52 protein-coding genes and 1 tRNA gene (2 of these 53 only partly in view) are annotated in these 57,671 nt (G+C 37.0%); 19 read left to right on the plus strand and 34 right to left on the minus strand.

The window, feature by feature from the left end; translation table 11 throughout:
• A protein-coding gene (gene murA / locus PKC21_06060) for a UDP-N-acetylglucosamine 1-carboxyvinyltransferase (protein ID HMR24899.1) crosses the window boundary here: on the minus strand, nt 1–912 show its 5' portion. 354 nt of this gene lie to the left of the window's left edge; only the first 912 of its 1,266 coding nucleotides appear in the window; it begins with the start codon at nt 910–912; its stop codon lies off the left edge, out of view.
• A 46-nt stretch (nt 913–958) separates the two neighbouring features.
• Between murA and PKC21_06065 the strand changes: the two genes are divergently transcribed.
• Entirely contained in the window at nt 959–1,813 is an 855-nt protein-coding gene (locus PKC21_06065) for a hypothetical protein (GenBank protein HMR24900.1), read from the plus strand.
• 14 nt (nt 1,814–1,827) lie between these two features.
• On the opposite strand, the gene prmC is transcribed toward PKC21_06065, so the two are convergent.
• The 4 genes from prmC to hutH all read right to left on the minus strand — a co-directional run bounded on the left by prmC (nt 1,828) and on the right by hutH (nt 5,596).
• Entirely contained in the window at nt 1,828–2,667 is an 840-nt protein-coding gene (gene prmC, locus PKC21_06070) for a peptide chain release factor N(5)-glutamine methyltransferase (GenBank protein HMR24901.1), read from the minus strand.
• A gap of 10 nt (nt 2,668–2,677) precedes the next feature.
• Nucleotides 2,678–3,748: a peptide chain release factor 1 gene (prfA, locus tag PKC21_06075; GenBank protein ID HMR24902.1), complete on the minus strand. Its 1,071-nt coding sequence runs from the start codon at nt 3,746–3,748 to the stop codon at nt 2,678–2,680.
• A gap of 42 nt (nt 3,749–3,790) precedes the next feature.
• Nucleotides 3,791–3,991 carry a 50S ribosomal protein L31 gene (gene rpmE, locus PKC21_06080; GenBank protein HMR24903.1) on the minus strand — a complete coding sequence of 67 codons (201 nt, stop codon included), beginning with the start codon at nt 3,989–3,991 and terminating at the stop codon, nt 3,791–3,793.
• A 93-nt stretch (nt 3,992–4,084) separates the two neighbouring features.
• Nucleotides 4,085–5,596, minus strand: a complete 1,512-nt coding sequence (hutH, locus tag PKC21_06085) for a histidine ammonia-lyase (protein ID HMR24904.1) — start codon at nt 5,594–5,596, stop codon at nt 4,085–4,087.
• Between the two features lie 55 nt (nt 5,597–5,651).
• On the opposite strand from hutH, the gene hutU reads away from it, so the two are divergent.
• The 4 genes from hutU (at nt 5,652) to PKC21_06105 (ending at nt 11,356) form a co-directional block, all read left to right on the plus strand.
• On the plus strand, nt 5,652–7,337 hold the full coding sequence (gene hutU / locus PKC21_06090) for a urocanate hydratase (GenBank protein ID HMR24905.1): 1,686 nt from the start codon (nt 5,652–5,654) through the stop codon (nt 7,335–7,337).
• A 5-nt stretch (nt 7,338–7,342) separates the two neighbouring features.
• Nucleotides 7,343–8,530, plus strand: a complete 1,188-nt coding sequence (hutI, locus tag PKC21_06095; GenBank protein HMR24906.1) for an imidazolonepropionase — start codon at nt 7,343–7,345, stop codon at nt 8,528–8,530.
• 2 nt (nt 8,531–8,532) lie between these two features.
• Nucleotides 8,533–9,483: a formimidoylglutamase gene (locus PKC21_06100; GenBank protein ID HMR24907.1), complete on the plus strand. Its 951-nt coding sequence runs from the start codon at nt 8,533–8,535 to the stop codon at nt 9,481–9,483.
• 79 nt (nt 9,484–9,562) lie between these two features.
• Nucleotides 9,563–11,356: a long-chain fatty acid--CoA ligase gene (locus PKC21_06105; protein HMR24908.1), complete on the plus strand. Its 1,794-nt coding sequence runs from the start codon at nt 9,563–9,565 to the stop codon at nt 11,354–11,356.
• A gap of 396 nt (nt 11,357–11,752) precedes the next feature.
• Here PKC21_06105 and recG read toward each other — a convergent pair whose 3' ends face one another.
• The 11 genes from recG to PKC21_06160 all read right to left on the minus strand — a co-directional run bounded on the left by recG (nt 11,753) and on the right by PKC21_06160 (nt 25,047).
• The gene (recG, locus tag PKC21_06110; protein HMR24909.1) at nt 11,753–14,221 is read right to left on the minus strand and encodes an ATP-dependent DNA helicase RecG; all 2,469 of its coding nucleotides are present in this window, start codon (nt 14,219–14,221) and stop codon (nt 11,753–11,755) included.
• 84 nt (nt 14,222–14,305) lie between these two features.
• Complete coding sequence (locus tag PKC21_06115; protein ID HMR24910.1) at nt 14,306–14,569, minus strand: hypothetical protein; 264 nt, start codon at nt 14,567–14,569, stop codon at nt 14,306–14,308.
• A gap of 2 nt (nt 14,570–14,571) precedes the next feature.
• Nucleotides 14,572–17,781, minus strand: coding sequence for a carbamoyl-phosphate synthase large subunit (carB, locus tag PKC21_06120; GenBank protein ID HMR24911.1), 3,210 nt, complete (start codon nt 17,779–17,781; stop codon nt 14,572–14,574).
• Nucleotides 17,765–18,439, minus strand: coding sequence for a hypothetical protein (locus PKC21_06125; GenBank protein ID HMR24912.1), 675 nt, complete (start codon nt 18,437–18,439; stop codon nt 17,765–17,767). Before PKC21_06125 ends, carB begins: the two co-directional genes overlap by 17 nt.
• Entirely contained in the window at nt 18,412–19,521 is a 1,110-nt protein-coding gene (gene carA / locus PKC21_06130) for a glutamine-hydrolyzing carbamoyl-phosphate synthase small subunit (GenBank protein HMR24913.1), read from the minus strand. Before carA ends, PKC21_06125 begins: the two co-directional genes overlap by 28 nt.
• A 1-nt stretch (nt 19,522) precedes the next feature.
• Nucleotides 19,523–20,809 carry a dihydroorotase gene (locus tag PKC21_06135; GenBank protein ID HMR24914.1) on the minus strand — a complete coding sequence of 429 codons (1,287 nt, stop codon included), beginning with the start codon at nt 20,807–20,809 and terminating at the stop codon, nt 19,523–19,525.
• Nucleotides 20,809–21,735 (minus strand): aspartate carbamoyltransferase catalytic subunit, encoded by a 927-nt coding sequence (locus PKC21_06140; GenBank protein ID HMR24915.1) that lies wholly within the window; start codon nt 21,733–21,735, stop codon nt 20,809–20,811. Before PKC21_06140 ends, PKC21_06135 begins: the two co-directional genes overlap by 1 nt.
• Nucleotides 21,736–21,739: 4 nt before the next feature.
• Nucleotides 21,740–22,129, minus strand: coding sequence for a hypothetical protein (locus PKC21_06145; GenBank protein HMR24916.1), 390 nt, complete (start codon nt 22,127–22,129; stop codon nt 21,740–21,742).
• 80 nt (nt 22,130–22,209) lie between these two features.
• Nucleotides 22,210–22,632, minus strand: coding sequence for a hypothetical protein (locus PKC21_06150; GenBank protein HMR24917.1), 423 nt, complete (start codon nt 22,630–22,632; stop codon nt 22,210–22,212).
• A 331-nt stretch (nt 22,633–22,963) separates the two neighbouring features.
• Nucleotides 22,964–24,769 (minus strand): translation elongation factor 4, encoded by a 1,806-nt coding sequence (gene lepA, locus PKC21_06155; protein HMR24918.1) that lies wholly within the window; start codon nt 24,767–24,769, stop codon nt 22,964–22,966.
• A gap of 107 nt (nt 24,770–24,876) precedes the next feature.
• Complete coding sequence (locus tag PKC21_06160) at nt 24,877–25,047, minus strand: ribbon-helix-helix domain-containing protein (protein HMR24919.1); 171 nt, start codon at nt 25,045–25,047, stop codon at nt 24,877–24,879.
• Nucleotides 25,048–25,242: 195 nt separating this feature from the next.
• On the opposite strand from PKC21_06160, the gene PKC21_06165 reads away from it, so the two are divergent.
• The 4 genes from PKC21_06165 (at nt 25,243) to PKC21_06180 (ending at nt 27,151) form a co-directional block, all read left to right on the plus strand.
• A complete protein-coding gene (locus PKC21_06165; protein ID HMR24920.1) occupies nt 25,243–25,869 on the plus strand; it encodes a lytic transglycosylase domain-containing protein in 627 nt (208 codons plus the stop codon).
• Entirely contained in the window at nt 25,841–26,449 is a 609-nt protein-coding gene (pgsA, locus tag PKC21_06170) for a CDP-diacylglycerol--glycerol-3-phosphate 3-phosphatidyltransferase (protein HMR24921.1), read from the plus strand. The genes PKC21_06165 and pgsA overlap by 29 nt, the downstream gene beginning before the upstream one ends.
• 25 nt (nt 26,450–26,474) lie before the next feature.
• The gene (locus PKC21_06175; protein ID HMR24922.1) at nt 26,475–26,846 is read left to right on the plus strand and encodes a hypothetical protein; all 372 of its coding nucleotides are present in this window, start codon (nt 26,475–26,477) and stop codon (nt 26,844–26,846) included.
• Nucleotides 26,847–27,075: 229 nt separating this feature from the next.
• Nucleotides 27,076–27,151, plus strand: a tRNA-Ala gene (locus PKC21_06180).
• Between the two features lie 149 nt (nt 27,152–27,300).
• On the opposite strand, the gene PKC21_06185 is transcribed toward PKC21_06180, so the two are convergent.
• The gene (locus PKC21_06185; protein HMR24923.1) at nt 27,301–27,504 is read right to left on the minus strand and encodes a hypothetical protein; all 204 of its coding nucleotides are present in this window, start codon (nt 27,502–27,504) and stop codon (nt 27,301–27,303) included.
• An 81-nt stretch (nt 27,505–27,585) separates the two neighbouring features.
• Here PKC21_06185 and PKC21_06190 point away from each other — a divergent pair, with 81 nt between their 5' ends.
• Nucleotides 27,586–28,008 (plus strand): DUF1398 family protein, encoded by a 423-nt coding sequence (locus PKC21_06190; GenBank protein HMR24924.1) that lies wholly within the window; start codon nt 27,586–27,588, stop codon nt 28,006–28,008.
• A 311-nt stretch (nt 28,009–28,319) separates the two neighbouring features.
• Here the strand turns inward: PKC21_06190 and PKC21_06195 are convergent, their stop codons facing one another.
• Nucleotides 28,320–28,787 carry a hypothetical protein gene (locus tag PKC21_06195; GenBank protein ID HMR24925.1) on the minus strand — a complete coding sequence of 156 codons (468 nt, stop codon included), beginning with the start codon at nt 28,785–28,787 and terminating at the stop codon, nt 28,320–28,322.
• Between the two features lie 224 nt (nt 28,788–29,011).
• Here PKC21_06195 and PKC21_06200 point away from each other — a divergent pair, with 224 nt between their 5' ends.
• The gene (locus PKC21_06200) at nt 29,012–30,340 is read left to right on the plus strand and encodes an alpha/beta fold hydrolase (GenBank protein HMR24926.1); all 1,329 of its coding nucleotides are present in this window, start codon (nt 29,012–29,014) and stop codon (nt 30,338–30,340) included.
• 146 nt (nt 30,341–30,486) lie between these two features.
• Here PKC21_06200 and PKC21_06205 read toward each other — a convergent pair whose 3' ends face one another.
• The 7 genes from PKC21_06205 to PKC21_06235 all read right to left on the minus strand — a co-directional run bounded on the left by PKC21_06205 (nt 30,487) and on the right by PKC21_06235 (nt 36,655).
• Entirely contained in the window at nt 30,487–30,909 is a 423-nt protein-coding gene (locus tag PKC21_06205) for a DUF1801 domain-containing protein (protein HMR24927.1), read from the minus strand.
• On the minus strand, nt 30,909–31,514 hold the full coding sequence (locus tag PKC21_06210; protein ID HMR24928.1) for a DNA-3-methyladenine glycosylase I: 606 nt from the start codon (nt 31,512–31,514) through the stop codon (nt 30,909–30,911). Before PKC21_06210 ends, PKC21_06205 begins: the two co-directional genes overlap by 1 nt.
• 65 nt (nt 31,515–31,579) lie before the next feature.
• Nucleotides 31,580–32,668 carry an ABC transporter ATP-binding protein gene (locus tag PKC21_06215; protein HMR24929.1) on the minus strand — a complete coding sequence of 363 codons (1,089 nt, stop codon included), beginning with the start codon at nt 32,666–32,668 and terminating at the stop codon, nt 31,580–31,582.
• Nucleotides 32,669–32,675: 7 nt separating this feature from the next.
• Nucleotides 32,676–33,545 (minus strand): carbohydrate ABC transporter permease, encoded by an 870-nt coding sequence (locus PKC21_06220; GenBank protein HMR24930.1) that lies wholly within the window; start codon nt 33,543–33,545, stop codon nt 32,676–32,678.
• On the minus strand, nt 33,545–34,378 hold the full coding sequence (locus PKC21_06225) for a sugar ABC transporter permease (protein HMR24931.1): 834 nt from the start codon (nt 34,376–34,378) through the stop codon (nt 33,545–33,547). The genes PKC21_06220 and PKC21_06225 overlap by 1 nt, the downstream gene beginning before the upstream one ends.
• A 49-nt stretch (nt 34,379–34,427) precedes the next feature.
• Entirely contained in the window at nt 34,428–35,699 is a 1,272-nt protein-coding gene (locus PKC21_06230; GenBank protein HMR24932.1) for an ABC transporter substrate-binding protein, read from the minus strand.
• Between the two features lie 62 nt (nt 35,700–35,761).
• On the minus strand, nt 35,762–36,655 hold the full coding sequence (locus tag PKC21_06235) for an ROK family protein (protein HMR24933.1): 894 nt from the start codon (nt 36,653–36,655) through the stop codon (nt 35,762–35,764).
• 288 nt (nt 36,656–36,943) lie between these two features.
• Between PKC21_06235 and PKC21_06240 the strand changes: the two genes are divergently transcribed.
• Genes PKC21_06240 through PKC21_06255 form a run of 4 tightly spaced genes read left to right on the plus strand, consistent with a single transcriptional unit; the run spans nt 36,944 to nt 41,313 of the window.
• A complete protein-coding gene (locus PKC21_06240; protein ID HMR24934.1) occupies nt 36,944–37,234 on the plus strand; it encodes a MarR family transcriptional regulator in 291 nt (96 codons plus the stop codon).
• A complete protein-coding gene (locus PKC21_06245) occupies nt 37,231–38,886 on the plus strand; it encodes an ABC transporter transmembrane domain-containing protein (GenBank protein HMR24935.1) in 1,656 nt (551 codons plus the stop codon). Before PKC21_06240 ends, PKC21_06245 begins: the two co-directional genes overlap by 4 nt.
• Nucleotides 38,876–39,919 (plus strand): HlyD family efflux transporter periplasmic adaptor subunit, encoded by a 1,044-nt coding sequence (locus PKC21_06250; GenBank protein ID HMR24936.1) that lies wholly within the window; start codon nt 38,876–38,878, stop codon nt 39,917–39,919. The genes PKC21_06245 and PKC21_06250 overlap by 11 nt, the downstream gene beginning before the upstream one ends.
• Nucleotides 39,919–41,313 carry a TolC family protein gene (locus PKC21_06255; GenBank protein HMR24937.1) on the plus strand — a complete coding sequence of 465 codons (1,395 nt, stop codon included), beginning with the start codon at nt 39,919–39,921 and terminating at the stop codon, nt 41,311–41,313. The genes PKC21_06250 and PKC21_06255 overlap by 1 nt, the downstream gene beginning before the upstream one ends.
• Here PKC21_06255 and PKC21_06260 read toward each other — a convergent pair.
• Nucleotides 41,310–42,071, minus strand: a complete 762-nt coding sequence (locus PKC21_06260; protein HMR24938.1) for an ABC transporter permease — start codon at nt 42,069–42,071, stop codon at nt 41,310–41,312. The two genes, PKC21_06255 and PKC21_06260, sit on opposite strands and share 4 nt — an antisense overlap.
• Entirely contained in the window at nt 42,068–42,988 is a 921-nt protein-coding gene (locus tag PKC21_06265) for an ABC transporter ATP-binding protein (GenBank protein ID HMR24939.1), read from the minus strand. Before PKC21_06265 ends, PKC21_06260 begins: the two co-directional genes overlap by 4 nt.
• A 103-nt stretch (nt 42,989–43,091) precedes the next feature.
• Between PKC21_06265 and PKC21_06270 the strand changes: the two genes are divergently transcribed.
• Complete coding sequence (locus PKC21_06270) at nt 43,092–43,553, plus strand: EVE domain-containing protein (GenBank protein ID HMR24940.1); 462 nt, start codon at nt 43,092–43,094, stop codon at nt 43,551–43,553.
• Between the two features lie 117 nt (nt 43,554–43,670).
• Nucleotides 43,671–45,044 (plus strand): delta-60 repeat domain-containing protein, encoded by a 1,374-nt coding sequence (locus tag PKC21_06275; GenBank protein HMR24941.1) that lies wholly within the window; start codon nt 43,671–43,673, stop codon nt 45,042–45,044.
• On the opposite strand, the gene PKC21_06280 is transcribed toward PKC21_06275, so the two are convergent.
• Complete coding sequence (locus tag PKC21_06280) at nt 45,039–46,187, minus strand: phosphatidylserine/phosphatidylglycerophosphate/cardiolipin synthase family protein (protein HMR24942.1); 1,149 nt, start codon at nt 46,185–46,187, stop codon at nt 45,039–45,041. The genes PKC21_06275 and PKC21_06280 overlap by 6 nt on opposite strands.
• Before the next feature lie 109 nt (nt 46,188–46,296).
• Here PKC21_06280 and PKC21_06285 point away from each other — a divergent pair, with 109 nt between their 5' ends.
• Nucleotides 46,297–47,502, plus strand: a complete 1,206-nt coding sequence (locus PKC21_06285; protein HMR24943.1) for a Do family serine endopeptidase — start codon at nt 46,297–46,299, stop codon at nt 47,500–47,502.
• Between the two features lie 72 nt (nt 47,503–47,574).
• Here PKC21_06285 and PKC21_06290 read toward each other — a convergent pair whose 3' ends face one another.
• The 6 genes from PKC21_06290 to PKC21_06315 form a co-directional block, all read right to left on the minus strand.
• Nucleotides 47,575–49,971 (minus strand): ATP-binding protein, encoded by a 2,397-nt coding sequence (locus tag PKC21_06290; protein ID HMR24944.1) that lies wholly within the window; start codon nt 49,969–49,971, stop codon nt 47,575–47,577.
• Between the two features lie 59 nt (nt 49,972–50,030).
• On the minus strand, nt 50,031–51,563 hold the full coding sequence (locus tag PKC21_06295; GenBank protein ID HMR24945.1) for a M20/M25/M40 family metallo-hydrolase: 1,533 nt from the start codon (nt 51,561–51,563) through the stop codon (nt 50,031–50,033).
• Between the two features lie 125 nt (nt 51,564–51,688).
• Nucleotides 51,689–52,339 carry a hypothetical protein gene (locus tag PKC21_06300; protein HMR24946.1) on the minus strand — a complete coding sequence of 217 codons (651 nt, stop codon included), beginning with the start codon at nt 52,337–52,339 and terminating at the stop codon, nt 51,689–51,691.
• A gap of 168 nt (nt 52,340–52,507) precedes the next feature.
• Nucleotides 52,508–53,917 (minus strand): hypothetical protein, encoded by a 1,410-nt coding sequence (locus PKC21_06305; protein ID HMR24947.1) that lies wholly within the window; start codon nt 53,915–53,917, stop codon nt 52,508–52,510.
• Nucleotides 53,918–54,316: 399 nt separating this feature from the next.
• A complete protein-coding gene (locus tag PKC21_06310; GenBank protein ID HMR24948.1) occupies nt 54,317–55,732 on the minus strand; it encodes a hypothetical protein in 1,416 nt (471 codons plus the stop codon).
• A 175-nt stretch (nt 55,733–55,907) separates the two neighbouring features.
• Entirely contained in the window at nt 55,908–57,047 is a 1,140-nt protein-coding gene (locus PKC21_06315) for a CpaF family protein (GenBank protein HMR24949.1), read from the minus strand.
• A 183-nt stretch (nt 57,048–57,230) separates the two neighbouring features.
• On the opposite strand from PKC21_06315, the gene PKC21_06320 reads away from it, so the two are divergent.
• Nucleotides 57,231–57,671: the 5' portion of a hypothetical protein gene (locus tag PKC21_06320; protein ID HMR24950.1), read on the plus strand. Its footprint extends 267 nt past the window's final position; the window shows 441 of its 708 coding nt (coding positions 1–441); it begins with the start codon at nt 57,231–57,233; its stop codon lies off the right edge, out of view.

A 57,671-nucleotide genomic window follows, 5' to 3' on the forward strand; every position in this document is an offset into this window, starting at 1 on the left:
GCCTGGATATACTTGCGTTTTTATTGAATGCGCTGTCAGACTATCATTGCCTTTAACCCATACTCCCCCATCTTTGGATTCAGCGTCTAAACCACAAGCTCTAAGCACACCAAACACTTCAGCTAAAAGAATCTCTTGGCAATCTTTTAAAAAAACTTCTCCGCCCGTGATACCCGCTGCTATCGCATAAGTTCCTGCTTCAATACGATCTGGAATTAAACTGCATTTAAATCCAGATAAACTGGTTTTACCCTGAATATGCAAAGTAGATGTCCCTATTCCATCTATATCGCAACCCATCGCACACAACATTTGGCATAATTGAACCACCTCGGGTTCAAATGCACAGTTTCTAAAAGTACTCTTAGCAGAAGAAATCAATGCTGCTGCCATTAGGGCATTCATGGTTCCGGTAACCGTCACCATAGAAAAAGTAAAATCCGTGGGTTTTAGTTGCTTTGCCTTAGCAAAAACATAGCCATTTTCTACCTTAATATCTGCTCCCATGGATTCCATGGCTTTAAGATGCTGATCTACCGGTCTTACGCCAATGGCACAGCCTCCAGGTAAAGAAATTTTAGCTTCTCCAAATCTGGCTAACATGGGACCTAAAATTAAAATTGATGCCCGCATTTTTCTGACCATGTCGTAGGGTGCTTCTTTGGCTTGTAAATTTTTTCCAGATAAAACAAGGGTCTCTGGATCTTGCTCAAAAAAGCTTTCAACCCCTATATAGTTTAGAATACTCAGTAGGCCTTTAACATCATGCAAATCAGGCACATTGCTCAGAGTACACGGTTCTTCAGTAAGCAAAGACAAACACATCATGGGCAAAGCTGCATTTTTTGCCCCACTGATATGAACATCTCCATGTAAAACACAGCCACCTTCAATTTGTAATTTTTCTAACATAGACACCTAGTTGTTTAATTTTAATAATTAATGCATAATACCGCTTATGCCATCAGGTTTAAAACAATTCATTCTAACTTTATGTTTTGCTTCATTGGTTTTTGGTCAAGACGCTAAGCTTCTGGATATAAAAACCTTTGCTGACAATGTCTTTCTTGGACAGATCTACCCTTCTGGGAAAATATATGTAAAGTCTATCAAAGATAATCCAGACAACAAATCTTTTAATTGGCCAAAATCAATCCAGTTTCATGCGCTTGTAGCTAACAAAACCCATGGTCAAACAAAAACCTTTTTTTCTGCCACATGGGAAAAACTGTTTAGCAATCCAGAAAGAAGTTCTCAAATTAATCATGCTTATATTCCAGCCTATGAACAAATGCCTCATAATCATATGCCTTGCTCAAAAGATACACTAAAACCAAACAAAGATTATACCTATCTCAACAATACTTATTACTTAAATGACTTTTTTGACTTGGTTTTAGATTATTGTGCAGAAAATAGCACTACGGCTGTATATAACAGTAACAAAAAAAGTAACTTTTCTTATCCGATTATTGCATTCACCTCTACCATAGGTGAGCCTATATCCATCACTCGTTATTCTAAAAAAACTTTGCGGCCATTATTTGAAGATGAAAAAAAACAAATCCTAGAACATAAAGCTGCATACAAAAAACTTGATGAAAACGACTCTTGCACCACTGTTGCTAGCTATCTAGATAGCGCGCAAACGCTCTATCATGCAAAGTTTAATGACGGTAACGCTATCAGGGTATCTTTTTATAATGATGCTGGTTGTCATGGTCACAGTTCAACAAATTACATTGTTGATTTAATCAAGCAAAAAAAAGTTTTAGCATCACACTCCCTACAACAATATCATGGCCCCATTTAAATCAATATGGTTTATCATTGACTTAACTGGGCCACAATCACTCGGTCAATTTGACTTAAATCCTTGATATTCTTTAACACTGTAAAAGTACTTTGCTCAAAGATTTTTTTTATGGCACGACTTTGATCTATGCCAAACTCACATAACACCATTCCTTTTGGATTTAGCTGCTTTGCTGCTTGCTTTATAAACCTAATATATAGCCCTAAACCTTCTTGATCTGCAAACAAAGCTTCTTCCGGTTCATGCCTCACCTCTTGACTCAAGCTCATTTTATCTGACCAGGATACATAGGGTAAATTGGCAACTATCAAATCATAACTTTGCTTCACATTCTGCAAAAGATCTGAAATGATGAAGTTTATCTGTGTGGCATGTTTTTGCGCATTAAACTGTGCAAGCTCTAATGCTTTTTCACTGATATCCACTGCTGTTACTTGCGCATAAGGTAAATAATGTTTGAGTGTAACTGCCAAAGCCCCACTTCCAGTACCCACATCTAAAATAGATTTAAATTCTATCCCCTGGTGATGCAAGCTAAGCACTTCATCTACAATAAGCTCTGTTTCTGGTCTTGGGATTAAGACGTTTTCATTGACCTTAAAATCAAGGCCATAAAACTCTTTTTCACCCATAATGTAGGCTACCGGTTTACCTTGAGCTCTTGCTGCAATACAATCTTTATATTGTTGCTCTTGTAAGGAAGTTAGCACTGTGTCCGTTTGTAAATAAAGTTGTATATTAGTATAGTGACAAATAGATTGTAAAAAAATGGCTGGAGCTAATCCTGCGTCATCTTTTTCAGCTTGAGTTAGCTGATGTTTTCCCCAGACAATGGCTTCACCGATGGTCATACAAAAATTTTTATTGGGCTGCTTCTTTGAGTAGTTCTGCTTGGAAAGATGTCCTTAAGGCTGTGATAACCTCTTCTAAATCACCTTCCATAATTAAGTCCAATTTGTGTGACGTTAAACCTATCCTATGATCTGTTAGTCGATTTTGTGGAAAATTGTAGGTACGAATGCGCTCGCTTCGATCACCACTTCCCACCATAGATTTTCTAAATGAAGATTCTTCTTCTTGTTTTTTTGCAATTTCAGCTTCCAGCAATCTTGATTTTAAAACTTTTAAAGCCTTGGCTTTGTTTTTGTGCTGTGACTTTTCATCCTGACAAATAACAACAATACCAGATGGAATATGCGTAACCCTTACTGCAGAGTCTGTGGTGTTAACACTCTGACCACCGGGACCACCAGCTCGCATTACGTCTATTTTTAAATCTTTTTCTTCAACTTTAACATCCACATCATCAGCTTCAGGTAAAACCGCAACGGTAACTGCTGAAGTATGTACACGCCCACTGGTTTCTGTTTGAGGAATTCTTTGTACTCTGTGTACACCACTCTCATATTTGAGTTGACTGTAAGCACCTTGGCCTTGAATCAAAATAATGATCTCTTTAATTCCACCTAAACCTGTTTCACTCTTTGACATAACTTCAATCTTCCAATTGAGGTTTTCCGCATAGCGCAAATACAAACGCAATATATCTGCTGCAAATAAAGCAGCTTCATCGCCACCGGTTCCCGCTCTGATTTCTAAAATAACGTTTTTGTCATCATTGGGGTCTTTAGGAAGTAAAAGTAATTTTAGATCACGCTCAAAATCTTCTTCTTTTTTTTCTAACTCTTCCAGCTCAGCCTTAGCCAAACTCACCATGTCTGGATCATCCGCAAGCTGAACCATCTCTCTTGCTCCAGCTATTTCTTCTGTGATTTTTCTATACTGCCTGTAGGTTTCGACCAACTCTCTCAAGTCAGCATATTCTTTGGATAATTTTTGAAACTCTTTTTGATTGCTAACAACTTCTGGCAAGGATAGCCGATTTGATAAAGCTTCAAACCGCTTTTCAACATCTTTTAAATGCTCCAGCATACTATATCCCTAATCAAGCTGTTTAAATGCGTAAGACTAAGCTTACTTGCTGCCGTACTTTTTCTTAAAGCGATCAATACGACCTTCGGTATCTACCAAACGTTGGTTACCTGTGTAAAAAGGATGGCAAGCTGAACAAATCTCAACTCTAATTTCGTCAACGGTAGAGCGGGTTTCAAATGAGTTTCCACATGTACAAGAAACATTAACCGTATTGTATTCTGGATGAATATCTTTTTTCATCGTTATCTCCTAAAATGCTTAAAAATTTTTAAGTGGCTTGGTTTAACATATACGCACAAAGCTTGCAAGCAAGCTTTACCGTTATTTTATTAATCAAACATATAAGTTTTTTTGGCGGATAATGCTTTCTATGGCATTGATATCCTTACTTAAAAATCGATCTTCATTGACTTGTGGGCATTGCTCTCTAATCACTTTTACAGCGGTTTCAATCCGATTTGAGCTTTTTAAGGGTCTTAGCAACTCAATGGCCTCAGCAGCACATAAAGCTTCAATGGCTAAACAATGGTAGACATTGTCAATGACCTGCATGAGTTTCCTTCCTGCATTGGGCCCCATGGACACATGATCTTCCTTATCATTGCTGGTTGAGACTGAATCCACTGAGGCTGGATGGCAAAAAATCCTATTTTCTGCCACCAAGGATGCCATGGTGTATTGGGCAATCATTAAACCATTGTGCAAACCTGAACCCTTGGCTAAAAAGGCTGGCAACTGGGAAAAAGTTGGGTTGAGTAACTTTACCACTCTTCGTTCAGCAATATTGCACACTTCTGCTAAGCCCATGGCCAAGTAATCCATGATAAAAGCCAAAGCTTGTCCATGAAAATGTCCTCCAGAAATACTCTCACCCTTATCTGCAAAAACAATAGGGTTATCGGTGACTGCTTGCAACTCAGTATTCAACACTTCCTTGGCATGGCGTAAGGTTTGTTTGCAGGCTCCATACACTTGCGCTGCACAACGCAAAGAATAAGGGTCTTGCACGCGTGTACAATTTTCGTGATTTTTTAAAATATCTGAACCTTTAAGATATTGTCTGACTCTTTGCGCTGTTTCTACTTGCCCAGGATGAGCTTTAAGCGCATGCAAGTCTTCATCAAAAGCTCTGATTGAACCTTGCAAAGCATCTAAACTCATGGCTAAAATAAAATCAGCGATATCCATCAGGTATTGAGCATGGTCAACGGCGATCACTGCCTGCGCCGCCATTAAATGCGTACCATTGATTAAACCTATACCATCTTTGGGGCCTAAAACAACGGGTTTCAAATCAAGTTGTTGCACAGCTTGACTGGCTTGCATGGTCTTGCCTTGATAAACAACCTGACCTTCACCCATCAAACAGTAGGCAATGTGAGCCAAAGGTGCTAAATCCCCAGAAGCCCCTACTGAGCCTTTTTCTGGAACCACGGGCACAATGTCATGGTTTAAAAAATCAATGAGCCTTTGAATAATGTCTTCTTGCACACCAGAATGACCTTTGAGAAGACTTTGCGTTTGAATCAAGATCATGGCCCGGACAATTTCTCTGTTTAAGGGCTTGCCCACACCCGTACAGTGCGAACGAATCAAATTGACTTGCAGCTCCGCCGTATCCTTGGCTGCAATATTGACTGATGAAAGTGCTCCAAAACCGGTATTGATCCCGTACACAGGTTCGCCTTTTTTGACACACTCTAAAACAAAATCGCGCGCTTTTTTAACTCTAGCCTTAGCCTCTTGCGAAAAACTAAACTGAGTAACTTGCCCTTCTTCTTTGGCATAAATCGCTACAGTGTTTAAATTAAGATTGTATCCATCCAACTCAAATTGATTGTGCATGGCTTTGTCCTAACATATTTGTGATTCTTTAGGAATCATGTATATCTTTATGCATATGAATACCGATTGGATTAAAGACTTAGATTTGTCTCATATCACTGTGCCCACTGGACAGACTCTACATACCAAAGGCTGGCAGCAAGAAGCCGTGTTGCGCATGTTGCTCAATAACTTAGACCATAGAGTGGCTGAAGATCCACAGCAGCTGATTGTTTATGGCGGAACCGGTAAAGCTGCTCGTAACCGAGAATGTTTAGAAGCTATCTTATATGAATTGTGCCAACTTGAAGACAAGCAAACCCTATTGGTCCAATCTGGTAAACCTGTGGGTGTGATTCAAACCCATCCAGATGCACCCAGAGTGATGATTGCCAACTCTAATCTGGTGCCAAAATGGGCCACCTGGGAACATTTTCATGAGCTGGATCAAAAAGGCTTGATGATGTACGGACAAATGACCGCTGGTTCATGGATTTACATTGGCAGCCAAGGCATTATTCAAGGCACCTATGAAACCTTTGCCGCAGCTGCTCAAAAACATTATCAACAAGATAATTTAGCTGGTAAACTTGTTGTCACCGCTGGTCTTGGCGGTATGGGCGGTGCCCAGCCCTTGGCCGCAAAAATAGCCAAAGCTTGTTCCTTAAGTGCAGACATTGATAAAGCGCGCATTCAAAGACGCTTGGATGATAAATATTTAGATGTCTTGGCCGACTCTATTGATGAAGCCATTGATTTGGCCTTAGAGCATACCCAACAACAACGCAATACCTCTATTGGCGTGCATTGTAATGCGGTTGATCTTCTGCAAGCTTTATTGGACAGAAATATTACGCCTGACTTACTCACTGATCAAACCTCCGCGCATGACCCTTTAAATGGTTATGTTCCACAAGGTTTAAGTATGCAAGCCGCATTGGACTTAAGACACAATGATCCAAAAAGTTATACGCAAAAAAGCTTGGATACCATGGTCAAACATGTAACGCTTATGAATCAATTGATGGAGCGTGGTGCGCATACCTTTGATTATGGTAATAACCTGCGTGGTTTTGCAAAAGAAAATGGTATGCAAGATGCCTTTCGTTTTGAGGGCTTTGTACCCAAGTACATCAGGCCATTATTTTGTGAAGGCTCTGGACCATTCAGGTTTGTGGCTTTAAGTGGCGATCCACAAGACATTGAACACTGCGATCAAGCTTTATTGGAATTATTCCCAGAAGAAGAAAAACTTAAAAATTGGCTTTTGGCCGCCAAAGAGCATATTCCTTTTCAAGGTTTGCCCAGTCGTATTTGTTGGCTAAAATACGGTCAACGCCAACAAGCTGCTTTAAAATTTAATGAGCTGGTCGCCAATGGAACCCTTAAAGCACCTATTGTGATTGGCAGAGATCATTTAGACTGTGGCTCTGTTGCCAGTCCTAATAGAGAAACCGAAGGCATGAAAGACGGATCTGATGCGGTATCAGACTGGCCTTTACTCAACTTAATGTCTTCTACCGCCAGCGGTGCAACTTGGGTGAGCTTCCACCATGGGGGTGGTGTGGGTATGGGCTACTCACAACATGCTGGTTTGGTGGTTTTGGTCGATGGCAGCGAAGCATGCAAACAACGTTTAAGTCGGGTTCTCAATAACGACCCGCAAATGGGTGTTTTACGTCACTGTGATGCTGGCTATGAGGAAGCACTTGATTTTGCTCAACAACACAATATTCATATTCCCATGGTCAAGCACAAGTAAAGTCTATGAAAACATTAATTGCTCATTTGAATCAATTACAACACTTTGATGCTCAAGCTCAGATACTGCAGATGCAAGACTGTCATATATTAATTGATCAAGATGGAAGGCTTGAACAAATCTCTGAGACCCCTATTCACTATAATGAAGATGTCCACTTAATTGACGGTAAATCTTTGTTAGGTTTACCCGCCTTTATTGATTGTCACTCACACAGTATTTTTGCCGGTAATCGAGCACATGAGTTTGAAATGAAATGTCAGGGCAAGTCTTATATGGATATTGCCAAAGCTGGTGGAGGAATTTTATCTACAAAGGTTGCTACTGAACAAGCCAGTGACACTGATCTTTTGTCTTTACTAGAACAACGCATTAAAAAGTTTAAAGCACAAGGCGTCTATGGCCTAGAAATTAAAACGGGCTATGGTTTAAGTCATGCCCAAGAGGTTAGACAGCTGCGTTTATTAAAACAGTTACAGAAAACCGCACCCATTAAATTGTGGATCACTTATTTGGGCGCACATGCTATTCCTAAAGATACAACTAAAGAAAACTATATGTATAGCATCTGCAATGAGACGCTTCCCTTAATAGCCCAAGAAAATCTAGCGGACTTTATTGATATCTTTGTCGATGAAGGTTTCTTTTCTTCTGAGGACCTAAAAGTTTTGATTGATGTTTGTCAAAAACTTAAGCTTAAAGTAAAAGCCCATATTGATGAGATCAAAAATCTTGGGGCTGCCGATATTGCAGCTAAACATAAAATTGTTAGTGTCGATCATTGCCGACATACCAAACCAAAACAATTAAACGCTTTGTATGAAGCTGATGTACAAGTGGTTTATTTACCGGCTACCAGTTTTTACATCAACGAGGGTTTTGTCCACATGCAAGACATTCGTCCTACCGGCGTCAAACCAGCCATCAGTTTAGACTACAATCCGGGTTCTCAGCCCAGCATGTCCTGGCCATTTTTACTGCATTTAGGCATGAAAAAAATGGGCATGACTGAAGAAGAGCTGCTGTATGCAACAACAATTGCACCTTTAAAAGCTTTGCATGAAGACCTTTCTCATTGGTCATTCACAGAAGGTCAAAACTGTAAACTCAACCTTTTTAACGCCAAAAGCCTATCTGAATTAGCCTACAGATACGGTGAAAACTTATTAAATCAATCACTTATATCTTTTTAGCAATGACCCATCAATTTACAAACCATTTTCATTCTCCAAAAGACTACGCTGCAAAAGCAAGAGCTAGCATTGGCTCACACTGTTTAACAAAAGACTTTAATCAAGCTCAGTGGTTTATGATGGGCGTTCCAGATGACCGAGGGGTAAAAAATAACTACGGTCGTGAAGGAGCAAAAGAAGGTCCCAGGGCATTTAGAGAGGCTTTTTATAATCTGTCATTGGGTTCAAGTGCACCTGCTCTAGGCAGCATCTATGATTTAGGTGATATAAAACTCACCCAAGATATTGCCAGCAGCCATGAGCAGCTCAAAAATATTATTAGTCAAATCAAATCAATCTACACGCAAAGTAAAATTTTAATCATTGGTGGCGGACACGATATTGCTTACGCTGAAATTGCTGGCTGTTTAAGTTCTTCAAAAGCCGCTCACAATCATCATATTATCAATTTAGACGCTCACAGTGATGTAAGACCTTATGAAGCCAATCAAGTCATTTCTAGCGGGACTCCCTTTTACAGACTGATTACTGAATGTGGTATCTTAGGCAAACACTATCATCCTTTTGGTTTGCAAAAAGCATCCAACAACGCCCAACTCGTTGAATGGATGATACGTCAAAATATTGCTGCTACTTGGCTAGACGATATGCCTACTGATGCTCAACAACAAGAAATTTTTTCTCAACTGATAGCAGCTATGAACAGCATACCATGGCACTTAAATGTAGACCTAGATGCTTTTGCTGTTAGTCATGCGCCAGGCGTGAGTGCCCAAGCTAGCTTTGGCCTGAGCCCTAATCTATTACTCAATTTAACCCCCTATAAAGAGAGTCTAAACTCCCTGCAAAGCCTAGGCATTTATGAACTTGCTCCCATCTACGACATAGAGCACAGAACAGCACGGCTGGCTGCAAAAATAGCTTACAATGTCATGGCTGCTTGCAAACTCTAATTACAAAAGGTAGCCGCTACCTATTGTAACTCTATCTATTTATTGATATTTTATAGACTCTCCGTCATAATAAAGCTTCGTGAACAAAACCTTTGATCAACAACAAACTGTCCCTTCAATTTTTTTTAGGCATGTTCACAAACATGCACGTAAACCTGTATTTGCTGATTATATCAACGATTCTTGGCAATGGTTATCTTGGCAAGAGGCGGCCCAAATCATTGCTTCTTATGCCTTGCATTTGCAGAGCTTAGGCATAGAAAAAGGCGATACTGTGGCCATCATGGGAGAAAACAGCTCGGCCTGGATTATGGCTGATCTTGCCATTCAAAGTTTAGGTGCCGTAACTGTACCTTTGTATCCCAGTGGATCCAGGCAACAAACTGAATATATTTTAAATCATGCAAATGTAAAAATTGCTCTCTTAGGTGAATCAGTGCTCAGCCATCCTGCATTTAAAACGCTTGGTCACTACCAATCCTTAAAGCATGTTTTATCTATCTCACCCAAAACTACTCTTAGCAGCCCTATTCCTCAACTTGATAAAACCAATCTTAATAACAACAATATTAATATTTTAATCAGCCATATCAATAGTATAGATCCTGAAAGTTTATCCAGCATTATCTATACCTCAGGAACCACTGGTCAGCCTAAAGGCGTGATGCTCAGCCATAAAAATATTTTTTTTAATGCTTGGCACTGTTCACGGGTGGTTGATGATATTGGTCCCAACGATTGTCATTTAGCGTTTCTTCCTTTATGCCATGCATTTGAGCGTACTGCAGCAAGCTATACCTGTATGATGACTGCCTGTAAAATCGCTTTTGCGGACGATATCAATAAAGTTTCCATTTATTTGGGTCAGGTCAACCCTAGTCTCATGTTTACAGTGCCCAGAGTTTTAGAAAAAGTCCACACTGCCATTTTAAATAAACTTCATCCCATGCCATTAAGAATAGGAAAACTGATTTTACAGTATATTGAACTCAACAGTGACCCCGTCAACATGAGCAATATGAAGTTTTCACAGAAACTACTGTTGGCATTATTGAAAAAAACTTTTTTTAAACGCATTGCCCATAAATTTGGCAAGCGTTTGCGCTATATCGTTTCTGGTGGTGCTGCACTTAATCCTGATCTATCAAAATTTTTTAAAGGTATTGGCTTAGTTATTCTCCAAGGATATGGACAAACAGAAGCTTCACCGGTTATCAGCACAAATAGACCCGATAACCCAAAAACAGATACTGTTGGCCCACCTTTACCTGATGTGATTTATAAAATTGACCCAGAAAGTCATGAACTTATGGTTAAAGGTCCAAGCATCATGATGGGTTATTATAAAAACGACGAAGCCACGCAGAACGCTTTTTCTGAAGATGGCTACTTAAAAACTGGCGATATCGCACAAATTGATGCGGATGGGCATATTGTTATTACCGATCGCATCAAAGATATTATTGTTAGCTCCGGGGGTAAAAATATTGCCCCAAGCCCCATAGAAAATGCTCTAAAAAGCAACCCATATATTGAAAATGCTTGCGTCATTGGTGAAGGTAGAAAGTACTTATCTGTCCTTATTGCTCCGGATCATCATGGTCTAGAACAATGGATAAAACGTAGGCAATTGAAACACCTTCTTGAACTCAATTCTAATGAGCGCCTACAACAACCCGAGATTTTAAAGCACTATCAGGCAATCATTGATACTATAAACGACTCTCTGGCCTCATATGAAACACTTAAATATTTTACTTTACTTGAAGAAGCTTTTTGTCAGGAAAACAATACCCTTACCCCAACATTAAAACTCAAACGAAAAGAGATCAGACAACACTATAAACAGCAAATTGATGCAATGTATCGTTAACATAAACCATACTGATACAAGAGTATAAATTATTAAAATAAATATAGATTTTTTAAATTATTTTCTTGCAATTTTTTTTCAAAAAACCTATTCTCTTAGATGAGTCGTTTGGAGGTTGAGTTGCGACAAATTGTCGTTGAGTGTTGGGTTCCGCCATCTCATTTCCCCCTACAAAATGGTGCCTAGCATTTTGCAACCCTTTCCTTCTTACGACTCTTTTAATTTCAACTACTTAAAAAATCGAAACATCTAAGAATTAAAGGCAAGCTATCACATTTGCGTCATTATGCAAGCTCCTTTTATAAAAGGTTAAGCTGGCTGCTCAAAAAATTATATATTTTTATCAAAATAGTATTGAAACCCATCTAACAAAGCATACATAATACCTAGATTATTTTAGCTGACTTGCATTAACTCAATGCGTCTATCCCACTGTTCTTGCAAGATAATTTTAAGTTGCTTATGCTCCTCCTGCTCTAAATCAGGATCATCTTGTAAGAGTTTCACACAATAACTGCGCACTTTTTCCAATAAAATCAAATCTCTGGGAAATAATGCCGATTTAAAATTGGGAAAACCCGATTGTTCTCGGCCAAAAAAATCTCCTGGACCTCTGACTTTCAAATCTTCTTCAGCCAAAATAAAACCATCTGTAGTAGAAGCAAATATCTTTAGCCGCTTTTTAGCAAGCTCTGAGATTCCTTGTGGATGAATCAAAAAACACTTGGCCGCATACTCTCCTCTTCCAACCCTCCCTCGCAACTGATGTAATTGCGATAAACCAAATCGTTCTGGATGTTCAATCACCATAATACTGGCGTTAGGAATATTAATTCCGACCTCTATTACCGTAGTGGATACCAGAATATCCAAATCTCTTTTTTCAAAAGCTTGCATCACAGTATTTTTTTCATCCCCTTTCATTCTGCCATGAATAAGACCAACTTTATGCTGGGGGAAAACCTGCTTTTGTAAATGCTCAGCCATACTGCTAGCATCTTTGAGATCTATTTTTTCAGATTCTTCAACCAATGGATAAATGATAAATGCTTGTCGTCCTTGTTGAAGCGCATGATCTATGTGTTGATAAACTTCATGTCTATGTGCTTCATCACATACCTGGCTCACAATGGTTTTTCTTCCAGCTGGCAGTTGCTTGATTTGACTGATATCCAAGTCACCATACAAAGTTAAAGCTAGGGTTCTAGGAATGGGGGTTGCAGACATAACCAAAACATCGGGGTTATCCCCTTTGTTTTTTAATTTTGATCGTTGGTACACGCCAAAACGATGTTGTTCATCAACAATCACCAAACCTAATTTTTTAAAGATCACATCATCTTCTAAAACTGCATGCGTCGCCACCACAATATCTATCTCACCCAACTTTAATTGTTTCAGCAGAGCATTCTTTTCTGATTTTTTTTGCTTACCTAACAAAAGAGCTGATTTTACATTGAATCCATATATAAGCTTGGTAATACTTTGATAATGCTGCTGACATAAAACTTCTGTTGGCGCTAAAAATACCACCTGACTTCCATTATCAACTGCATGCAAAGCCGCTAAAATAGCAACTATAGTTTTACCACTGCCTACATCTCCTTGTAAAAGCCTATTCATTGGATATTGACTTTTCATGTCTGTAAGGATTTGTGTTAAAACTGTCTTTTGATCTTGCGTTAACTCAAAAGGTAAATCATGCAATAGTTTTTCTTTTGTTTTTGAAGATAAACCATGAACAATGCCTAAATGTTTTTTTTGCATGTTTTTGCGTAAGAACAAAGCTAAAGTATAAAAAAACAATTCTTCAACGATAAATATTTTTTGTAAGTTATAAATCTCCAGGTCATTTAAAATCAACTGTGGATAATGTAGTTTTTCAATGCTTTTTTTAGGATGATTTAAATTCAATTCTTGGCACAATGTTTTTGGCAAAACACAGGCAATTTTTTTTATGTGCTGGGTTAAGGTTGACAAAATAATTTTCCTCAAGGTTTTTGGATAAACCCCTTGCACATCTTTATATATAGGAACAATTTGGCCAAAACTGCTGCTATCTAAGTTTGCTCCCTGTGCTTCTATGTCAGGATGGTGCATCTCAAAATTTTGCCCGTACTGCTTCACTTGTCCATAAATCAATAGGTTTTGTCCAACTTTGGTTTGACTGGCAAATTGTTTTTCATAAAAGTGAAACCACTTTAGTTTTAACTCACCATGATCATCTTGAACAATCACTTCATAAACTCGTTTACGAGCACCCTTATAATAAGCTACCCCAGAAAAAATGACTTGAGCTGCAATAAAGCAAACTTGTCCATCCTGTAAATTTTTAATCTCCGTAAGATGACGTCTATCTTCATATTTTCTTGGAAAAAATTTTATGAGTTCTTCTACCGTTTCGATACCCACTTTCTTAAGCTTTTTAGCTAAAACTGGCCCTACACCTTTAATATACTGAATGGATTGATTGAGCTTTTTAAAATCTTTTTGCCATTGTTCTATCTTAATCGGTAAGTGCTCTTCTTCTTTAAAGTATTGCTCTTGCTGTTGAGGTTTTTGCAAAGAATGCCTTGCACTGTTTTCAGATAGTGCTGCAGGATTATTGGTTTTTTTTTGCGTGCAAATAGACTCAATCAATAAAACCGTTCGCTTTTGCTCAGGCAAACTTTTATCATTATAGCCCTCAAGTGTTGAGCTTATCTCTTTAAAAATATTTTCAGGAAGTGTTTTTTTGTGCTTTTCTAAAACTTTATCAACATGTGAAGAAAAATTACTGACCGCTACAGCACTTTTAAATGAGGTCTTCTTTAAAAACTCAATAGCATTAAAGATTGCTTGTAAATCTGTATGCAGCAAAGACATAACATCAATTATTAACGCAAATTTTAAGATAAAGACACTTATTTTCCGGAACGTAAAATATGATCCAAGGGTTAATTTAAATTATTATGGTGAAACTAAAATATCTGTTGTCATGGGGGAAAAGGCTCTTAAACCACCATCATCAATGGCTATCACAATTCTTAGTCTTTTTTTTGAGGAGTCATCCCAAAACCCCTCAATTTGTATTTGATAATTCACACCATCTGACCCTTGGATCGTTTTTGTTTCTGATAAATTTAAAAAACGGTGCTTTAATTCTTCAAATGCTATAGCAGATAAAAGCTTTTCCTGTTCATTTAAAATTGTTTGTGCATGCTGTTTATTCACTGTTAATACATACTCTGCAAAGATATGGGCTCAACTTTACCTTGTTTAATTTTTTCTATGGCTTTAGATGCCGCTTTAGCACCTTGCAAGGTTGTAAAATAAGAAATGCCTTTTTCAAGCGTTGATCTACGAATGGAGTAAGAGTCTTTCACAGATTGTTTGCCCATGGTGGTATTAAACACCAAGTCCACTTCGCCATTGACAATTTTATCCACAATATGTGGTCTGCCTTCAACCACTTTATTAACTTTTTGCGCGGGCACACCGTGCTCAATTAAATATTTAGCTGTGCCCCGGGTAGCTAAGATAGAGTACCCGTTATCACGCATACGCTTAGCAATTTCTAAACACTCTTCTTTGTCATTATTATTCAAACTCATAAAAACTGTACCTGACAAAGGTAACTCATTACCAGCTGCAATCTGTGCTTTGGCATACGCCACTTCCCAAGATATATCATTGCCCATGGATTCTCCGGTAGACTTCATCTCTGGACCTAAAATGGTATCTGATTTTGAAAACTTTAAAAATGGAAACACCGGTGATTTAACTGCAAAATATTTAAGACTTTTTAAATCAATTTTAGGCAATTCATCAATGGTTTTTCCCATTAAAACATCCATGGCCATGGCAACCAAGTTTTTACCAACAGCTTTGCTCACAAACGGAATGGTCCGCGAAGCTCTAGGATTAACCTCAATTAAATACAGAGTGTCATTTTGAATGGCAAATTGAATATTTAAAAAGCCTTTAACCTTTAAAGCTGCCGCAATTTTTTGGGTATGATCTTTAATTTGATCCATTAATTTTTCTTTGATTGAAAAAGGAGGAAGCACGCAAGAGCTGTCTCCTGAGTGAACTCCAGCTTGTTCAACATGCTCCATGATGCCACAAACCATAGCGGTTTCACCATCACTGATTGCATCCACATCCAATTCAATGGAATGATCCAAGTAATGATCTAATAAAATATGCTGCTGCTCAGAAAAGCCAATATTGCGCTTTAAATAACTCTCCAACTCTTCTTGCGAATAAACGATTTCCATTGCTCGTCCACCCAAAACATAAGACGGTCTAACCACCAATGGATACTCAATGGTTTTTGCCACATCCAACACTTCATTAAAGTCTTGCGCAATGCCATTTTGAGGTTGCTTAATATTGAGCTCTTGCAATAAAGTTTTAAATCTTTCTCTGTCTTCAGCCAAATCTATGGCATCATAATCTGTTCCCAAGATTGGCCAACCTTTATCTGCAATGACTTTAGCTAACTTGAGCGGCGTTTGCCCGCCAAATTGCAAAACAACACCATCTGGCTGTTCACGCTCTAATATATTAATGACATGCTCATAACTCAAGGGTTCAAAATACAAACGATCTGAAATATCATAATCAGTAGAAACCGTCTCAGGATTACAGTTAACCATAATACTTTCTACATTCATGGCCTTTAACGCTAGACTTGCTTGCACGCAACAATAATCAAATTCTACCCCTTGACCTATTCTGTTAGGGCCACTGCCTAAAATAACCACTTTCTTTTTGTCCGTTGGCTCAGCTTCACTGGCATGCGCATAGCATGAATATAGATAATTGGTTGTCGCTGCAAATTCACCAGCACAGGTATCTACCACTTTATAGTTAGGTAAAATATTGTTTTTAATTCTATGGTTTCTGACACTATCTTCATCTACATTCAGCAATTGTCCCAGACGATGATCTGAGAAGCCTAAAGATTTATAATAGTGCATATCCAAAGCTGAAATTTTTTCTAAACTTTGCTCTTGAATTTTATTTTCTGTTACAACCACTTGATTAATCTGAGCAACAAACCATGGATCAATTTGGGTTGCTTCAGCAAGATCTTCAATACTCATCCCACGTTTTAAAGCTTCTGATAACAACATGATTCGTTGTGGCGTTGCTGTTCTAACTTGGGCAAAAACCTGTTCATCGGACAAGGTTTGGGCATAATCTGAATTTAAACTCAAACCATTAAGATTAATTTCTAATGAGCATAAAGCTTTTTGAAACGACTCTAAAAAGTTTCTACCCAAACTCATCACTTCACCCACAGCTTTCATCTGTGGCGATAAAGAACGATCGGATTCAGGAAATTTAGCAAAATCAAACCGAGGAATTTTGGTCACAACATAGTCAATACTGGGTTCAAAAGATGCTTTGGTTACCTGGGTGATATCATTGCTAACTTCATCTAGGGTATAACCAACCGCAAGCTTGGCAGCAATCTTAGCAATTGGATAGCCGGTTGCTTTTGAAGCCAAAGCCGAGCTGCGTGAAACCCTTGGGTTCATTTCAATCACATACACTTCACCGTCTTTTGGGTTAACTGCATATTGAATGTTTGACCCTCCAGAATCAACGCCAATCTCACGCATGATCTTTAAAGAATAGTCACGCAATTTTTGGTAATCTTTGTCAGTTAAAGTTTGGCTTGGAGCCACCGTAATACTATCCCCAGTATGTACTCCAACCGGGTCAAGGTTCTCAATGGTACAAACCACCACGACATTGTCATTTTTATCGCGCATCATTTCTAGTTCATATTCTTTCCAACCTAAAATGGACTCTTCAATAAGGACTTCAGAAATAGGACTAAAGTGTAAAGCATTAAGCACCAGTTTTTCAAACTCTTTATCATTAAATGCCATACTGGCACCTGAACCGCCCAAGGTGAACGATGGTCTAATAATAGCTGGTAACCCAATCTCTTCTTTTAGCTTTCTAGCTTCTTCTAAACTATGAACGTAACCATTTTTGGGTTGTGGAACACCAATTTTATTCATGGCTTGCTTAAAACGTTCTCTATTTTCTGCTTTTTCAATGGATTCAATGTTGGCTCCAATCACTTCTACATTGTAGGCTTCCAACACACCTTCTTTAGATAAATCCATGGCCAAGTTCAAGGCCGTTTGCCCCCCCATGGTTGACAACAATGCATCAGGACGCTCTTTTTCAATAATTTTACTCAAGGTCTCAACATTTAAAGGTTCAATATAGGTTACATCAGAGTATATGGGGTCAGTCATGATGGTTGCAGGATTGGAGTTCACCAAGATAACCTTATACCCCTCTTCTTTAAGCGCTTTTAATGCTTGGGTTCCGCTATAATCAAACTCACAGGCCTGACCAATGACAATTGGGCCAGAGCCAATGACTAAAATACTTTTTATATCAGTTCTTTTTCCCACTTTTTATCTCATCCCTTAATTGTTTGATTTTTTCCAACGAATAAATCTCTTTGATATCCACATGTGAAAACTGTTGGCGCCTGTGTGCCATATAAGCAAAATCTAGAACCGTGGATATATTTTTTCTAACCAAATGTTGGTTGTTTTTAAGTTCTTTTTTAATCAGGCTACTTGCTTCAACGCTATGGGCAAAAATTGTATCCATGATAAAAACTTTATCTTGGTATTTAAAAATCCGTGCATCAATCACTTGGTTTTTATTTAATCCTAGCAGAGCTTTCTCTTCAATACAGGATTGATCCAAAGTGTATGCAGCTTTAGGTTGGTATAAAAGATCTTCTAAAATATATTTTTTAATATTTTTTATATTGAATAAACTGCGTTGACTCTCCAACAAGGCTTGTAAAAAGTCTTTATCCATATCAACTTCTTGATGGGCTTTTGCAAAATGCTCAGCTGGGGTTTCTCTTTCTTCGTCTAAAATACGATCCAAAAGATACCACTCTAAAAAGCCAGAAATTTTAAGTTCATAATCTGGTTCATCTTCAAATGCTTTTCCAGCCTCATCAAAATAATCTTTCTTAGCCTCAGAAAATTCTTTCTGATAGCGTTCATCAGAAAAAAAATCTGCTATTTGTCCCAAAATTTCTTTATACATCGCTTAAAATCCTCAAAAATATACTCTGCATCATTAGGGCCAGGAGATGCTTCTGGATGATATTGTATAGATTGCAAAGCAATCGATTCAATATCAAAACCTTCCACTGTATTATCACTTAAATGGATATGGGTTAATCGTAAATCTTTGTATTTTTTTTCACCCTCTTTTTTTAAACTTTGAGCATCTACTGCAAAACCATGGTTTTGCGAAGTAATTTCAATCTTATTTTTAATTGCATTATGAACCGGGTGATTCCCACCATGATGACCAAAATCTAACTTATAGGTCTTAGCTCCCAAGGCCAAAGCTAAAATTTGATGCCCTAAACAAATGCCTAAAAGAGGAAACTGACCAAAACATTGTTGTAAAACTTCCGGCAAACCCTGTACGGCATCTGGATCACCCGGACCATTAGAAACCAAGATTCCTTTTGGATTGTATGTCGCTATCTGCTCAAAACTGGTGTTGTATGGTACCACTTGCACTTTAAAGCCCAACGCTGCAAGTTTACGCAATATATTATGTTTAACCCCACAGTCTATCACCACTATGCAATCTTGACTTTGGCTGTCTGGATTCCATGTGTATGGTTGCTTACAACTCACCTCTCCTACCAAAGCTGTGCCTTGCATATCAGGAATATCGCCAAGTTTTGCTTTTAGATCCGCAATGTCATGCTCACCACAAGCAACAACACATTTCATGGCCCCTTTTTCACGAATTTTTAAGGTGATATAACGGGTATCCAATCCTTCAACCCCAACGACATTATTTTCTTTTAAATAATCAGCTAAGCTGGCTTCATTGGCATAATGACTGGGGTAATTAACATAACTACCCACCACTAAAGCACTGGCCCAAATATTTTTGGACTCCCAGTCTTGGTTATTGGTGCCGTAGCTCCCAATCATAGGATAAGTTAAAGTCAAAACTTGGCCACAATAGGATGGATCGGTTAACATCTCCTGATAGCCAGTCATAGACGTATTAAACACCAACTCGCCACAGGCTACTCCCTGTGCACCAAAGCCTTTACCATGCATGACGGTACCATCTTCCAATAATAAAGTTGCTTTCATATCAGTATTCTCCATAAACCATTTTCCCCTCAACAAATGTCATCAAGACTTTTCCGTACAAATCAATATCCCATAAAGGTGAGTTACTCGATTTAGAAAAATTATGACTTTGACTCAACCTTTCTCCCTTTTTTTGCACAAAAACACATAAATCCGCTTTGCTGCCCGGACTTAATGAACCTGCATCCAAGTGGGCTAACTTGGCTGGTTGTGTGCTCATTCTGGCAATCAAATTAATCAAACTTATCTTACCTTCATTGACCATCTGTAAACTACTCGCTAAAGCCGTTTGCAAGCCTAAAATCCCGTTGGGTGCACTGCAAAACTCATGACTTTTTTCATCTTCTGTATGTGGGGCATGGTCCGTTGCAATAACATCAATGAGGCCTTCTGCCAATGCTGCCTGCAAAATTTTATTATCTGCATCATGTCGCAAAGGCGGGTACATTTTGGCATTACTTTGATATTTTAAAATACTTTGGGTTGTTAAAAATAAATGATGTGGGCAAACTTCAGCACTGATATTAGCCATCTTTGGTTTTACTTTACGCAAGATTTCAATGGATTCTTTGCATGACAAATGCGCCAAATGCAAATGACATCCGGTTTCACCAGCCAAGGTGATGCTTCTTAAGACATCCAAAGTTTCAACATCACTATCTAAACCCTCTAAGCCTAGTTTTTCTGCAACATCACCATTACTGATGGTGGTTTTTCCTTTTGAAACCTCTAAATCTTCACAATGTTCAATAATTGGAACCTTTAATTGCGCAGCGACTTGCATTGCATTTTTAAACACTTGCGTTTCTTTACAGGGTCGGCCGTCATCTGAAAACGCAACACATCCTGCTGTCTTTAAGTCCTGCAAGGGGGCCATCTGCTCTCCCATTAATGACTTAGATATAGCTCCCACCGGATAAACATGACACAAAGCTTCTTTTTTAGCTTTTTCAACAATATAGCGCGTGATTTCAACATTATCATTGGGGGGATAGGTATTGGGCATACACATTACTGATGTATAACCTCCAGCCACCGCGGCCAAAGAACCGCTTTTTAAATCTTCCTTATGGACTTGTCCTGGGTCTCTAAAATGAACATGCATATCCACTAAACCTGGTGCTATAAAACTGTTCTCATCAAGATCAATACTTTGATCAACAGAATAAACTTTTTCTTGCGGATCAACAATTGCCTCAATCACAGAGTCATTGATTAAAATATTTTTTTTAGCATTTAAATTCTGACTGGGATCAACAACATGCGCTCCTCTGATTAATATCTTCATCAAGTGTGCCCTCCAAGCAAGGTATCAAAAATGGCCATACGGATAAAAACACCGTTTTTCACTTGTTTCCAGATAAGGCATCTGGAGTCTTGCAAGACCACCTCATCAATCTCAACATTTCTTCTAAACGGTCCTGGATGCAGAATGAAAGCATTTGAACGCAATAATTTTAGACGCTGTTTATCTAAACCATACTTTTTTAAATAACTTTTATTTTCGGTATGTAAATTGTGTTGCGCAATGACTTGTTCACTCCAGCGTTCATCTTGCGCTCTAAGCATCATGACCACATCACACGTGGCAATGGCTTGATCTAAATCATCTTTGTATTCTAGATTGGCAATAGTTTCTTTCGATTGCAAAAATTCTGGCACATAGGCCCAACACTGAGCTTGCATTTTGTGCATCAACTTTACGTTAGATCTGACCACTCTGCTGTGTGCAACATCACCAACAAATAAAACTTTTAATCCCGCCAATGAAACATTGTTTTGCTGTAAGGTAAACACATCCAACAAAGCTTGACTGGGGTGACCTTGTTTTCCATCCCCAGCGTTAATTAAGACCACATCTTTAGGTAAATCATTCATTAAATTAAGATAGTATTGATCTTGAGGATGTCTAACCACAAAACAACGAATACCGGTAGCATATAGCGTTAACAAAGTATCCAGTAAACTTTCACCCTTTTCTGCGCTGCTGTGCTTGGCATACAAGTACATGGGCCTATGATTTAAATGTTTAGCAGCCAGTTCAAATGAAACTCGAGTACGCGTACTGTTTTCCCAAAAACATAAGGCAATATCTTCACCATATCTGGCAGTTGTTAAGTTGTTTGGATGTGAGTAAAATTCACGTGCTTTTTGAAAAATACGGTTAATATCATTCAGACTTAAATCATCAGTATTAAGCAGTTCCCTCGACATAAGCCTAGTAAATGGCTCTTTCTTTTTCTAAATTAAATGTTAACCTACGCTTTTGACCAAAACCCCAGTCAATAATGGGTTGCCACTTTAAAATAATTTCAACATAACCTTCATATTTATTAATTTGAATATCATCTGGCTTAATGACTACATCCAATTTTCTACGAGCTGCCTCAACAATCGCCGATTTTACAACATAAACATCTTGTCTTTTGGCTTGAAACGAGGCTTCACCTAAAATTTCAAGCAGTTGGGAACGGGTTTTAACGATAGGAAAATACTTAACTGAAGCATAAACCCCAAAAGCCAAAACAAAAAAAAACACATATTGAAAGAAATTGAAATTAACTTTACCAAACTGGAAATGAGAACAAGAATAAGAAGAACGTTTCATCTTAAAGAGACGCTATATCAAAAACAACACTAGGATCAATTTCTTTTTTTGTTTTTAGATTAATCCAACATCGTTAATCACTATCTTATTGATTTACTTTGTAATTTAATAAAAAACTTTTGCCGCAAATTAAGGATAGAATCCGCAATAATCTTTGCATTGGATTTTTGATAACCTCCTGAAAGGACCATGACAATTGGAGTATTATGTTCAAATGCATACTTAAAGACTATTTCATCTCTTTTTATTATCTCATCCTTCTTAAGATTTAATAAGCCCAAACGATCTCCAGCTAAAACATCCGTTCCTGCATTATAAAATATCAAGTCAAAATTATGGGCTATGTTTTGTAATGCCTCTGTTAAGCTTTCTAAGTATTCCTTACCATCCGTGTAACTATCCAGAGGTACCTTGTAATCGACATTCTTTTGCGCTTCTAAATCGCCGGGGAAAACATCCTGGTTATACATATCCAGTAAAAATACTTTATCGTTATTTTTAATCTATTTTCAATATCGCTAAAAACGCTTCTTGTGGCACTTCTCCCGCTTCGCTCTTTTTTTATGGGAAAAAACGCTTTTCCCCTCTTGTCCAAGACGCGGTCTTGGACAATTCACCCTTTTGCGCTCGACATCGATATAAAATCTCGTCTCGCAAATTCGTTATTTTCAATCTATTTTCAATATCGCTAAAAACGCTTCTTGTGGCACTTCTACGTTGCCTCCCGCTTCGCTCCTTTTTTTAAGAAGGGCTCACGCCCCTCTCAAAACACAAACCGCGTTTGTGTTTTTTCACTCCCTTGCACTCGTCTGCTTTGACAGACTCGTGTACTTTTTAATCTATTTTCAATATCGCTAAAAACGCTTCTTGTGGCACTTCTACGTTGCCTAAACGCTTCATGCGTTTTTTGCCTTCTTTTTGTTTTTCTAGCAATTTACGTTTGCGGCTTAAGTCTCCACCATAACATTTGGCGGTTACGTTTTTACGCATAGCAGAGATGCTTTCTCTGGATACAATTTTATTACCAATGGCTGCTTGAATGGCCACTTCATACATTTGCCTTGGAATCACTTCTTTTAGTTTTTTGGCCAACTCACGGCCTCTATAGTATGCATTATCTTTATGCACAATTAAGGATAGGGCATCTATGGAATCACCATTAATCAACATATCCATCTTCACCATGTTTGAACGCTCATAGCGATCAAATTCATAATCTAAAGATGAATAGCCTTTGGATACAGATTTAAGTTTATCGTAAAAATCAAAAACCACTTCACTCAAAGGTAAATCATAGGTTAGAACCACCCTGCTTTGACTGGCATATTCCATGCTGATTTGCCTACCGCGTTTATCTTGGCAAAGTTTCATGATGCCACCCACGTAATCACTGGGAGTATGAATGGTTGCTTTGATGATGGGCTCAGAAATATAATCAATCTCTTGGGGTTCTGGCATTAAGGCTGGGTTATCCAGATACATCACAGTCCCATCCGTCTTGGTTATTTGATAAACCACTGTTGGCGCTGTAGTGATGACGGACATGTCATACTCTCGCTCCAGTCGCTCCTGAATAATTTCCATGTGCAATAGCCCTAAGAAACCACATCTAAAACCAAAACCCAGTGCTGTTGAAGTTTCCGCTTCAAAACTAAATGACGAATCATTGAGTCTTAATTTTTCTAAAGCATCACGTAATTCATCAAAATTTTGATCGGCGGTAGGGAAAATACCACAAAATACAGTGGGTTTAACTTCCTGAAAACCAGGAAAAGCCTGCTTACAAGGTTTAGCCGCTAATGTTACCGTATCTCCAACTTTTGCTTCTGTGACTTCTTTGATGGATGCAGAAAAAAATCCCACTTCTCCGGCTTCTATGCTTTGCATTTGTAAAGGCTTTGGCGTTAATACCCCCACTTGGTCTACGTCATATTTTTTACCGGTAGACATAAATTGAACTTTACTGCCTTTGACAATTTTACCGCTAACCACTTTAACCAATGAAATGACCCCCAAATAAGCGTCATACCAACTGTCAAACAACAATGCTTTTAAGCTATCTTCATCTGGATCAATCTTAGGCGGGGGGAGTTTTTCTACAATTTGCTCCAACAGCTCTACCACGTTGGTGCCATCCTTGGCACTGATGGCAATGGTATCTGACGTATCTAGACCTATGATTTCTTCTACTTCTTCTTTAATTCGCTCTGGGTCAGCGTTGGGTAAATCAACTTTATTCAAGGCTAAAATAATTTCTAAATCTTGTGAAATCGCTTCATAGGTATGAGCCAATGTTTGTGCTTGCACTCCTTGTGAGGCATCCACCAATAACACTGCCCCTTCACAGGCAGCCAAACTGCGTGAAACCTCATAAGAAAAATCCACATGCCCCGGTGTATCAATTAAATTAAGTTGATAGGTCTCACCATTTTTTGCTTTATATAGCATGCGAGCAGCTTGGGCTTTAATGGTAATCCCACGTTCACGCTCTAGGTCCATACCATCCAGATATTGCGCCTTCATATTTCTGTTTTCAACGGCGCCACAGATCTCTAAAAAACGATCCGCAAGCGTAGACTTACCATGATCAATATGGGCAATGATACTAAAGTTTCTAATATTTTCTTTTTTAAACGACATGTTAATTCATGGCTAACTATCTTATTTCCACAAAAGCCACAATAAATATACTAGCCCTATGCGTTTAAAACCTTTATTTATAGGTAGCACGTTACTTTGGTTGTAACTTAGAAGGTCATTTGGCCAGGGATTTCATTTTCGTATTCTTTTAAAACCAAGTCAATGCCTTGACGGATATACTCAGCAATGGGGACTTTGGTTTTTTTGTTCAACAACTTGAGCATTTCGTTTTGTTCTTCAGTAATGTAAACCGTGGTTGATATTTTTTTACGTGACATTGCGTGTATCCTTTGTACAATAAAAATTAAATTGCCATTGATTGCCCTATGTTTCCATATATATAGTGCAAAATCAAGCTTTAATACAGCTTTTATTTTTTTCATAAATACTTAATAAAAAAGAATTAATTTTATTTTTTACTTTTTTATAAAAAATGGTAAACTTTTATATATACTTAAGGTTTTACTTTTATTATGAAATCAATTTTAATTTATATTTTACTTTTTAATGCTGCTTTTTGCGTTTTTTCGCCGATACACGCCAATTCCTTGTATGTGTACTACGTCAATGGCAAAAAAGTATACACCAACGCCCCACCCAACCATGTAAAAGCAGAAAAAAAAACGCTTAAATCTTCTCGTATTATTGTTCAACACAGTCTTGATAAAAAACAAACGCAATCCCCTCCCCAACAAATCACAGAGCTTATTCACAGCCTTGCTCCTAAATACAATGTTTCAGTAGCCTTAGCCAAAGCAGTCATTAAAGCAGAATCTAATTTTGACCCTTTGGCTGTCTCTAAAAAAGGTGCCCAAGGTTTAATGCAATTGATGCCAAAAACGGCTGCTCAGTTGCAAGTGGAAAACTCTTTTGATCCTGAACAAAACATACGCGCCGGACTAAAACTTTTACGCACCTTACTTAGCCAATACCAAGATATGGATCACGCTTTAGCTGCCTACAATGCTGGAACCACGGCAGTCAACAAATACAAAGGCGTCCCCCCCTATCAAGAAACTATTGACTATATTAAAAAGGTAAGACAGTATTACGCTTACTTTGAAACCAGCAATGCCGCAACAACACTACAATCCTTCTAAAGTTCACCGTACTATTTTTAACCTGCCCAACTGTCTTAGTATGGGACGCTTATTGCTTATTCCTTTACTTTACTTTATTTTTAGTTGTTATGAATCTGCAGAAGCCATTAAATTCTACTCCTGCCTTATTTTTTCTTTGGCCATGTTTACTGATTTTTTGGATGGTTATATTGCGCGTAAAACCGGACAAATCACTTTTTTTGGCAAAGTTCTTGATCCAATGGCGGATAAACTCATGGTCACCAGTGCATTGTTACTCTTAATGGGACAAAATATGGTAGCGGTTTGGTTGGTGATCATCTTGATTGGACGAGAATTGGTGATCAATGCTTTACGTAGCATTGCTATGGAACAAGGCATGCATATTTCATCCAGTGGTTTGGGTAAAAGTAAAACCATGGTTCAATCATTTGCAATTGCTTTTTTATTGTTGGGCGAGTTAACTTTACTTAAAAAGTACAACATCTCTGCTTCTGACTTAGGCTTAGGTTTATTGTATATTGCTACCGCCCTTTCTATACTTTCTGCAGGTGAATATTTTTACCTTTTCGCTAAAAATATAAAAAATACTGCCGCTTAATCAGCTAATTTGTTACAATAGACTTATGAATGATCAAGATAAAGCGCTTTCTTTTTGGGATAAAACTATTGAAAAACTTAAACAATGCAAAAATGAATCCGATCGTTTTTTTCATATTGGCAAAGTAAAACTGGATAAGACATTTTTGGAAAAAGAAAAACAACAACACCTTGTAGTCTTAGGTGAAAAAGCCCTTGAATTGATAGAAAGCAATAAAATTAAAAATGCGGAACTTAAAGCCTTGAGCCAAAAAGTGATTGCTATCAATAATCGCATCAACTCCAAATCTGATAAACTTAAAGACATCACCCACTCTAAAATTGAAACTGAAGAGAGCATTGAGACCTCCAAGCCTATGCGTAAAAAAACCTCGACCACAAAAAAAACTGACGAATAAGCTTTTGTAAGGTCTCATTCATTGCAAAACAAAAAGTTGCATTGGTGACCGTTGCCAATAGAGACATTGAGGAAGACATTGATAGTATTCTATGGCTGCACAGCTGCTAAAGAATGTCCTATAGGTCAATTTTTTGCAGACGGTGAAAAAATAGCGTGGTAAAATTGATGCCGCTCAGAAAAAAAATTTGCATCTTTGCCCAAATACCATATAAGCACATATATCTTATGGGGCCTTAGCTCAGCTGGGAGAGCGCAACGCTGGCAGCGTTGAGGTCAGGGGTTCGATCCCCCTAGGCTCCACCATTTTTCTTTAAAATAATGCTAGCTCTTAATTTATCTTTCTAATTCAATTTTGGTTTGGGATCGAACACGTTCGTTTTTATCTTATGATGCCTTTGGCATCATGGCCTAGGTTCGACGGGTGCCATGAATCATAACGGTTCATTCAAAAACTATTGTGCATCTAGTCTATCAACTATTTCAACATCTAAACCATCATTTTTAAAACTAATTAATTTTCTAATCATCTCTGCGTGGGTTGGTAAAAGGTCAATATAGCTTCTTTTTTTAGATTTAAGATAATTAATTTCAGAGCCAAATTGTGTTTGAAACTCTCTGTCATACTGTAAAAACTGCTCAATTTTTTCAATTGGCAATTGATTTGACTAATGCTCTTATTAAGCTTATCAAATATCACCAGCTCAACATCAAACCAATTAATTAAAGGAGAAAATTTTATGAGTACACTTATTGATCGTCTTACAAAGGCACAAAAATATGCAATGTCTATTCGTCCTAATGTTGGGGGTTTTCCAGTGCTAGCGGAAGTACTTCGTCAGGCGGATGTTAAAATGAATCGCTGGTCGTTACCGTCATGCCAGTCTGTTTACATAATGAAAGATGGTGCTGTGGTTCAACAAGGAACTCCACTTGTTAATGGTACCTATGATGTTCCACAGTTCGATCGAGATGCACTCATCAAAGCTATTCGGACAGATCAAGAGGGCCGCTGTTCTTTTCCTGAGTTTCTTCTTGCAACTTGGAATGCGGGAGTTATTGCATACGATGCAGATTTTGTCGAACGTAAGGTTACCTATTATGGAGTCAATGGTGAGTCTTATGTTGAAGATTACCCAGAGGTCGAGTTAAAAAAACCCTGAAGGGTGTGTAGTTTATAAGTAGTTTGCCGGCTTATATCAAGATAAAGAAAGACAAAGACCAATCTGGACGAATTTAAAATCTTTAGGCTCTATTTTAATAATTACAAAGATCTAAACCAAGGTAAAGTTTCTGCTGGGTTCTCAATGAAACTATATCTAATGCATAACTTATAGAGGGAAAAGCTTGTCCAGTATTGGCCTTCCATCACTATTTACAACTTTAACTCTAATTTATGTTTCTCATAAGTTTTGACTTGGGATAAAATGCCTTTGTTTTATATTTGTGATGTCAGTAGCTTCAAGGTCTTAAATCAAAAAAAATAACTTTTATAAAAAATACCAAAAAAGCCTTTTTTCATAGCTATTGGGTAAGTGTCTTTTAGCCGTGTATGTTCATACTCATTTCTACTTACTTTTATTTTAGCAATGTTATCCCCATCTTTTACCGTAAAATAAAAATGCATATTTATTTTACTAAAGCCACGAGAACCTGTTTCAGTATGCATAGAAACAACTTGTCCACTTTTAAAATAGACTTGATCTTTGACCGGTAAAACTGCATTAAAAAATGAAATCCATCCAGAACAAAACATAACCTGCATAATGCTAAACACTACAAAAAAAACAAGACAACTGAATATTTTATGATCTACATAGCCGCTTTTTCTATAGCCAATAATAATTAATAAAAGATTCATCAGAATAATTGGGAAAAGAACAGTATCATAAGCCATTTTCCATGGTTCTAAGTAATTTGATACAAAAAGCAATGCTGACACTATGGTCAAAAAGGCACTTAACAAAAGAAAATAAAATGGATATTTTACATGAGGATGTATAAGTTTTTATATTGAGCTTATGGTATAATGCGCCCTATTTTCATATCATAAACCTTTTGCCTTGTAATACAATTTAAAACTACCCTTTTAACAATCCTGACCGTTAATTTTTTTTTAACCTTTACTATTTGCGGCGGAGATATGTGATGTGTTAAACCATTGGAATGAAAAAAATTGATTGGTTGCGCGATATCTCTTTGGATGAACTACAAGACATTCCCTACAACACTGTAGACAAATCTATTGTTGAACATGATTATGAGCAGCGGGGTTTTGTTTCTGTTCCCGTTGATTACTCACGGCCAGAAGGACCAAGTTTAGATATTTTTTATCGCTTTATGCCAGCACACAATCTTCCCATTACAGACAACTCCAAACCCATTGTAGTTGTGATCAACGGTGGCCCAGGCATGGCTTCTTATGGCTATAGACCATATGATTTTGATTACACTGGTAAAGTAAAAGCTGAAGTCGATTACTTAGGTGAGTTATTAAACTATTTTAGGGTACTCATTATTGACCAAAGAGGTACGGATGGAAACTCAGCGCCTTTGGACCTGAACAATCCCAATATTAAACCTGAAATCATTGCGCGCTACTTTGACTCTCACCATATTGCCAGAGATCAACAAGAAGTCATTCAACAGGTGCTTGGTGAACAGCCCTTTTACATGATTGCGCAAAGCTATGGTGGTATGGTGGGCATGAGTTATTTAACCTTGGAAGGCATTGAACGTCTTCCAAAGGGTATTTGTTTTTCAGCTGCCGCCATGCCACATTCAGATTTTAAAAAAACCCATTTAAATAGACGAAAAAAGCAAAAACAACTTAACTTGAACTTAGAAGAAACACTACCCAACATTGGTTCAAAGATTTTACAGCTGAGAGATCATTTTACTGCCAATGGCTTAGAGGGTACAAACTTTCATTACCTATGGCGCTTTTTAGGTCAAAGTGAATTTGGCCATTGGCAAAACAACATCTCAAATAAAATTGATGAGTTACTTGCTGCTAATAAATCAGGCTTAGAAACATTTATAGAAAATGAAAGTGGCAGTAACTTTCTTAATTATATTTTATCTAATCCCATGTCTACACCCAACTATACCGATACAACTTTGAGTCAAGAAGTTACTGCATTGGTTCCTTATGAAAAAGAATGGATGTTGGATGAATGTTTTTTATTACAACGCATTGGACGCGATGGCTCATGGCGGGAAGAGCTCATTAATCAAATGGATGCTTTTCCACATCCAGGTACGCACTATGCTTCACCTGAAACAATTAAAGATCGTTTCAGGCATACAAAAGTACTCTTTAGCTTGGCAGATGATGATATCTTTTTGCCTTTAGAAACTGTTCGTGAAAACTCATCCAAATTTTATGTTAAAGGCATAAGCCAAGAAATTGTTTTACCCGGTGGACATAAAGCCATCTTTTTACCCAAAGGTGTTAAAGCTTTTTATGATTGGACGCTTCATATTAAAAAATAAAAATTTGACCCCACAATGGATTTAGACCCATTTTTTTTAACCATACTATCATGGACTTTTCATTTTCTTGTTTTTTGATTGATATCTTTCTCTGACAAATAGGTTTTGATATATTCTCGCCTAGAATATTCTTTATGCATATCTATTTACTTAGATTTTTTATTCAAATGGTACGTTAATGCCAAATATATGCATTCTTTTATGGGGACACGATTATTGATTACATTTGTTTTTGAAAAAATAAGGGCTCTTTTATCTTCATATTCAAACATATCATCAAAAAGTATTTTGTATTGCTCAATTAAATTGGTTTGGCAATGAACATACATCCCACATTGATTGGGTTTATTTTTATTCCAGGCCAAACGAATACTGGTCCCAATCTTTTTATCCTGAGCTCTATAACTGGGCTCTCCCCATTTTAAACTTTCTTCAATCTCACCAATGACAGGATTTTCTTTAGCAACTGCAAAAATAAGTTCCCTAAGCTTGTATAAAAGAACTCTAAACTCTTTAGGATACTGATTAAACTTTTCTGCTACAGCTGGGTTGTTAAACTTGCTTTGCATCAACCTACCTTTTTCAATTGTTTTCTTGCGGTGGCTACTTTTTTACGCCACTGACAATCTTTAGCATGATCGTTGACCAATCCCATGGCTTGCATGAAAGCATACATGGTGGTGGGGCCCACAAACTTAAAACCTCTTTTTTTTAAATCTTTGGATAAAGCAATGGATTCAGCAGATGTTGATACAACTATTGTATCATTGCCTAGGTGTTTGCTTTCATATTGCCAAACATAACTGGCAAAAGAACCATACTCTTTAACCAACGCTTGAACTTTTTTTGCATTGTTAATCACTGCTTCAATTTTACCTCGGTGCCTCACAATCCCTTCATTTTTCAATAATGCTTCAACATCTTTGCTTGTAAACTTGGCCACTTTATAAAAATCAAATTGTTTAAAAGCCTTACGGAAATTTTCTCTCTTGACCAAAATTGTTCTCCAACTCAAACCAGACTGAAAGCCTTCTAAAGATATTTTTTCAAACAAAGTAAAGTCATTTTGCACGGGGTAACCCCATTCGTGATCATGGTAATCTATATACTCTTGAGTAGCTGTACACCAGCGGCAGCGTTTTTGACCATCTTCACACAAAATTGCTTTATTCATTCTCATTTCTCCTAATCTCAAAAGGTAGGCCGTACCTTTTGAGATTTAAATGACGACGCAATTCATTAAATTTTTTCACCTGTAGCAGGATCAAAAAATAAAAATTTAGCCTGATTTAAATAAAAACTCATGCTCTCACCTTTTGCACAAACATGTTTTGGTCTGCAGCGGGCAACCACTTGTTTACCATTCATAGAAGTATGCACCAAGGTATCTGCCCCCGTTGGCTCCGTAAACTCAACACTACTTTTAACTTCATAAGGATTTAAAGTTCTACTGGGTTTAGACGTTATATCTTCTGGACGAATTCCAACTAAAACTTTTTTATAGTCTGACAACGCTTCTGGTGCATCCAGTTGATAGTTTGCATCTGTTGTTTGAAGATTAAAAAACTTTTTTTGACCATTGTTCTTAATTTCGGCTTCAACAATATTCATGCTTGGAGATCCCATAAATTGCGCAACATAGGTATTGACCGGATGCGCATAAATATTTTCTGGAGTATCCAACTGTACCACTTCACCCTCTTTCATAACAGCTACTCTGTCTCCCAAGGTCATGGCTTCAATTTGATCATGGGTCACATACACTGTGGCACAGTTTTGACTATCATGCAGTTGCCTAATTTCTTTGCGCATACCCACACGTAATTTTGCATCCAAGTTACTCAAAGGTTCATCGAACAAAAACAAAGAAGGCGTCCTGGCCATAGCTCTACCCATAGCCACCCGTTGTCTTTGCCCACCAGAAAGTTTAGCCGGTTTTCTGGTTAAAAGATGTTCTATCTCCAGTGACTTAGCTACCTCATCAATTCTTTTATCAATGTACTCTTTAGAACGTTTGCGCATTTTCATGCCAAAGGCTAAGTTATCTCTTACAGTCATGTTAGGATACAGTGCATAAGACTGAAACACCATGGCAATGTCTCTATCTTTGGGTAGAAGCTCTGTTACATTTTTATCGGTAATAAAAATATCCCCTGAATCTGGTTTTTCTAAACCTGCAATACAATTGAGCAGAGTACTTTTTCCGCAGCCGCTGGGGCCAACCAAAATTAAAAATTCTCCTGCTTGCAAAGATAAATTAATATCTTTTAAAATCTGTTGTTGTCCAAAAGATTTATTTAAATTGCTGATTTGCAAAGCTTGTGTCATTTTTTATCTATCCTTTTACTGAACCTGCGGTTAAGCCTCTAACAAAATACTTACCCGCTAAAATATAAACCAATAGCGTTGGAATAGCCGCAATAATGGCTGCTGCCATATGTACGTTGTACTCTTTTTCTCCCATAGATACATTGACCAAGTTATTCAATGCTACTGTAATGGGTTGTGTGTCTGCACTAGAAAAAATGACCCCAAACAAAAAGTCATTCCATATTTGGGTAAACTGCCAGATAACCGTTACAGTGATAATGGGTCCTGACAAGGGCAATAAGATTTTAAAAAAAATACTGAAAAAATGCGCGCCATCAACTTTTGCTGCATTGACAAGTTCTGATGGTACGTTGGTATAGTAGTTTCTAAAAAACAAAGTGGTACCAGCAACACCATAAATCACATGCACCAGGACCAATCCCCAATAAGAGTTAGACAAGCCCACTTTTCCTAAAAGTTGTGCCATGGGTAAAATAATGATTTGAAAAGGAATAAAACACCCCACCAAAAGTGCTGTAAAAAAAATATCAGACCCTTTGAACTTCCAATGAGAAAATATATACCCATTCAAGGCACCAATGGCTGTAGATATGACAACTGCTGGCACAACAATTTTAATAGAGTTGAAAAAATAAGGTTTAACGCCTTCACAAGCAATGCTTGCGCACGCGCTATCCCACGCTCTAAACCAAGCAGATAAATCAATGCTTGTAGGTAGAGACAATAAGCTGCCCGAGCGAATATCAGCCATACTTTTAAATGAGGTCATCAACATCACTAAAAAAGGAACCAAATAATACAAAGCCATCAAAACTAAGACACTGTATATTACGCCACGTATCAGTGTATTTCTTTGTTGAGAGTTTTGTACCATTACTTTGACTCCTTGGTTTGTGCATAAACAAATGGCACAATGATTGCCATAACTGCCATCAACATCATCACTGCACTGGCTGAGCCCATGGCCATTTTACTGCGTTGAAAGGCAAAGGTATACATAAAGGTGGCAGGCAACTCTGTTGCGTAACCTGGTCCCCCTTGCGTTAAAGCCATGACCAAATCAAAACTTTTAATGGCGATGTGGGTTAAAATCATAATGGCACTAAAAAATACAGGGGACATGCTTGGAATGATTACTTTACGGTAGATTTGCCAGGTATTGGCGCCATCAATCTGTGCGGCTTGAATCATTTTTTCATCTACACCTCTTAAGCCAGATAAAAATAAAGCCATGACAAAACCAGAAGACTGCCAAACCGCGGCAATGACCACGGTATAAATGGCCATCTTTGGATTGACCAGCCAATCAAAACTGGCATTAGCAAAACCCATATTTTGTAAAACTTTTTCTACCCCATGACTTGGGTTGAGCATCCATTTCCAGGCTGTACCTGTGACAATGAAAGATAATGCCATTGGATACAAATAGATGCTTCGAATGGTATTTTCCATTCTAATTTTCTGATCTAAAAATATAGCCAAGACCAAACCTAAAACAATGGATATTCCTACATACAAGCTACTAAAAATTCCCAGATTTTTAATGGCAATCCACCAGCGATCATTTTGAAAAAGTTTATCATACTGTTCAAGACCAACAAACGTGTGACTGGGTAATAAAGTAGAGTTGGTCATGGATAGCCATACCGTCCAAGCAATAAATCCGTAGATGAATACCACTGCCATTAAAAGTGTTGGAGAAATCATTACTTTAGCAACAGATTTCTCCCAGAGACGATGTAGCTTAACTTTCAACTTATTGACTGGCCTTTATTGATTGATAAAGTTTTTCTGCGGCTTCTTTTTCAGACTGCTGTGAATTAAAGAAATTGGTTACAACATCAAAAATTGCTCCCTGTACTGCGGGTGAGCTAGACATCCCATGCGCCATGCTGGGCAGAAAACTTTTTTTACTGATGCTGGCATTAATGTCTTTAATAGATTGTTGTCCACAAGCATCAAACTCACTGTCTTTGATATTTTTATTTACAGGTACAGAGCCTTTATTGGTGTTAAATATTTTTTGAAACTCTTCTTGTAAAATCAACTTAGCCATAGCATTTTGTGCTGCCTCAGATTTTGGATTTTTATTTTTAAACATAACAAAGCTGTCTACGTTGTAGGTAAAATCACCTTGAGTGCCTGGTACAGGTACACATAAATAATCTACACCTGGTTTTTTACCGGCTTTCACAAATTCACCTTTGGCCCAGTCTCCCATGATTTGCATACCGGCACTGCCTTTAATAACCATGGCTGTTGCTTGATTCCAATCTCTCCCTGTACTGCCTTTATCCGTGTATTGTTTATAGGTTCTTAGTTTTTTAAAGGCATTTTGCATAGCCGCACCAGTTAAAGCTTCTTTTTTTAAATTTATAAACGCATCTGTATACAGTTTAGAGCCTCCTTCAGACAATACAATGGCTTCAAATACGGTTGCATCTTGCCAGTTTTGCCCACCATGCGCAATTGGCGTAAAGTCTTTCAGTTTGTTTTTAACTGCGTAGTCTTCTAGGGCCTGTGCTGCAGATTCTAACTCTTGCCATGTTGTGGGTACTTTAACCTTAGCTTTTTTAAAGACGCTTGGGTTGACCCATAACCAGTTAACTCTGTGAATATTAACGGGAACAGCTACATAATGTTTATTGTATTTAAGATGGTCAATCAGTGGACCATAGATTTTATTATCCCAATTTTCAGCTTTGGCAACTGCATCTAAATTTGCGTTTACACCCATGCTGGCCCATTCTTGTATGGCAGGTCCTTTAATTTGCGCTGCTGTTGGGGCATTACCTGAAACCACCCTACTTTTTAAAACAGTCATAGCATTCTCACCGCCGCCACCGGCTACCGCAAAATCTTTCCAAGTATGACCTTCTTTTTCAAGTAATTTTTTTAGCACATTAACGGCTTCTGCTTCACTTGCAGAAGTCCACCAATGTAGGACTTCAACTTCACCTGCAAAGCTATAATAAGAAAAACTTAAAACTAGGGCACAAAAAATATTTTTTAAATAAGTATAACTCATGCAAAGATTTGTATGTGCTCAAACTAAGATTGGCAAGAAATTCTTGAATATTTTCTGGGATCTTATCCTTTGTTTTTTGAAAAATAACCGACGGCAGCACCAATCATACCTGCATCATCTCCTAAATGGGCCAGCATGATTTCTACATCCCTACCAGGATGGTTTTTTAAACGTATTTTTAGCTCTTCATACATTGTATTCTCAAACAAATCTTTTGAGCGGCTCACCCGCCCACCAAGTAATATACGCTGAGGATTAAAAATATTGACCAATGAAGCAATAACTACCCCTAGATGCTTTCCCAAATCATGATAAACTTGCTGGGCAGCTTCTTCACCTTTTCTTGCTTGGTCAGCGATGACTTTAAGACTTTTTTGGTGCTTGGCTTCTAATGCAGATGCTGAAATATACGCTTCAATACAACCACGGTTGCCACACCCACACAGTGGACCATCCATTTGAATGGACATATGCCCCAATTCTCCAGCCATTGAGTCATAGCCCAATAATAATTGACCATCAGATACAATGGCTCCACCGATGCCAGTTCCAATACCTAAATACAAGCAATCATTGATTCCTTGTGCATTCCCTAATTTTTGTTCCGCCAACATCACTGCATTAGCATCATTGAGCGTATGACACTGTTCTATAGCTAGGTCCATGGCTTGACATATTTGATCAATAATCTTGATATTAATCCATTGCGGAAAATTAGGTGCACAGGCAATGGTTTGATCTTTTTTAACATAGCCTGGAATACTCAAACTAATGGGTAACTTTGTATCTTTAGCCAAGCCCTGATAAAGCTTTTTTATCTGTTCAATCACATCTGAAAGTTTACGGCTGGCAACGGTTCGTTCAGATTTTTTTTGTAAAATATTAAGCTTTTGATCAATTAATGCAGCACGTAAATTATGACCACCTAAATCAAAAGCTATAAGTTTCTTATTCATTGCCTGCTCTAAATAACATTTATTAGTTAGAGTAGAAAGTAGAATGATTTTACTTATGATACTTTCTTTACACTAAATTTTAGATGAAGTAAGCGTCAGTTTAAAAGCTTATTTACTCTTTGTAGTAAAATAACAAATATTATTTTCTTGTACATTATGTACGTTTACCAGCATTGATTGAACGCAATTTTTTATTAAACTTTAATAATTACTCATATAAAAAAAATATTTTTTAAAAACTCAATATATGAATTTTATTTCATGAAAAAATATGCTATATTATAATTTATGATATCGTCTCAATGGACTTTTTTTTCTAATCATGCCCATGTTTTGTTTATACTTTATCAACATCCAAATATAACCATGAAAGATATATCAACTGCTGTAGGCATTACAGAACGTGCTGTTCATAAAATCATTAAAGAACTAGAAGCGTTTTACTACATAAAATCAAAAAAAGAAGGACGTAGAAACACTTATACTTTAAACTTAAATAAACCCTTAAGACACAAAATAGAAAAACACTGTAAAATCAAAGATCTTATTCAATTAATAAGTCTAGAAGATAAAAAATGAAAACAACAAACTCAGCACCCTTAAAAACTCTAAAACTCCTTTTTGCATTGATTATCAAAAACAGTAAAGATTTTGCTCTCAATATTCTTTTTTTTGGTTTGCTGGTCTCTGTTCTAAGTCTTGCTATTCCTCTTTCAGTGCAAACATTGGTTAATAGCATCAGTTTTACCTCACTCAATCAACCTATAGCAGTTGTTAGCATCCTTCTGTTTATTGTTTTAATTAGCTCTGCTATTTTCCAAGTTTTGCAAACATGGCTTATTGACCTTTTTCATAGAAAAGTTTTTGCTCATCTGGGCTCTGAAGTAGCCAATAGAATTTATTTAGCAAAAGCAGAACTTTATAAAAATCAAAATGTACCTGAACTAATCAATCGTTTTTTTGATATTTTTACTTTGCAAAAAAGTTTAGCAACCTTAATGACTGACGGCTTTGCTTTATTTTTACAATTGACTATTGGCTTGCTGTTTATTGCTTTTTATCACCCTTTATTCTTGGCATTTGATGCTTTTTTAATCCTATATCTTTTTTGCATATGGTTTTTTTTTGGACAAAAAGCAATACAAACCGCTATTAATGAATCCAAAGCAAAGTATAAATTTGTGAATTGGTTAGAACAGTCAAGTAAAGCTTATGAACTGCTCGCTGCAACTAAGGTTAAAACCATTACTTATCAAAAGTCTGAAAACTATATCTCTTCTTACGTAGAAAAAAGAAAACAACATTTCACTTACCTTTTAGCACAAACAATCATGCTCACTACTTTGTTTGCTATTTCAAGTTCTTTATTATTAGGTTTAGGTGGTTACTTGGTTAATCAAAATCAACTTTCATTGGGACAGTTGGTTGCTGCTGAAATTATTGTGACCAGTATTTTGATTAACCTTTCTAAATCTTCTAAATATCTTGAACTATTTTATGATTTAGTTGCTGCCTGCGAAAAAATATCTCATTTATTCTCATTTAAAATTGAACAAAAAAACAATAAAATTCGTTCCTTTGATAGAATTGATATTTCAATCAAAGACATTTATATTTCAAATAGAGATAAATACTTTCAATTATCTTTGGATATCCCTTTCAAAAATAAAGTTTATTTTCATGTCAATGAGAGTTCTTGTAAAGAAATTCTCCTTGATCATCTTTTTGGTCAAAATAACACAGGCAGTGGTCATTTATTTATTAACAATGAAAAATCCAATAACATCCCCATTCAAGACTTAAGACTAAATATATACGACTGTGGTTACCCTAATTTTATTGAAGGTAGTATTAAAGATAACTTAACCCTAGGTTTATCTAACATTGATGACAAAGAGATTTATAAAGTCTTAGAACTTTTAGAATTGGAAGAAAGCATTAGCACTTTTAACAAACAACTCAATACATTAATGCTTCCTAATGGTTCACCTTTATGGAAAAGTCAATTACCTAGATTGGATATTGCCAGAGCAATTCTTTTAAAACCTAAAGTATTAATTTTAAATGAATCCTTTCAATTACTTTCAAAAGAACGCCAAGATAAAGTTTTAGATTATATTACTTCTAGCGAGCATTCTTGGACTGTATTACACTTTGATAAACAACCGACCAATTCAAAAAGATATGACCAAATTGTTTCACTAAAATGGGAAAGAAAAAATGAATATTGAGTTTAATTCTAGCACAGAGAAATCAGAATTTTTTAAAACCAAAGATTTAATCCAATCTCCTAAATTTATATGGTTCCTAAGTATCAGCACCTTTAGTTTATTTACATTACTTTTACTCTTATTAATTTTTGTTCCCTGGCAGCAAACAACCGCAGGAGATGGCCACGTTATTGCTTTAGATCCAAACGATAGAATTCAGGATCTAGAAAGTTTTGTCGATGGTATCGTATCAAAATGGTATGTTAAAGATGGCAGTATTGTAAAAAAAGGTGACCCTATTGTTGAAATTATTGACAATGATCCTCTTCTTATAAACCGACTAACTAGAGAAACTCAAGCAAAGCGCAAAAAAGTAGATGTTTCCAAAATTGCTGCTCAAACAGCAAAAAATAATTTTTTACGTCAAGAAAAGTTATACAAAGAAGGCTTAGCATCACAAAAAGATTTTGAATATGCCACAATAAATTACAAAAAGCTTTTATCACAATTAGCTCAAGATGAGGCTGAACTAGCTAAGTCTGAAGTTTCTCTTTCAAGACAAGAACTAAGAATAGTTAAAGCACCATCTGATGGAACAGTTTTATATGTCATCCCTGGGTCAAATAATCTGATTATCAAAAAAGGAGATAAGGTTGCGCGTTTTTTACCAAAAACTCAACAGCGTGCAGTAGAAATTTTTATTGACGGTAATGATTTTCCATTGGTCTATGCTGGTAGAAAAGTAAGAATTCAATTTGAAGGTTGGCCAGCAGTTCAATCAACTGGTTGGCCTTCTCTTGCCATTGGCACATTTGCAGGCACTGTCTGGTCTACGGACTCTTCACAAGAAAAAAATGGTAAATTTAGAGCCATTATTGTACCTGATTTATCAGAAAGACCTTGGCCTAGTGAAAGATTCTTACGTCAAGGCACAAGAGCTCATGCTTGGGTTACTTTAGATGAAGTAACATTGGGTTATGAATTATGGCGAAGATTTAATGGTTTTCCAATTGCAGTTGATAAAAACTTAGATACCCTGGGCTCTGTAAAGTAATGCTAGTTAGATCAATTATACTTTTATCCCTAATTTTTAAATTTGCTTTTGCAAAAAATAACTCTTATTTGTCTTTAAAACAACTGCTTAAAAGTGCAAGTGAGTTTCATCCAGAAATGATGAGCCAGTACGAAAAAATAAAACAAAGTGAACAGGATATTAATATTGCTAAAAGTTTTTTTGACACTAAACTTAATTTTGAAAACAATTACGCAGCAAATGGATTTTACGATGGCAGCTATTTTTCTACTTTTTTTGAACAAAGTCTACCATGGTCTAGTATAAATTTATACGGACAGTTTAAAAAAAGCAATGGCAACTTTCCTGACTATGAAGGTCATCTTGAGACACTGAGCCAAGGAGAGATGAGCTTTGGAATTGAATGGTCAATCTTAGAATCTTTTATAACTGATCCGAGAAAGATTGCCATACTAGAGGCAGAGTTTAAAAATAACATTGAAGTACAACAAGCTCAGCTTGTGAAAATTTTTTTTCAAGAAAAAGCTGCTCAAGCTTTTTTTAAGTGGAAAGCATATGTCAAAATTTTTAACACCTATCAAAATCTACTAGCTCTTGCACAAAATAGACAAGAAGGTTTGATAAAACGAAATAAATTTGGAGACCTTGCAACAATTTATATTGAAGAAAACCAACGTTATATTTTTGAAAGAGAAAGGAAAGTGCTGTTAGCAAAACAACTTCTTGACAATGCCATCATAGAGCTTCTTTTTTTCTTGAGAAATTCTGAAGGAAATATTCAATATACTCCTGATACCTTTAAACTAGAGCCTGATGAAATTGATGAAGGGGCTTTGAGTTTCGAGGACACAGACAGTTCTGCTATAAATAATTTTCCAGGTCTTAGCATCTTTCTTTTTAGAAAAAAAATTATTGACCAAACCATGCAGTATTTAAAAATTAAGCGTTTACCTGACTTAAAAATTAAAACTAAATACAGTAAAGACCTTGGAACTGGTTCACAATCACTTGCTCCTCAAGAATTCGATATATCATCAAATTTTTCTTTTCCTTTGCAAAACAGAAAAAATAAAGCAACCTATTTAAAAGCAAAAAGTAAATTAAGAGAACTTAATTTTTCTTATCAAGCAGAGAAAGAAAAGCTTAATAATGCTTATAAACAAATTCTTGTATCAAAAAATACTGCGCAAAAACAACTGAAGGTTATTCAACAAGAAGTTACAATTGCAAAGAAGCTTGCTCAGGCAGAACGTATCCGTTGGGAAAATGGTGATAGTAATTTTTTATTGGTTAACCTTAGAGAACAAGATCTTGCCGCAACCAATATAGAGCTTATCAAGACCCACCTTGCTTTGGAGACACTCTGGGTTCAAAACTTGGGAATAACCAATAACTTTGAGAAACTACTTCATTAACTCTTTAAACGATATCCTGTTTTAAAAATCCAACGAATAATTAAAATACATATAACCAACATCACTGCAATAGCTTTTAAACTTAACCACACACTAAAGTCAGAGTTTTCATAAAAGCTCCATCTAAAACCATTGATTAAATAAACCACTGGGTTAAGCATAGAAACTTTTTGCCAAAACTCTGGCAACATTTTAATGGAGTAAAAACTACCGCCTAAAAACGTTAGGGGTGTAATAATTAATACTGGGATAATATTAAGTTTTTCAAAACCATCCGCCCACAAACCAAGAATAAAGCCTAACATACTAAAGGTTATACAGGTTAAACACAAAAAGAGAATCATAATGAAAACATGCTTAATATAAAGATCCACAAAAAAGAAAGATGTTAACAAAATGATTGTCCCAATGATCAATGATTTACTGGCAGCTGCCCCTACATAACCAATAATAATTTCTACATATGAAACTGGCGCAGATAACACTTCATAAATTGTTCCAGTAAAACGTGGAAAGTAAATGCCAAAAGATGCATTGGATATACTTTGGGTTAATACAGATAACATAATCAAGCCAGGAACAATAAAAGAACCATAACTCACGCCATCTATATCCTGCATTCTTGAACCAATAGCTGAACCAAATACAATAAAATACAAAGCAGTTGAAATTACTGGCGAGGCAATGCTTTGCATGGCTGTCCGCCACATTCTTTTCATTTCAAAATTATAAATGGCTTTAATGGCTTGAATATTCATTTTTTCTCCACAAGTTTAACAAAAATTTCTTCTAAAGATGTTTCCTGAGTTTTGATGTCATCAATGATTAACTGACAATCTTCTAGACATCTAAAAAAGCTGGTTACATTTTTTTGTCTAATATCATAAGTATAGGTTATTGATGACCCGTCATCAGATAAACTAACATCGTATTGATTTAAATTTTCCGGAAGGGTCTGTAATGCTGTTTTAAGAAAAATAGTTAAACTTTTTTTGCCCAATTTACCCATCAATGAAGCTTTATCATCTACTACAATTATTTCACCTTCATTGATCACTGCAATTCTATCTGCCATGCGCTCAGCTTCTTCTATATAGTGTGTTGTCAATACAACACTAACCCCACTTTTTCTTAGTTCATCCACTTGTCGCCACATGCTTTCTCTGAGCTGAACATCCACGCCTGCTGTAGGTTCATCTAAAAATAAAATTTTAGGCTCGTGCGCTAAAGCTTTAGCAATCATGACTCTTCGTTTCATGCCTCCAGATAGTGCACCTAACTTTTCATTCCTTTTTTCCCATAAGGATAAGCTTTCTAAAGTTTTTTGAATATAAGCTGCATCGGCTTTTAAACCAAAAATACCTCTTGAAAAACTCACTGTATCCACTACTTTTTCAAATAAATCTCTGGTTATCTCTTGTGGGACCAAGCCTATCAATTGCCTAACTTTTCTATAATCATCAACAATATCCAAATCATTGACTGTAATTTGTCCAGAGGTAACTTTAATTAAACTACAGACAGCACTGATTAAAGTTGTTTTACCCGCGCCGTTAGGTCCTAACAAAGCCAGTATTTCCCCTTGTTTTAGTTCCAAATTAATATTTTTTAATGCCTCAAAACCACCATCATAGGTTTTATTTAAATTTTTAATTTTTAATATTGTTTGTGCCATAACTGGCCCAGAAGATAACGGCTGTTCAAGATCTTGACAAGACAAAAGCTTTAAAAGCACAAAAGTTTTTTGCTTAAATTCATCAGTTTGGTAGAAAAAAAATATGAATTATTGGTTAATGAAAACTGAGCCCGATGCTTTTTCTCTAGAAGATCTTAAAAAATCCCCACAACAAACAACTTTATGGGATGGGGTTAGAAATTACCAAGCCCGCAATTTTATGCGTGATCAAATGAAGCTTGGTGACAAGGTGTTCTTCTACCATTCACAGGAAAAGCCACCCAGTATTGTTGCCATTGCCAAAGTAGTAAAAGAAGCTTATCCAGATCCAAGCCAATTTAATGAAAAAAGCAAGTACTATGACAGCAAAGCTGATCCCAATAAACCAAGGTGGTTTTGTGTGGACATTCAATTAGAGCAAGAGCTTAAGCAAGCCATTGGTTTGGATGAACTTAAAAAACACTCAGAACTTGCAGATATGCCTTTATTACAAAAAGGCCAACGCTTATCGGTTCAACCCGTAAGCTCAGCCCATTGGAAGTTTATTCTTCAATTAATAACATAAACTATGCAATATTTGCGCAAAATGACTTTTTTGCAGGCTAACCCTAGATAAAAACTAAATAATATTAATATCTTAGTCTAAGACTATCATGGCCTAAAAATTGCTCACTTTAAGGCTATGCAACAAGAAAAAAAAATAACCTTTCAATTGCTTTCTAGCTTAATGAGCTCACTATTGATGGGAACATTGCTCCTAACATCTTGTGGTGGAAAAATAAATGCGGCCTTAAACGGTGAAGAATCAGTTGTTCATAGGAGCTATCATTTTAACAATATCGTAAGGCATGTTTCTGTAAGAAACGATGATAAAATCATCGTAGCTGGTAATTTTACTGAATATGGCCCATTAGAAGTGGGGCGATTTCTGCGTCTTAACGCTGATGGTTCTTTAGATGAAAGCTGTTTGTATTCTAAGTTTGATAATACCGTTATGGACGTCACACTACTTCCAGATCAAAGCATGATTGTTGTTGGTTTATTCATGAGCTATGGCAATCAACCCGCAAAACGTATTGCTAAACTCAATGCTGACTGTACATTAGATACAAGCTTCCACAACACGCCCAATACAGACCACTATTTTATTAAAGTTGCCTTGCAAGGCAGTAAAATTTTAGTGGGTGGTAGGTTTTCAACTTACGATGGTCATACACAAGGTGGCTTGGTCCGCTTAAACTCTAATGGTATTGTAGATGCAAGCTTTAACTCTGGAAATGTTGGTTTTGATGGTGGTGTTATGGCGATCAAAGTTAAAGATGATCAAAGTATTTTAGTAGGCCATGGAGGCACCCACTACAATAACGTTGCTTTAAGTAATTTAACCAAACTGAATCCAAACGGAGGTTTAGACGCTGCATTTTTTAATGGTGATCAAGCAGGACAAGCTACTGACAGGTCTTCACTGATTAATCCAGTTATTGCTATTGAAGAAATTCCCTGCGCCTCAGAAAGTCCTATTGGTTTTGAACAAGAAGGAAGCTGTAAAAACATCGTTGCAGCCGGTGCTGTCAGTTGGTATGAAGACAATACCTACACCTACAATCAAACCCTGATGGATGGCATAGGTTCTGTAAAAAACGATGGCTCTTTAAACACTGCTTTTAAGCGTTCCCACGATGGATCTATTTACGCACTTTATGATCTTTTATACGATAATGATGAGCAAAGCCTTTGGATAGCAGGTGGTATGGAGTTGTATGGTGTCCAGGTTGATGGTATCGCCAAAATGGATATCCATGGTAATTTAGATCAAGACTTTTTCTCATACAGCAATTTAGGATTTCATAGCCCAGGACAGGACTTTGACTCTTCAGGGAATCCTTCAGATTTTCCAGAAACAACCGATGGTCCAATGATTGTTTACTCGCTAGACCAACAATCCAATGGTAAAGTTTTAGTCGGTGGTATGTTTACGCACTTCAATAACCAAAAAGTCAACTACTTTACCCGCTTAAATACTGATGGTAGCTTGGATCAAAGTTTTGGTTTATAAAAATGCTCTAAAACGATAAAAAAGCATGCTCAGTAATTTTTGTATAATCGACATCTTTTGCCACGACTGATCATCTTGCTTTTGACAAATCTCGCTAACTGCGTTTTCATAAAATTGAACAAAGCGCTCAACACACTGTTTATCACTGGTATGAGCAACCAATTCTAAGTTATGCAACAAACTACGATAATCAAAATTATAACTTCCCAATGATAGCCATACTCGATCAACACAAATGGCCTTACCATGCGAAAATCCAGGCCAATGATAAACTTTGATTCCTTCATTAATAAGCTTATGTAAAACCACTCTAGATCCATAATCAACAAAACGGACATCACTTTTTTCTGGCACAATCAACTTAACATCAACCCCTCTATCAACGGCTTTTATTAAGTGCTTTATGATCGCTTTATCAGGAATAAAATAAGGATTAATAATCCAGATACTTTCTTTGGCTTGTTTAAAGGCATGTAAAAAGTCCCTGCGTATGCGCCACCTATAAGTAAAGTGATTGTTACCTTGAACTCTGACATCTTGTTGCCCCTCAAACTTACGTGCTTGTTTACGGCGTTCTTTTTTTGTACCTTTTAATCGAGGGAATTTGAGTTTTTTTGCCTGCCAAACCTCATCAAAGTAATGATAAATTTGCTGACATACCGGCCCATCCAGCAACAGGCTAAAGTCATGGATTCCTCCTAAGCGCCATTCTTTTGCGTATTTATCCGCAATGTTAAATCCACCTAACATGGCATGACTACTATCCACAATAAGAGTTTTACGATGATTGCGTTTAAAATATTTTTTACCTACATCTTTGGATAAAAAAGAATGGTAGCATTTGACCTTAACTCCTTGCTTTTTCATTGCTTCAAAAAAACGATTGCTGGATAATGCACTTCCCCAGTGATCATAAATTAATCTAACGTCACAACCTCTTTTGGCAGCAGCAATTAATTCATCCGCTACCGTTTTCCCCATTTGATCATTGATAAACTCATAAATTTGCAAATAGACTCTGTATTTTGCATTGCGAATAAGCTTTAACAATGCTGGAAAAATCTCTTCTCCACCCAATAAAACATCTACATTATTGCCAGTTGTGACCGATTCTTGATCAAAATAATATCTCTGCGCAATCATTATCTCATTATCCAAAACATAAGCTTGTTGACATCTCGATTTGGCTGTTTATTATAGTCATCGCAATCAAGCAAGGACTTATTCTGTTTTGCTTGCCCAAGGAGTAGCCATGAAAAATATTCTTTTAGTCATTTCAACCATTATTATCACCTTGTTTGCCCATCAAACATACTTACACTCAAAAACCAATGACTCAAATCTAGGGCAACCGGTTGCTCAACAAAACACGATTAACCCTTTGCTATCACAATACATTGCAACAAAACCTAATCTTTTTTCTGAAATCGCTGAAAACAGTGTCAACAGTATTGTCAATATTGCTTCTACGAAAATTATTCGTTATCGCAACCGATCACCTTTTTTTAATGATCCTTTTTTTGAACATTTTTTTGGTCGTGGTCAAAATCCATTTGGTGTTCCTCAAGAGCGTAGACAACAAAGTTTAGGCTCAGGGGTTATTGTCAGCGCTGAAGGCCATATCTTGACCAATAACCATGTGGTTGCCAATTCAGATGAAATTACCGTACGTTTAACTGATCAATCAGAACATAAAGCAAGTGTTGTTGGCACTGACCCACACACGGACCTTGCTTTAATTAAAATCAAACTCCCAGAAAACTTTAAACCTTTGCCATTAGGTAATTCAGATAATTTACGCTTGGCTGAAACTGTTTTAGCCATTGGTAGTCCTTTTGGCTTAGGTGGAACTGTCACTATGGGAATTGTCAGTGCCAAAGGTCGAGCCAATGTGGGTATTGTTGACTATGAAGACTTTATCCAAACTGATGCTGCCATCAATCCTGGAAACTCAGGAGGTGCTTTACTTAATCTTAATGGTGAATTGATAGGCATTAATACTGCTATTTATTCTAAAAGTGGTGGTTATCAAGGTATTGGCTTTGCTATACCCATTAATATGGCCAAGTATGTTATGGAACAATTGATTAAACATGGAAAAGTTGAGCGCGGATGGTTGGGCCTGCATTACCAAGACATTACAGCTGACATTGCAAAAGCATTAAAACTTGAAAAATCTTCTGGAGTGATTGTAAGAGCGTTGTTTGAAAACGGTCCAGCAGCAAAAGCTGGTTTTAACCCGGGTGATGTTATTGTAAAATACAACAATAAAACTTTAAAAAACTCAGGTCACTTAAGCAAATTACTTTCTGAAACCCCTGTAAACAGCAGTATTAAATTTGATATTTTACGTGATGGTAAAAATAAAACCATATCCAGTAAGCTTATGCCGTTACCAGAATCTTACAAAGATCAACGCCAGAACTTATATCAACAAGGTCCAAGACGAAGCAGATAAAACAAAACCTATCTATGAATTAAGTAATAGATAGGTTTTTTAATCATTATTAATCAAGTGATACTTATAAAATTAAAGCGCTATGACTTTATCTAAGTTAAAACGTTTTTGTGCGTAGGCCATTAATTTTTGTCGGACTTTTTCGTTTACGCTTCCTGCAGGAAAGGTTTTATCTTTATTAATTTTTCCCGCCGTTTCACCTGTCAACAACTCAACGGCTTCATCCAAATGTTTTACAGCATAAATTGCAAATTTTTTATTTTTAATAGCCTCAACCACATCTTTTCTTAACATTAAGTTTTTAACATTTGCGTCTGGAATAATTACCGCATGTTCACCATTGAGCCCACGTTGTTCACATATATCAAAAAAACCTTCTATTTTTTCATTCACACCACCAATGGCTTGTACATCACCATTTTGATTAATAGAGCCTGTTACAGCAAAGGTTTGTTTAATGGGGACTTCAGACAATGATGAAATTAAAGCGCATAACTCTGCCGTTGAAGCACTATCACCATCAATCATGCCATAAGACTGTTCAAAAGCAATACTTGCAGACAAAGATAAAGGTAAATCCTGCGAGTACCTGGACGCTAACAATTGCGTAATAATCATTACGCCTTTGGTATGTATTGATCCACCTAGCTCTGCTTCACGTTCAATATCAACCACCTGTCCTTTGCCCATGGAGCTGGTCACAGATATTTTAGTAGGTTGTCCAAAAGCAAAGTGCCCAATACTTATCACTGACAAACCATTGATCTGCCCAACTTTTTTTCCTTTGGTATCAATTAGCTTAGTACCTTCAATAATACTGTCTTGCATTCTGTCTCTAATTCTTGCAACACGATGTATTTGCGTATCTATGGCTTGTTGTATTTCTTCTTTTGCTATTATTTTCTTTTTATCTTTACGAGCCCAATAATCTGCTTCTCTTAAAATATCTGCCACATGCAAAATATTGGCTGAAAGTTTACGGTGATCATCAATTAAACGGTGACTTTGTTCTATCACTCGTGCAACTGCACAGGCTGTCAACGGTAACATATTTTCTTTACGAGCCATCGTTGCTAACAAACGACTGTATTGTTTAATATTCCCTGTGCTTGCAGGAATTTGATCTTCAAAGTCCACAGCCACTTTAAACAACTCATTAAATTCAGGATCCAACTGACTGAGCATGTAATACATTTGCCTATCTCCAATCAGAATAACTTTAATGGACAAAGGAATTGTTTCTGGTTGTAAGGTCACGGTGGTTGCCATATGGTACACTTGGTTTAAGGATTCAATACGGATTTCTTTGGTTCTTAAAATCCGTTTTAAACTTTCCCATCCCAAAGGCTGCATCAAAATTTTATGCGCATCCAAAACCAAATAACCGCCATTGGCTCTATGCAATGCTCCGGCTTTAATATAATGAAAATCCGTTATAAAACTTCCCATTTGCGGTTTAAGCTCTATACGCCCAACCAAGTTTGGATAAGTGGGATGACTTTCATAAACCACTGGCGCACCCTTGGTTTTACTATGATCTACAATGACATTGACATCATAAATCCTAAAAGAAAGTTTTTCTTCTTCATCGGCTGCCTGCTCTTCACCAGCTTCAATATCCTTATGTAAAAAGTCATCTATGTTTTCAATAATGTTTTCTTTAACATCTTTTAAGTACTGAATAACTTGGTCAAAGGCTTTGTGTTTTTTAGACAAGTCATCAAACAGGTACCCTACAGCCAATTCTGCTGTATCTTGATTTAGTTTCTTGAGCGATTGCCTAATTTCTTTTCTGGCTTTAGGTAAATCTTGCAACAGTTCTTTTAATCTTTGTTGCAATTTTTCTATGGCTTTTTCATATTTATTTCTTTGGGTTTTTGGCAAAGATTCAAATTCTTCAGCTGACACCACTTTGTTGTCTTTTTTTGGTGCAAAAACAAATCCGGTTTGGGTTTCCATTAACGCAATCCCTTGTTTTTCACTGTCTTCTTCAAGTACTTTAAATTTATCTCTGCGTTTTTTACGGAAAAATTCTTCTATATCCATTTTTCTACGTCGGTATGCTTCATCATCAAACGCTGCAGGAATTACCACTTTAAGATCTTTTACAGCTTGATGCATATCTGCTTTTAATTTTTTACCCAAACCCGGAGGTAACAATAAAGCTTTAGGTTGATCAGGCTCATCAAAATTATGCACATAACAACAGTCCATGGGGGTTTCTTGTTCTTTACACACTTTATCCAAATAGCGATTAACCACGGAGTGTCTACCTGTGCCAGCGTTTCCAAGTACAAATAAGTTAAAACCTTTGCGTTGGATACCCACGCCAAAACCAAGAGCTTCAATGGCACGTTTTTGCCCCAAAAACTCTTTTAAATCTTTTAAATCATCGGTGGTTTTAAAGCCGAGTTTTTTTTCATCACAGGATTGATATAAATCTTTGATTTGAACTTGATTGTTTGGCATGAGATATACAATAAATCATCCCATGTTTCTTGTGAAGTTCTAAGAGATTTAAAAAAAAATTATGATCGCTTTGTTTGTACAAAATTAAATAAAGTTAAAGCAAACAACATTAACAACAATGCAAAACCTTCACTTGCACTTTGTTGCTGACATGCTGAGATTGCTAAATTAGATTGTATGCTAGGAGCATTATCATAGAGCGGTGGGTTTTGTTCTGGCGGAGTTGTATCTGGAGTAGGAACCGGAGTGGGTGTTGGATTTGTTGTTTGATACGGAACAGCAAGCGTTGCAACAGTGGCTACTGTTGCTTGAGTAATAGCCTTGGCTAGGTTTGAGTTATTATAAGACTGACCAATGGTGTCACCCGTTGAGTGAATAAAATTAGAGTGGGCATTGCTGTCTTCAAAAAAGAACACTGCTGGATAACCTTCATTCCAAAACGACTTATGATCACTGCTGGCACCTGGAGGCAAAGAGCCTTCAACAACCGGTAAGTTTGGAACATAGGCTTCAATGGTTGTTTTTGCCAAATTGTACAAGGCTTGACTCCCTGTATTCTTAACAATGTCTAAATCAAAGGCATCCCCTGCTTGTAAGTAACCAATCATATCTAAATTAATCATGGCAATCACATTTTCATTTTCATCATTAAGATGTCCTGCATAAGACTTGCTTCCCAACAAACCATATTCTTCTGAAGCAAAGGCTGCAAAAATAATTGTTTTTTCAAAATCATACTGTGAAAGAATTCTTGCTGCTTCTAAAACACCTGCTGTTCCTGAGGCATTATCATCTGCTCCGGGTGCAAAGGTATCTCCACCAAAACCACTTAAAATAGAATCATAATGTCCACCAACAACAATAATTTCATCTGGATGGGTCATACCTGGATATACAGCAATAATATTATCATGATGTGTGGGTTGATTATCCACCGGAAACAAAGAAACATCTGTGATGCCCAAGGCAGCGTATTGTCCTCTTACCCATTCCTGTGCTGAAAGCCCACCCTGCGTGTTGGCTTTTCTAGTACCAAAGTTAACCAAATCTTGAACCGTTTGATCTATGGCATTGCTATCCACTTGTGCTACCATTTCTTCAATTTGTTGGTCATTCACAAAAACTTGCGTACTGTACAAAGCGTCACTGGCAATAGGCTTTTCTAAATCGCTGTTAAGTTCTTCAATATGATAGCCTAGATCCACCAAAAAAAAGGCTTGATCTTGTGTTGCCTTTAACAACAAGCTATCACTGGCTTCAAGCACAATATCAAAGTTACTGTACAAAACATTGAGATTATGTGCCTTCAAATGACTGATAATCCAAAACCTACCCAAACCTGAGAAAACGGTGGCTTGCAAATCTAATGCATCACACACTTTTTGTGAGTCCTGATTCCATTCTATGATGATATAATCCTCTAACCAACCTCTGATAGGGAGTTTTTTTGCCCAATATTGTTGATCTGGAAAAGAAACTTTAACCGCCGCCAACTGAGGAGAAACATTGAAGTAAGAAATATGCGCAGCTTCTAACTGTTGAGCCTGAATCATAACTGCTATTGCAAGCGTTATAAGTAGTTTACGAAACATACTCTATAATTAAGCACGTTTTATGCCTAAAAAAACTTAGCTTTACTTAAATAATTACAAATACTTATATTATCATAACTGATACATTTTTTGCACTACTGCAAAAAATGCATAGTTAGTGACACTCAACTTTGATCATCAAAAAATCTTTTTTGTCGTTGTTTTTGTAAGATATTTTGCCACTGACTTTTGATAACATCTGTCCCTAAAAATAAAATATAGGGCGAGATAACAATTAACAAACTTAATTTTGTTGTGGTTGATCCCATAATCATTTGCCATAATAAAAAAGCTCCGGCCAAGATAGCCAGCCACTTGGCTTTGACTTTTAAAATAAAGTACAAATAAAACTCAATATCAGGAAACAAAGTACCAAACGCCAAAGATACATTGAGCGTGACGTAATACCAAATTGGAATGTATTGATTAAAAACAAAGCCCGCCGTTACGCCTGCAATATAACTTAAAACCACAAACAAACTTAAAGTATTCTCGCCCCAAATACCTTCTAAAGCATCTACTATATAATAAACGTACAATACATAGAAAATCAGCCAAAACATGCTTTGCATGCTTGATGGCAAAGCCAAAAGACGCCAATACTCACCCATTTTAATCAGGCTGGGATCAAACATATAATAATGCCTAGGATAGCCCATGGACTCCAACAACAAACCAATGATAGGAAGCGCAGCCAAAATAATGGATAAATAGGGGATACTTAACCAAGAAAAGTATTGGTTTAAAAAACGGACAAAAGCATTGTTTCTGTGCATGCTTGGTCTTCTACAATGTCTCAATCAATAACTCAAGTTACAAACCCCTAGGATAAAGGAAATACACCTGTTTAAAATGTCAAACAACATCAATATAAAAATAAAAAAGCCAGACTTAAAGTCTGGCTTTTTTAGGAGATTAAACGCTTTTATATTTTAGAACTATCCTTATGAACAGTTGCCCTCATCTAAAATATAAACGGCTTGTACATTGGTCACTTGGTTATGCGGTGATGTAATTCTAAACCGAGTGTTGCTCACTTCTGTAATATTAGCTTGGTTAATCGCTTGTCCGTCACCACTTACAGATAAACTGCCAGGACAGCGTGCTTGTGTATCAAAAATTTGTTGATACTGTGCCACTGTACTTAATGTTTGTGCCAACACATCAAATTCACTGACAAAAGCGGGTATATTTGGCGTTCCTAACAGATGCTTGATAGGCACTTGGAAGTCTTCCAAGTTACTATGAAATTCTTTAACCATTTCCATTTCTGCTACCGCAATGTTTGAGTGCGATCCTGGACCTGGCTCACCTGGGCCACCTTGGCTAGAATGACCCACTGAAATAAAACCACCGGGTAATGCACCAAAGAATGTTCTAAAAATATCTTGGTAATCTTCAATGGTACGGTTGATATCCCAGTTACCGGTAACTGAGTTAAAGTCAGCAAATGCCATCCCTGTTCGTGTATCCCATGGATCTTCTTCATAAACAGTAGACTGTGAATACAAATTGTTATCTTTGTTACCAAAAACAACAGGGTCTCCTGCATTGTAGGAACCATTGTCACTAGAGTTATTGGTACATGATGCGTTACCATTGTTGTTGCGAACACACGGCACATCTTTTGGACGCAAAATCGGTGAAGTTTCATCGCCTGCTAAAACAAAATACAATTGTTGTTCAGGGCGCAAACACTCTCCAGCGTTAACCAATGGATTTAATATCTCAGGTTTGGTTAATAAGGCAGCCGCAGATTCAATCAAGGACTCTCCAACACCTAAAAGTTCTGACTCAATTTGCGCAGCATTGGCTTTTACTTGGTTAACCAGTGCACTGACTGAACCATATTCATTCACACAAACACATTTATTGTCCATACTGTTATTGGATGAAATTGGTACACCTGCAGGGTTATCTAAAACCAAGCCATTGGCCAGTGTGACACGTGATGCACTTGCTGAAATTGGAAAATCAGGATTGTTTGGGTTATCAGCATAGCCTCCTAAAATCATAAAACAGGCATCAATATTTTGATTGCCAAAGTATTCAACCACTTTTGGAATACCTTCTTCAATTAAAGTTTCTCGCCCATCTTCAAATGACCCTGAAGCATCTAGAACAAAGGCAATCACTGCGGAACTTTGATCCAACTGATTATTGGTCCACGTATCTGTAACTTGCGTCTGACCATTCCCTAAATCCTCTGTGTCCGTAATATCAGCTTCAACAATGCCATTTCTGGTTAATAAACCAAAAGGGGAAGGGTTTTCACCTAAAATCTCACAATTGTACATGCTGGCACTGAGCGTTAGACCTATCACCAGCATTCCTATTCTTTTTTTGATGTCCATAACTTAATCTCCTCAATAAAAACAAAGCTTATAAGCTCTTGATTTTATGTGTTTTTGCACAAGGCATGTCGCATTTGGGCAAAAATACGGCACTTTCATGCTTTAGCCGTAAAAGCAGCAATTTATGTGCCAAACGTAAATACTTGATTTTATTAATGCTGTTTTTAGCTCTTGTAAACAAAAGTGAGCGCCAACTCAGCAAACCTAATATAATCAAGCACTTATTTTATGCAATTTTTAGGCAATTTGCACCTTTTTGCACACCACCGCAGCCATCTACCCGTGTAAAAAGGCTTCTAATGTATTTAATAATTATACAGCACCCATGCAGCTTTTATGAGCTTACAACAAGTGACAATAACAAGCTACCTTAAAAAGTTTTATCAAAATCCTTAATGTTTAGTCACAAGACCCTGCACCTGTGTTTAAAGCATACTCAATGGTTACTTCTGTTCCTTGATTATGTGGAGATTTAATGGTCACCCGAGTAGGAGAGAGTTCAATGTATTTTGAATCTTCCAAAGTCACTCCATCTACTTTTACAACTGTTGTCCCTGGACAACGTGATTGTGTATCAAAAATATTAAGATAAGAAGCATCTGATTTTAACTGCTCTGCTAAATTATTAAATGCTGCTGAAAAAGCGCTCTCATTGAAGTCTGTCGCATACTCCATAGGAATATGGTAGGCCCCACTGTCAGAAAAACGTTCTGACAAAGCCAACTCTGCATAGGCTGGAGATTCATAGGTATTCCAAGCATAACCCGATTGATCATAACCCACAGTTGCCCAGAAAAATGGCAAAGTCCCAGCAAAGGCTCTTAAATCAGCTTCAACTGAATCAATTGTATCATTCATTTCCCAAGTATTGGTCACACTGTTGTATGTTGAAGATAACATTGCACCTACGGTGTCTCCAGCATACTCACGAGATGTATCCGAACCACAATCCGCATCAAAATTAAAATTACTGGTAATCTCATCCAAATCCCAATATTCCCAAGTGTATCGAGTATTGGGTTGGCTGATTGCAGATGGATCTACCGCATTTTGTGCTAAACTATAATCTTTTGGACACAGGGTATAATCTGTTTCATCCGACATACTCACCACAATAATTGTATGGTCATTGCCAAAACATTTGCCAGTATTAACAATAGGGTTAATCAATGATGGTGTTGTAAATAAAGTTTTAACTGAATTAACCATGGCTTCACCCGCACCCACCTTCTGAGACAAATTGTCATTTGCAGGTCTAAGGGCAAAGTTGGCTTTTACTGCATTAACAACGCCTTGCGTGGTAGCGTAATCATTTACTGATACACAAGCCTGATCTAAATTGTTGGGTGGCCAAATCTTCCCTGCAGGATCGTTCACCACCATACCATTGGATAAGGTAACTCTATTGGTAACTGTTTGTGTTCCATTGTTGTATCCAGAGTAAGGCGCATGGTTGGTAAAGCCTCCCGTTACAGCAAAATAGGTTTCAAATTCACTGGCAAATCGCTCAACCAAAGCTTTTATTCCTTTATCTGCAAGAAATTCTACTTCATCATCTAAAGATCCAGACGCATCCACTGTAATGAGGATCGTTGCTTTTTTGGCAATTTCTTGCAAGTTTTGCCAGGTGTCAATTACAGTAATACTCCCATCTGGGTTTTGGGTTTCATCTGTTAGATCTGCTTGTGAAGTACTGTTACGGCTTAAAAAACCAAAGCTGGATGAATTTTCATTTAAACAACTCACCATGGCCATTGATAGAGCAACACATGTTCCCCCAAATACCAAACGTTTTATCCATTGATTGTATTTCATAATATAGTATTCCTTTATTGTTTAAGCGTATACCTGCAACGCATGATCTGCTTCCTCCTTTATCATTAATCTGACCAAATTTAAAATATTTTTAAACGGGCTTTTTCTCGGTCCTATTTCTCTGTATGTTATTGGTTTTCTTTGCCTATGAAAGGTTCAATGGCACAGATAGTGACTAATTTTTTTGCGTTGTTTTTGGAGCTGAAAACATTTTTTTATCAATATCATAGCCCATTTCTAAGGCTTTATTAAAGAAACTGGGTAAAATACCTGTTGCTACGTGTTCATATTCAACTTGTTCTAGTTTGCTGTTTGTTGGTTTGTTTTGAGTTTTTTTATCTTGCTTAACGCGTAAGACATACAGGTCTTGAATATTGACTTCTGCCTGCTCTTTCATTCTTAACACTTCTGAAATAGCAATAATTTTTCTTTGTCCATTTTGTAAACGCGTGGTTTGAATAATGATATCTAAAGCTGAACAAATTTGTCCTCGTATTGCCTGAATGGGCATATTAACATCTGACATCATAGCCAAAGTTTCTAAACGGCCTATAGCTCCTAAAGGTGAGTTGGCGTGAATGGTGGCCATAGAACCACCATGCCCAGTGTTTATGGCTTGAATTAAATCCATGCCTTCTGCTCCTCTCACTTCTCCAACCACAATTCTATCAGGTCGCATTCTTAAGGAAGCTTTAACCAAATCGCGCATGCTTACTGCTCCTTCTCCCTGACTGTCAGCAGCCTTTGTTTCTAGAGATAGCACATGCTCTTGTCTGAGTTGCAACTCAGCAGCATCTTCAATCACAACAATTCTATCCTGTGGAGGAATGAGTGAGGACACAACATTAAGTAACGTTGTCTTACCTGAAGATGTACCTCCTGACACAATAATATTTTTAGCCATTTGTACAACCAGGTTTAAAAACTTAGCCATATCAACATTCAAAGCACCTTTTTCTACCAATTGGCGCAAACTCATTTTTTCTTCTTGAAATTTTCTTATGGTTAAATAGGGTCCCGTCCTAGCACTGGGGGATAAAACCACATGCACCCGTGAACCATCCTCTAATCTTGCATCCATAATTGGGGTTTGCTCATTGATAATTTTACCCACCATCTGACCAATTCTACGTATGGCGGCCATCAATTCATCTACATCTTTAAAGCGTGCTTGAGTTTTCAGTATTTTACCATGTCGCTCAATAAAAATATGCTCTGGTCCATTAACCATAATTTCAGCAATATCTGGATCTTCTAAAAATGCTTTGATGGGTCCTAAAAAACTGGCCGTTGCTTCAGAAAAAAAATCTGACATAGGTTTTAGTGTAACATATTACTTAGAGTGGAAAGTACTATAAATTTATTTATGGTACTTTTCTTACTCAAGTTAGTTTGCGGGCGCAATATGTTATAACACATATTGCGCCCAGTAATAGTTTATTGAATGGAGAAGTCATTTTTAATTGATTATTCTTAAAGTTTGCGGCAGGTTTAAGTCATGCGATATTTTATGTTTCTTATCTTAAGCTGTGGTTTATTGTCTTCATGCATGCTAAAAAGTCAACATGACGCCAGCATTGCAGAATACCAAAAACGTGCTGAAAACAGCCAAGAACTTCAACAAGAAAATACAACGCTAAAACAACAAGTGTCTGACTTAGAGTTACGCAACCAGGACCTTTCTACTTTAAACCAACAATTGGTCATAAAAAACAAACAACTGACAGAAAATCAATTCAATCAAAAAAATCAAAGTCTAGAAGAACTTAGGAAAAACCAACAAAGCAAACAAACCTACCTTGCTATTTATGACCAGTTGGTCAAAAAAATAAACCAAAGTAAGTTAATTTTAAATGATAGCTATGTAGGCATTAAAATCGAACGCAATCAGTTATTTGCCAACACAAAACCCAACCTATCTTCCTCTGGCGAAAGCTTT

This window comes from Oligoflexia bacterium (assembly GCA_035326705.1).
Lineage (GTDB): Bacteria > Bdellovibrionota_G > JALEGL01 > JALEGL01 > JALEGL01 > JALEGL01.

What these genes read in the sequence shown, in the direction of transcription:
- PKC21_06065 (HMR24900.1), top strand. Translation starts at nt 959, where the DNA reads ATGCCATCAGGTTTAAAACAATTCATTCTAACTTTATGTTTTGCTTCA.
- prmC (HMR24901.1), bottom strand. Translation starts at nt 2,667, where the DNA reads ATGACCATCGGTGAAGCCATTGTCTGGGGAAAACATCAGCTAACTCAA.
- prfA (HMR24902.1), bottom strand. Translation starts at nt 3,748, where the DNA reads ATGCTGGAGCATTTAAAAGATGTTGAAAAGCGGTTTGAAGCTTTATCA.
- rpmE (HMR24903.1), bottom strand. Translation starts at nt 3,991, where the DNA reads ATGAAAAAAGATATTCATCCAGAATACAATACGGTTAATGTTTCTTGT.
- hutH (HMR24904.1), bottom strand. Translation starts at nt 5,596, where the DNA reads ATGCACAATCAATTTGAGTTGGATGGATACAATCTTAATTTAAACACT.
- hutU (HMR24905.1), top strand. Translation starts at nt 5,652, where the DNA reads ATGAATACCGATTGGATTAAAGACTTAGATTTGTCTCATATCACTGTG.
- hutI (HMR24906.1), top strand. Translation starts at nt 7,343, where the DNA reads ATGAAAACATTAATTGCTCATTTGAATCAATTACAACACTTTGATGCT.
- PKC21_06100 (HMR24907.1), top strand. Translation starts at nt 8,533, where the DNA reads ATGACCCATCAATTTACAAACCATTTTCATTCTCCAAAAGACTACGCT.
- recG (HMR24909.1), bottom strand. Translation starts at nt 14,221, where the DNA reads ATGTCTTTGCTGCATACAGATTTACAAGCAATCTTTAATGCTATTGAG.
- PKC21_06125 (HMR24912.1), bottom strand. Translation starts at nt 18,439, where the DNA reads ATGTATAAAGAAATTTTGGGACAAATAGCAGATTTTTTTTCTGATGAA.
- carA (HMR24913.1), bottom strand. Translation starts at nt 19,521, where the DNA reads ATGAAAGCAACTTTATTATTGGAAGATGGTACCGTCATGCATGGTAAA.
- PKC21_06135 (HMR24914.1), bottom strand. Translation starts at nt 20,809, where the DNA reads ATGAAGATATTAATCAGAGGAGCGCATGTTGTTGATCCCAGTCAGAAT.
- PKC21_06140 (HMR24915.1), bottom strand. Translation starts at nt 21,735, where the DNA reads ATGTCGAGGGAACTGCTTAATACTGATGATTTAAGTCTGAATGATATT.
- PKC21_06145 (HMR24916.1), bottom strand. Translation starts at nt 22,129, where the DNA reads ATGAAACGTTCTTCTTATTCTTGTTCTCATTTCCAGTTTGGTAAAGTT.
- lepA (HMR24918.1), bottom strand. Translation starts at nt 24,769, where the DNA reads ATGTCGTTTAAAAAAGAAAATATTAGAAACTTTAGTATCATTGCCCAT.
- PKC21_06160 (HMR24919.1), bottom strand. Translation starts at nt 25,047, where the DNA reads ATGTCACGTAAAAAAATATCAACCACGGTTTACATTACTGAAGAACAA.
- PKC21_06165 (HMR24920.1), top strand. Translation starts at nt 25,243, where the DNA reads ATGAAATCAATTTTAATTTATATTTTACTTTTTAATGCTGCTTTTTGC.
- pgsA (HMR24921.1), top strand. Translation starts at nt 25,841, where the DNA reads ATGCCGCAACAACACTACAATCCTTCTAAAGTTCACCGTACTATTTTT.
- PKC21_06175 (HMR24922.1), top strand. Translation starts at nt 26,475, where the DNA reads ATGAATGATCAAGATAAAGCGCTTTCTTTTTGGGATAAAACTATTGAA.
- PKC21_06190 (HMR24924.1), top strand. Translation starts at nt 27,586, where the DNA reads ATGAGTACACTTATTGATCGTCTTACAAAGGCACAAAAATATGCAATG.
- PKC21_06200 (HMR24926.1), top strand. Translation starts at nt 29,012, where the DNA reads ATGAAAAAAATTGATTGGTTGCGCGATATCTCTTTGGATGAACTACAA.
- PKC21_06205 (HMR24927.1), bottom strand. Translation starts at nt 30,909, where the DNA reads ATGCAAAGCAAGTTTAACAACCCAGCTGTAGCAGAAAAGTTTAATCAG.
- PKC21_06210 (HMR24928.1), bottom strand. Translation starts at nt 31,514, where the DNA reads ATGAATAAAGCAATTTTGTGTGAAGATGGTCAAAAACGCTGCCGCTGG.
- PKC21_06215 (HMR24929.1), bottom strand. Translation starts at nt 32,668, where the DNA reads ATGACACAAGCTTTGCAAATCAGCAATTTAAATAAATCTTTTGGACAA.
- PKC21_06220 (HMR24930.1), bottom strand. Translation starts at nt 33,545, where the DNA reads ATGGTACAAAACTCTCAACAAAGAAATACACTGATACGTGGCGTAATA.
- PKC21_06225 (HMR24931.1), bottom strand. Translation starts at nt 34,378, where the DNA reads ATGATTTCTCCAACACTTTTAATGGCAGTGGTATTCATCTACGGATTT.
- PKC21_06230 (HMR24932.1), bottom strand. Translation starts at nt 35,699, where the DNA reads ATGAGTTATACTTATTTAAAAAATATTTTTTGTGCCCTAGTTTTAAGT.
- PKC21_06235 (HMR24933.1), bottom strand. Translation starts at nt 36,655, where the DNA reads ATGAATAAGAAACTTATAGCTTTTGATTTAGGTGGTCATAATTTACGT.
- PKC21_06240 (HMR24934.1), top strand. Translation starts at nt 36,944, where the DNA reads ATGATATCGTCTCAATGGACTTTTTTTTCTAATCATGCCCATGTTTTG.
- PKC21_06245 (HMR24935.1), top strand. Translation starts at nt 37,231, where the DNA reads ATGAAAACAACAAACTCAGCACCCTTAAAAACTCTAAAACTCCTTTTT.
- PKC21_06250 (HMR24936.1), top strand. Translation starts at nt 38,876, where the DNA reads ATGAATATTGAGTTTAATTCTAGCACAGAGAAATCAGAATTTTTTAAA.
- PKC21_06255 (HMR24937.1), top strand. Translation starts at nt 39,919, where the DNA reads ATGCTAGTTAGATCAATTATACTTTTATCCCTAATTTTTAAATTTGCT.
- PKC21_06260 (HMR24938.1), bottom strand. Translation starts at nt 42,071, where the DNA reads ATGAATATTCAAGCCATTAAAGCCATTTATAATTTTGAAATGAAAAGA.
- PKC21_06265 (HMR24939.1), bottom strand. Translation starts at nt 42,988, where the DNA reads ATGGCACAAACAATATTAAAAATTAAAAATTTAAATAAAACCTATGAT.
- PKC21_06270 (HMR24940.1), top strand. Translation starts at nt 43,092, where the DNA reads ATGAATTATTGGTTAATGAAAACTGAGCCCGATGCTTTTTCTCTAGAA.
- PKC21_06275 (HMR24941.1), top strand. Translation starts at nt 43,671, where the DNA reads ATGCAACAAGAAAAAAAAATAACCTTTCAATTGCTTTCTAGCTTAATG.
- PKC21_06280 (HMR24942.1), bottom strand. Translation starts at nt 46,187, where the DNA reads ATGATTGCGCAGAGATATTATTTTGATCAAGAATCGGTCACAACTGGC.
- PKC21_06285 (HMR24943.1), top strand. Translation starts at nt 46,297, where the DNA reads ATGAAAAATATTCTTTTAGTCATTTCAACCATTATTATCACCTTGTTT.
- PKC21_06290 (HMR24944.1), bottom strand. Translation starts at nt 49,971, where the DNA reads ATGCCAAACAATCAAGTTCAAATCAAAGATTTATATCAATCCTGTGAT.
- PKC21_06295 (HMR24945.1), bottom strand. Translation starts at nt 51,563, where the DNA reads ATGTTTCGTAAACTACTTATAACGCTTGCAATAGCAGTTATGATTCAG.
- PKC21_06300 (HMR24946.1), bottom strand. Translation starts at nt 52,339, where the DNA reads ATGCACAGAAACAATGCTTTTGTCCGTTTTTTAAACCAATACTTTTCT.
- PKC21_06305 (HMR24947.1), bottom strand. Translation starts at nt 53,917, where the DNA reads ATGGACATCAAAAAAAGAATAGGAATGCTGGTGATAGGTCTAACGCTC.
- PKC21_06310 (HMR24948.1), bottom strand. Translation starts at nt 55,732, where the DNA reads ATGAAATACAATCAATGGATAAAACGTTTGGTATTTGGGGGAACATGT.
- PKC21_06315 (HMR24949.1), bottom strand. Translation starts at nt 57,047, where the DNA reads ATGTCAGATTTTTTTTCTGAAGCAACGGCCAGTTTTTTAGGACCCATC.